Here is a 50672-nt window from a genome sequence, read left to right as displayed (position 1 = left end):
AGCTATAAGTAGCACAAACACGCTCTTGAGTTCTCAAACCACCACCACACCAACAGCTCCAAGCCCTCCGAAGAGTTCTCATCACTGCCGGGCAGCAAGAAGTAAACTTACACGAGTTTGGGTTGACCTGCAAATTGGCATACTGAAATCACGGTGGAACCCAATAATTTCGCGGTTTCTACGGCGTGTCGGTTTTTGCCGACCAAGCCCCGCTCAATTGGCCTTCACCTATCCAGGAGCCCCGCGCACTCTTCAGCGAAGCTCAAACCAATATCTTCAATGACTCATATTAGTGGATTCGGTTCTTCGCAAGAGGTATTTCTTCCATGCGGATGGGTGCGTGCAGCCAGGCTGCAGTTCCTTCTTACACAGGCGCTACAAGCAGAGGGCTTTAACCGTTGCTGCGAACCGTTCTGGCTCGTCCCACTGTGGGCAGTGCCCTGACCGGTCAAATCGGATGAACCGATGCGTGCTCTTCAGCCCATCAGCAAACCGTTCAACCAGACTGCCTGGCAGATGACGGTCATACTTGCCGCTGATGAAATAAACAGGGGCCCCGAAAGAGGTCTGCCCGTTGAAATCGACCTGCTCCAGCTCAGCGTCCAAGCGCGCCCGGGACTGAGCCACCCCCTTGACATGGTTGAGCAGACGCGACCAGTTGTAGCAGGGCGAGCGCAGGTAGGTCATGATCCGTCCCAGAGATCCGAACAGCATGGCAACCCCGCCACGAGACAGCAGCTCATCGATCATCAGCACCATGTCGGCAGCCCCGCTCTCCTTGCTGACGATCGCACCAAGCCGGGAGCCCAAACTCTGTTGCCCCCAATGCCGTCTTAGCCGAAGAGCGGCCCGCATGCTGACGACCTGCCCAAGGCCGATGTAGCAGCGAACGAGCGAGGGATACCGCTTCACCATCTCCAGTCCCAGGACGCTGCCCCATGAATGACCGACGAGGATGAGGGAATCCTGCCCGTAGGCGCGAAGAAGCTGTAGCACGAACTGGTGAACATCTTCAACCATCGAATCGATGGTCACTACCTCGCCAGGCGCAAAAGGATGGTAGGACAGTCCACTGCCTCGCTGATCCAGGTTGATGAAGCGGAAATCGCGCTCCAAGGCCGCGTTGTAGCGCATGGTCAGCGGAATGCAGGCATCACCCGGACCACCATGGAGGTAAAGAATGATAGGAGCACGAGGAGGTGCCGGATTCATCGAGAAAACAAAGCGCGCACCATTGATCCGCGTCCTATATGGGCGAGAGCGACTGGGAACTACGTCGGCACGACTAGTCATATAGTCATTTTATCTGTACCCTTATCTATCTCTCGCCTTATGGCTGCACACTGGCACTCCCTCCCTCTAGGTGCGGAACCAGAAACATTCAATTGCGATATAATCCGTTTCTTTAAGGGTCTCCCGGCATCATCGCCATCCTGAACGACTCCGTTCTGGCAGTTTGCCGTTCGCTGTAAAAGCAAGCTGCTCCGTATGTGTCCTGCCAAGCCAAACCAGATGAGGACCAGTCCTCATCACACGCAAATACACGCCGCAAAACAAGTCAGGTTATGCGGCAAATTTGACAGTTCGCGCATACGCAGCCGCAGAAACACGTAGTAAATGATTAACTGAAACCGTGGCATAAAGGCGTGTCGATGCAGCTGAAGGTCGCTCGCCCACCCAGGAGGCGGACCACAGTTCAAATGCTCCGTCTGCTGCGTGACCGGTCCATAGTCGTGACCGGGTGAAGCTTCGGCAGAGAACAGAGGAAAGTAGCGAACATGTTCAGTGTCAATCTGAGCGATGTGGTCGCCGTACTCAAGTCGCTGATACCCCAGCTGGTGGTCATCGGCGTCTTTCTGGTACTGGCCCTGCTGATCACGATCGCCGTGAACAAGCACACCGTCAAAAACGTAGCCAACCGAAAGATGATTCACTCCCAGTCCTGGCTGGTGGCCTTCGTGGCTGTCGTCGCAGCCCTGGCGACCATGCTCCTGGGACCCTTGTCCAACCTGATCACCAAGTCCACCAGCAAGCACGAGCTGCAGCCGGCGACCGTTACCGCAGCCCGGAACCTGGCCAAGGACATCCAGCGTGAGTCCGTCACCATGCTGCAGAATTCGGACGGCACGCTCCCCCTGAAGTCCGACAAGGTCAACGTCTTCGGCTGGGCCTCGACCAACCCCGTCTACGGCGGCACAGGCTCCGGCTCCATGTCGGCAGACAACCCCACCACCAGCCTGCTTGACGGCATCTCCTCAGCCGGTCTGAAGACCAACAAGGAGCTGAGCGACTTCTATACCAAGTACCGCGCGGACCGTCCCAAGGTCGAGATGTTCGCCCAGGATTGGACCCTGCCCGAACCCACGGCCGACAAGTACACCAGCAAGCTCATGGATGACGCCAAGCAGTTCTCCGACACCGCTGTAGTGGTCATCGGCCGAGTGGGCGGCGAGGGCGCCGACCTGCCGAAGGACATGAAGGCCAAGGACATCACCTATCACGACAACGACAAGGCCAACCCGGACTTCAAGCAGGGCCAGAGCTTCCTGGAGCTGTCCAAGCCCGAGAGCGACATGATCGCCAAGGTCACCAGCTCCTTCGACAAGGTGGTTCTGGTCTACAACGGCGCCAACACCTTCAACCTGAACTTCGTAGGTCAATACCCGCAGATCAAGTCCGTCCTCTGGTGCCCGCCCCCGGGCCAGGCCGGCTTCACCGCCCTGGGCGAGGTCCTGAAAGGCAAGGTCAACCCCTCAGGCAAGACCTCCGACACCTTCGTGCGCGACCTGACCAAGACGCCGACCTACAACAACTTCGGCTCATTCACCTACACCAATATGGATGACCACAAGGCCACCTTCACCGGATTCACCGGCAAGCCCGAAACCAGTACGCCCACCTTCGTGGACTACAACGAGGGCATTTACGTGGGCTACCGCTTCTGGGAGACTGCGGCCAAGGAAGGCCTGATCAACTACGACCAGATGGTCCAGTACCCCTTCGGATACGGCCTGTCATACACCACCTTCAGCCAGAAGATGGGACCGATCCATCATGCTGACGGGAAGATCTCCTTCGATGTGACCGTCACCAACACCGGCGCCAAGGCCGGCCGCGACACTGTCCAGACCTACTTCGATCCCCCCTATATCGACGGGGGCATAGAGAAGGCCAGCGCCAACCTGATCTCCTTCAAGAAGACCAGGATCCTGGATCCCGGCAAGAGCCAGACCATCCCTGTGAGCTTCAAGGACGAGGACATGGCCTCCTATGATGCCGACCATGCCAAGGCCTACGTGCTGGACCAGGGCGACTACGGCATCTCCATCCGTTCCGACTCCCATCGTCCGATCCAGTCCGACACGGTCAACATCGCCCATACGGTCACCTATGACAAGAGCAATCCCCGCTCCGTCGACAAGGTCGCGGCCACCAACAGGTTCGACGATGCCAAGGGCACGGTGACCTATCTGTCCCGGGCCAACCACTTCGCCAACTATGAGGATGCCGTGGCGGCGCCCAAGAGCACCGAGATGCCCGAGGAGGCCAAGGCCCACTTCTACAACAACAGCAACTACGACCCCAAGAAGTTCGACAACGACAGCGACAAGATGCCCACGACAGGCGCCAAGAACAACGTCAAGCTCTACCAGCTGCGTGACAAGAAGTACGACGACCCCATGTGGGACAAGCTGCTGGACCAGCTCAGCGTCAAGGATATGGACAGCCTGATCGCCATGAGCGGCTATGGTACCCAGGCCGTCAAGGGCATCGGCAAGATCGAGCTCACCGACGCCGATGGCCCCGCCGCCCTGAACAACAACTTCACCAAGGTCGGCTCCCTGGGCTTCCCCTCATCCACCTCCCTGGCCTGCACCTGGAACCCCGGTCTGGCCACCCGCTACGGCGAGATGATCGGCACCATGGCCCATGACATGGATGTCTCCGGCTGGTATGCGCCAGCTTTCAACATCCACCGCAGCGCCTTCTCCGGGCGTAACTTCGAGTACTTCTCCGAAGACCCCGAAATCAATGCGGTCATGGGATCCAACGAGGTCGCGGCAGCCAGGTCCAAGGGCGTCTACTCCTTCATGAAGCACTTCGCCATGAACGACCAGGAGACAAACCGTACCAACATGCTGGCCACCTGGGCCAACGAGCAGACCATCCGCGAGATCTACCTGAAGCCATTCCAGGCTGCTGTAGTCAAGGGCGGCGCCCAGGCTGCCATGAGCTCCTTCAACTACATCGGCACCACCTACGTGGCCGCCTATGCGCCGCTGATGCAGGATGTGCTGCGCGGTGAGTGGGGCTTCCGTGGCATGGTGCTGACCGACTACTTCGGCGTCTATGGTTACCAGAACGCCGACCAGTTGATCCGCAACGGGAACGACGCCATGCTGGCCACCACCGAGGTGACCAACCATGTCAAGGACAAGAGCGCCACCTCGGTCAAGGCCATGCGCCAGGCCAGCCACAACATCCTCTATACGGTCGTGCACGGCTACAAGTACGCCAATGGCGACCCCAAGGTGCAGACCCCGGCCTGGCAGATCGCCCTCTATGTGGCACTGGTTGTGCTGGCCCTGATCTTCCTGGCCTTGGAGTACCTGGCCTTCAGAAGGTTCAAGGCACGGCGCAGCGCTGTCGACGTGGGCACCCTGAGCGATCTGGCGGACGACGCCCGGCAGACCCGCGCCCAGGATCCGGCCAGCATGGAGACCACGCCGTCCGAGGACAGCTCCGACCAAGGGCCGACGGCCTGATCCTCCATCTCTGTTGATCTGCTCCTCGGCAGACGGATCTATGCACCGTCGGCCGAGGAGCGGATCGACACCCCCGTTGACGCCCAGGCAGCATTCATGCCAGGAAAACAACAGGTTATGCAACCCGCCCGAGCAGGCCTCGGCAGTCGGGGAATAATGAAATTCAGTACCAGTCCGAGGCCGATTGTGGAAGCAACGAGGGTTCCCGCAGCAGGATCGGCCCCCGTCACAGAGAGGGAACACTATGGAAGTCAAGGATCTGACAGTTCTGGAACGGGCATCGCTGCTCTCCGGAAAATCCACCTGGGCGACCCGTGCCTTGAAGAGGGCGGGCATCCCGAGCATGGTCCTGAGCGACGGACCGCACGGTCTGCGCCGCCAGACCGGATCAGGGGACAACCTGGGCATGGGCAAGTCCAAGCCCGCCACCTGCTTCCCCACAGCCGGCACGGTGGCCTGCTCATGGGACCCGGAGCTGGCCAAGACCATGGGTCAGGCGCTGGGCAACGAGGCCAGGAGCCTGGGCGTCAACATGGTCCTGGGTCCGGGCATGAACATCAAGCGCAATCCCCTGTGCGGCAGAAACTTTGAATACTATTCCGAAGACCCCCAGGTGGCCGGTCGTATGGCTGCAGGCCTGATCGAGGGCATCCAGTCCCAGGGCGTGGCCGCCACCCCCAAGCATTTCGCCATGAACAGCCAGGAGCTGCGCCGCCAGGCATCCGACTCCGTGGTGGACGAGCGCACCATGCGCGAACTCTATCTGACCGGATTCGAGATTGCTGTGCGCCAGGCCCACCCCTGGGCCATCATGACCTCATACAACATGGTCAACGGCACCTATGCCAACGAGAATCCCCACCTGCTCAAGGACATCCTGCGCAAAGAGTGGGGCTTCGACGGCATGGTGGTCTCGGATTGGGGCGGCTCCAACAGCGCGGTCGCCGCAGCCGCCAATGGCTCCTCCCTGGAGATGCCCCAGGCCGGATATGACTCCGTCCGACAGGTCGCCAAGGCCGTGCAGGAGGGCCGCCTGGACGAAGCCGACCTGAACGCCCGGGCCGAAGAGGTGGCACGGCTGGCCAAGCTGACCTACCACTCTGACATGGACCCCGATGGGAACCTGACCGCGGACCAGATACGGGACCATCATCAGGTGGCGAGGAGCATCGCCGAGGGATCCGCCGTCCTTCTGATCAACCGGGAGGGACGCCTGCCACTGGCCGCCGGCACCCGGGTCGCCCTGGTCGGGGATATGGCCAAAACCGCAAGGTTCCAAGGATCCGGATCCTCAAAGGTCAACGCAGCCAAGCAGGAGAACATGCTGGACCTGCTCAGGCAGGGCAACGGCGACGGACTGGAGCTGGCCTCCTACAGCCAGGGCTACGAACGCCATGGCGAGAAGAACCGGTCTTTGATCGACCAGGCCGTGGCTGCGGCTGGCCAGGCTGACGTGATTGTCGCCTGCGTGGGCCTGGATGAGCGCAGTGAATCCGAGGGTCTGGACCGTTCCCACATGGACATTCCCAGCAACCAGGTCGACCTGATCAAGGCGCTGGGTGCGACAGACAAGCCCCTGGTGGTCGTCCTGGTGGCGGGCTCCCCCGTCACCACCGACTGGATCGACCAGTGCGATGCCGTCCTCTACATAGGACTGTCCGGACAGGCTGGAGCATCAGCCACCCTGAACATCCTGACCGGCCGGGTCAACCCCTCCGGCCACCTGGCGGAAACCTGGCCCAAGTCCTATGCCGACTGCCCCAGCGCCGACTGGTACCCCGACCCCGCGCACGAGTCCATCTACCGGGAGGGCCCCTTCGTCGGCTACCGCTACTACCTGACCGCCGACGTGGAGGAACGCTTCCCCTTCGGATACGGCCTGTCTTATGCACACTTCGCCTACGCCGATCTGACCGTGGACGACAAGGGAGTCGCCTTCACCCTGACCAACGACTCAGACAGGCAGGGGGCCACTGTTCCCCAGCTCTACGTCCAGGCGCCCAAGGGTGGCGTGCTCAGGCCAGTCCGCGAACTGAAGGGCTTCAAAAAGGTCAGCCTGGAGGCCGGCCAGTCAACCCAGGTCCGCATCGACTTCGACCAGACGACCTTCCGGCACTTCGATACGGCCAGCAACTCCTGGCAGGTCGAGTCCGGCGACTGGACCATCATGATCGGATCCGACGCACGCAAGATGGAGCTGAGCGGGCACCTGACCGTCCAAGGCACCGTCGATCCGCAGAGTCCCGACCCTGCCTTGGGCGCCTACCTGACCGGCCGGGTCAAGGAAGTCGACGATGCCGCTGTGACAGCACTCTTCGGCCACCCGGTGGTCCGACAGGGCGCCGTCAGCACCTTCGGCGCCAATGATCCGCTCTCGTCCTGGAAGGACTCAAGAAGCGCCCTGGCCAGGTTCGTGGCCAACTTCCTAGCGAAGAGCGAGAACCGCCACGAGGCCAAGACCGGCAACCCCGACCTGAACACCCTCTTCCTGCTCAACATGCCTCCCAGGGCCATGGCCAAGATGACCAACGGGCTGATTGACACGGCCATGGTCGAAGCCATCGTCCGCATCCCCAACGGCCACCTATGGAGGGGGCTGGGCGGATTCATCGCCGGATTCTTCAGGAACATGTCCGCCAACCGCAGGACCGGAAAGGAGCTCAATCATGAGTGATCAGCACAGCCAGCAGGCCGGACAGCCGGCCCAGGGGAAAGCGACGACAGCCTCACAGTGGGCGATCGTGCGCTGGTGGCGGCGGTTCAGCGACCGGCACACCACCCTGGCCCAGTTCATCGTCTTCTTCATCCTGTCCAACGGGGTCACCGTCCTGCAGCTGGTGCTCATGCCCGTGCTCAAGGCCATCTTCAACGGCACCTCCCTGGTGGGCACCAACTTCCAGATCTGGCGCATGGGGACCGTCGGCGGCAAGCCCTACTACCTGTTCGACTACGCGGCCGGGTCCATCGGCCACGGCGGCGGGGGCGGCCTGGCCTACTTCCTTGCGGTGGAGATCACCCTGCTGATCGCCCAGATCATCAACTTCTTCCTCCAGCGCAACATCACCTTCAAGTCCAACTCCTCGGTCTGGAAAGCGGCCTTCTGGTACCTGGTGGCCTACGTGATCATCACCATCATCGCGGCGGCGCTGCAGGGCTGGTACAAGGATCCCATCTACGGCTTCTTCCAGCACACCCTGAACTGGGGCAGCCTGGGGACCACCATTGCTGATCTGGTCACCATGATCATCAACTCGGCCATCTCCTTCTGGGTCTTCTTCCCCATCTTCAAGGTCATCTTCCGTCAGGAGCCCACCGAATCCGAGGCGAGCGCCCAGTAAAATTCCGGCCCCACTCCCCCGGCCGCCAATGAACCGGCATGCATCGGCAGCCAGAGGGGCGGGGCCTTTTCCTCAAACCCATCATGTACAGTGGTCGCATACAACGGCCGCCGACGGGATTACGGCAACCCCGCCGACATACCCGCCGACCCATTCTTTTGCGAAGTGATCGTTCATGACAGCTGACCGACCGGCCTCTACGAGCCCGCCCGTTCTCACCTTCATCGTCCCCGCCTACAACATGGCCCAGCATCTGCCGACCTGCCTGGATTCGCTCCTGAGCCGGGAGGGGGAGGACCTGGAGGTCATCGTGGTCGATGACGGATCCACCGATGCCACAGCGCAGGTAGTGCAGTCATATCAGGCACGCCATCCGCACACTGTCCGACTGATCAGCCAGACCAACAAGGGCCACGGCGGCGCGGTCAACACCGGCCTGGCAGCCGCCCGTGGCCGCTATGTCAAGGTGGTCGATGCCGACGACTGGGTGGACCCGACCTCCCTGAGTCTGGTCTTGGATCAACTGCGCGACCAGTCACAACGTACGAATCCGGTGGACATGGTGGTCACCAACTACGTCTACGAAAAGGAAGGCCGCAAACATAAGCGGGTCATCAACTTCCGCAGCGTCATGGACCCGGGACGGGTGCTGGACTGGAACCATCTGCGGCGGTTCGGGCTGGCCCAGTACATGATCATGCATGCCCTGATCCTGCGCACCGAGGTGCTCCGCCAGGCCCACACCCATCTGCCCGAGCACACCTATTACGTGGACTTCATCTACTCCTATCAGCCCCTGCCCTGGGTACACACCCTGCTCTACCTGGACACGAATTTCTACCGCTATCACACCGGCCGCCAGGGCCAGTCGGTACAGACCTCGATCATGATCGCCCGGGTCTCGCAACTGCTGCTGGTCAACGGGCTCATGGCGGATTCCACGCCTGACCCGGGGACGGTTCCCCGTGGACTTTATCGTTATATGATCCACTATCTGTCCATTAACTGCGTGGTGACCTCGGTCTTCCTGATTCTTTCACGCAAGCCCAGCAACTACCGAAACAAGGACATGCTCTGGCGAAGGCTGGAGCACCGCTCCCCCGTCATCGCCTCCGACGTGCGCTCCACCCTGCTCTGCCGGATGATCAACATGCCGGGCAGGCCGGGCCGCTTGGCCATTCGCCTGGGTTACAAGGCCGCCGAGGCCGCCATGGGCTTCAACTGATCGCCCACCCGCGGCAGGAGCACACAAAGGCTGAACCAGTGATGCTCGGTCCGCAGGGTCATCTCGCCCTGGTAGCGGTGGGCTATGTGCCGGATGGACTTGACTCCGTAGCCATGCAGGCCATCCTCAGTTCTGGTCTTGGTGGTGGCCAGCTCGCCGTTGCCCTTCCAATTCAGGGGCGATACAAAATAGTTTTCAATGCGGATCACCACGAATTGTCCCCGTGCGTACAGGGCCACCTTGATCAGGCGGCGGTCTGAGTCCTCAACCTTCCTCAAAGCCTCAATGGCATTGTCCAAGGCGTTGCCGAAGAGGGTGGAGACATCCATGGGCGACATCCCCTCCAAGAGGGAGCCGTCGGCCACCATGGTCAGGGTGATCCCCTCTTCGGAGCATATGCGCTCCTTGGTTGACATGACCACGTCCAGGATGGGGTTGCCGGTATGCTGCTGCGACCCGTACCGCCCGACTGCAGCCTCCAGCTCCTCGAAATCCTGGGACTTGCGCTCAGGGTCCATCTGCGAGCGCAGGGCGGCGATCTGATGCTTGAGGTCGTGGGCGAGCCTGCCCATGGCCTCCAGATTTTCCTTGGACCGCATGTACTCCCGATGCTGGCTGTAAGCCCGGGCGTTGATGGAGGCCAGCTCGGCGCTGGTATGGCTCTCCCGCAGCTGTTCCTGCTGGGCGTAGAGCATGGCGAAGCCGCACAGATCCACCAGAGTGCGGATGTAGAAGACCTCCAGGCCGACCCGACCGGAGAAGGGGGTGTTGGTGGAAACGAAACTCAGGTTGGACATGGCGAAGGTAACCACAGCGATGACCGCGGCTATGAAGACGCTGCGTCCTGGCACAGAAGGCTGGGCATCGGCGAAGTTGCGCCGTTCCGCCACCCAGGCCAGCAGTCCTACGCCCCCGTAGATCAGCACCAGCAGGATCAAGGAGGCCGGGTCGTACAGGCTGTGGCTGGAAGGACGCATGAAGGAGTCCAGCTGCCAGTGCAGGGAGGCAACCAGCTCGGCCAGAACGAAGGCACGGGCCAGCAGATAGGCCCCGTCCAGCGCCCTCAACCCCGAAGCCAGCATGATGATGGCATACATGCAGGCCACGGCCAGGCACATGCTGATGATCCAGAAGGCGATAGGCAGGGTGCCGGCCCAATATTGGACCCCGATGAGCACAGCCAGACCGGGCAGAAGCACAGCCACCATTCTTAGGCGTGAGGTCCTTGCCCCAATAGCAAATAGATAGACCAGGCAACCCAGCCACTCGCTGATGCCCGTATAGAGCCGGGGGATGTCGGGCAGGGCATTGAGGATGTGGGTGCTGGTCATGGCCGACCTGCCACATAGGCGGTCAGAGCCGTCATGAAGGCCTTCTTGCGGGGTCGGCTGACCCGCAGCCGCTGGCCGGTAGACATGATGCAGTCCTGGTCCTCCATGCCCGTCACATGGGCTAGGTTGACCAGGTAACAGGAGTTGGAGCGGAAGAATCCCCGCTGGTCCAGCTGGCCCTCCAGGCTTTTCAGCGTGCTGTTCGTGGTCAGTGAGGAATCCAAGGTGTGGATGACGCTGCTGTGGCGGACGGATTCGATGAAGACGATGTCCTTGAGGGGGATCCTGGTGGATCGGGCACCCTCGGTGATCAGGATGGACAGGTCCACGCGGCCGCGCACCTGGGCGATGGATCGGTCCAGCTCCTGGGAGAAGGCGAACCAGGGCAGGGGCTTGAGCAGGTAAGAAAGAGCGCCCACTTCATAGCCGTTGATGGCGTACTGGGGGGCGGAGGTGATGAAAACGATGACTACCGACTCGTCACGGGCTCTTACCCTGCGGGCCACTTCGATTCCGTCCATGGGGGTCATCTGAATGTCCAGAAGGAGGATGTCATAGACGGGTCGATAGCCATCCGCAAAAGCCTTGCCATCGGTGAAGACGCTGACCGTCAGTTCTTCCTGACGTTCCTTGCGGTAGCGGCTCAGGTAATTGACCATGGTCCGACAGCTGATGGAATCATCATCCACCACTGCGATTCTGATCATCCTGGCACACACTCCTTACCCCGTCGGCCAAGGACCCATGGCCGCCGTTATCACCGTTCTTCAATGATATCGGAGATGTCCGCATGGCAGTCCCCGCTTGCCTGAAGCCGAACGCTGACAAACAGGGGTTGGTTTGGAAAAAGCAAACAAGTTTGAACCACTCGTTTTTTACGCTGCGAATCTATTCTCACTTGTGGGCGGGAACGATTAGAGTCGAAACATGTCTACCTTCGCACCCTCTTCGTCCTGGAAACCCTCCACCTGGCTGGCCCGCCTGATGCTGCTGATGGCTGCGGCCGCCTGGGGAGCCGGATACACCTTCGAAAAGGTTGCCATGGAGACCTTGACCGTGCGCTGGTTGATGGGCATTCGCATCCTCTGCGCCATCGTGATCATGACACCCTTTTTGCTGCCCAGGCTGCGCAGAACCGGGGCCATACATACCCTGGTGCCGGGACTGATCCTGGGAGTCAGTTACTGGGCGGCCTTCAGCCTGCAGATGATGGGGCTGACCACCATCGCTCCGGGCCGGAACTCCTTTCTGACGGCCACCTACTGCATCTTTGTGCCCTTCCTGGTCTGGATCATGGCCCGCCGACGGCCGGCCCTGCGGCACTTCGTCGCGGCCGCCATCTGCATCCTGGGCGTGGCTCTGATCTCGCTGCCGGCCCAGGGCGGGGGACAGGGGCTGGCTCTGAGCACCGGCGACCTGCTGACCCTGGCCGGCGCCCTGCTCTACGGGGTCAACCTGGTGATCACCGGTTTCCTGACCAAGAAGTTCGATGCCCCCACGCTGACCTACCTGGAGCTGCTCTTCGGCGGCATTCTCTTCCTGGTCTGCGCGCTGATCTTCGATCCCTTGCCCACTGCGGCCGACTTCACGCCCTCGACCCTGGGCTCCATGATTTATCTGACGCTGATCTCGACCCTGATGGCCCAGAACTTTCAGAACATCGCCTTCTCCAGGGTCCCCGCCGCCCAGGGCTCGCTGATCCTGTGCTCGGAGAGCCTGTTCGGCATGCTGGTCTCGGTCCTGGTCCTGCAGGAGGAGCTGACGGCCACCCATCTGCTGGGCTTCGCCATCATCTTCGCCGCCATCATCCTGTCCGAGGTCAGGCTTCACCCCCGCCGGCTGTCGAGGGATTCCTGAGCAGCCGGATCCTCCCGGTAGGCTGTTCCGGGCAAGAGGTCGTAGGGCATCTGCCGCTTGATCAGGTAGAAGACCAGCAGGAGCAGGGCCAGGATGCGCGTCGCAGTCTGAACCTTGCCGGTCCAGGGGCCGAAGACGGCCAGGATGACTGCGGTCCGGAACAGATAGAAGAGGAAGCGGGACCAGCCATGCCGCTGCTTGGTTTCGACGGTCATGTGGGTGAAGGTGGCGCCCAGTGTCCGTCCCCGGCGGGGCAGGGGTATGAGCAGTTCAAAGATCAGCAGCATGGCCAGATCCACCACGGTCCCGAACACATCCAGAGCGGATGGGGCGATCAGCAATCCGCCAAAGCGGTAGTGACCATCCAGCTGATAGGCGCCCAGGCGATGGACCGCATAGGTCACGCCCATCCCCAGAGACAGGGACAGAATGGTGGCCAGAAGCAGATCCAGAGCCAGGGAGACGGCACGGTGTATGAACCCGGGATTGGTGACCAGCTGGGCAGCGTCAGCCTGACGAGCGGGAACGAGCTTGTTGGCCGCCATGGCCACCAGGTAGCCGATCAGAGCGCCTGAAGTATTCCAAATCAGGTCGTCCACGTCGAAGAGACGGTAGGCGCAGCCCACGATGCCGAAAACCCCGGTCAGCTGGGCCGTTTCGATGAAGAGGGAGACCAGGAAGGCAACCGGCAAGGCCAGGATGAAGCGCCAGCGGAAGACCCGCCCCATGATGAAGCCCAAGGGCAGGAAGAAGGCCACATTGAGCAGGATCTGCAGCATGGCCATCCGACCGCCTGTGCTCAGGTCGGTCAGGAATTGCATGGGGTTGAGCTGGGGGGTCAGATGGTGGGTGGCGCAGAAAGCAGCACGGTCGTCGGGCATGGGCCAGAGGGTGAAGAAGACCAAGGCCAGCAGGTATAAGACGGTCAGGTAGGCCGCCATGGCTGCTGTCAGCCGGAGCCGGTGATAACGGTTGTAGATCAGGGCAAGAATGGGCAGGGTCAGGATCAGCGAGGCCAGGGGCCAAAAGACCAGAGATATGCCGAAGGAGCCGCTGAAGTAGTCCAGGTATGTCGAGAGCACAGTTCCAGTCTAAATCGTGCTTGGGCCTATCGACCGATTGACTGCTCCGACGAAGAGCTCAGTCGTCGCCCAAGGTTACGTGGATGCCGCCAACCAGGGAGCTGACCAGATTGTAGAGAAAGGCAAAAATGGTGACCAGAGCCACTACTATGACGATCTCGAAGATAGAGAAAATGGTCACCGAGCTCAGGACCGTCCCCAGGCTCAGCACCTGGCCCAGGTCGAAACCACCCGCATCCAGGCCTGTCTTGGAGATGACCTGGGTCAGGTTGTCAAAGAGTCCCATAGCGTTGAGCAGAATCCAGAGCAGGGCGGCGGCCACCACCTGAATGATGGCCCCGGCGATGGACAGCAGGAAGGTGACCTTGGCCACCGACCAAGGTTCCAGCCGGGTCAAGGACAGCTGCATGCGCCGGGCCCGAGGCACGTGAGGACGTGTCGCTGAAGAGGCCTTGACCGGACCGGCAGCCGAAGCTGCGGTTCTTGCGGAGCGCCCTGCTGCCGTCCGGCCGGCAGCAGAAGCCGGGGGAGTGGCCGATGAGGGTCGGCGGGACTCGCCCTTTTCGGATTCATCAGCCTTGGTCTTTCCGGCTTTGGGCTTTTCTGTACCCTTCTTACCGGTACCGGCCTTGGCCTGCTTCTGATCATCCTGGCTCATGGGCACTCCTTGATCCTTGCATTCACCAGTCCGCGCACACCGCCGCAGGACCTGCACAACTTCTTACGAGGCTACCAGTCTTGTCAGACTGGTAGCGGACCTGCTCAGTCCTCTTGGGCCAGACCTTGGCCGTCGCCGGTTCCGGTGGTGGCGATGGGCTGATCCTTGGCCGCCAGGGGAGCGGCAGGAGCCAAGTCAGCCTGACCGCCATTCTCCTCCTGGTCGTCACGCTCGGCATTGCGGGCGATGGAGAGGATCTCATCGCCCTTGTCGGGCTTGGCTAGAGTGACTCCCTGGGTGTTGCGGCCGGTCCGCTTGACCTCGGCCACATCGGAGCGGATGACCTTGCCGGACTTCATGATGGCCATGATCTGATCGTCCTCGTTCACCACCAGGGCGCCGACCAGGGATCCCCGGCCCTCCACCATGGCGATGGCCTTGACGCCGTAGCCGTTGCGGCCCTGCAGGCGGTACTCGCTCAGGGCAGTCCGCTTGGCAAAGCCTTCATCGGTGACCACCAGCAGATCATTCCCGGACTCCTTGGCGATCACGTCCATGCTCAGCAGTTCATCGCCGGGGCGGAACCGCATGCCTTGGACGCCGGCGGTCTGCCGTCCCATGGGCCGCAGGGTGGAGTCGTCGGCCGGGAAGCGCACGCTCATGCCCTTGCGGGAGACCAGGATGATCTCGTCGTCGGCATTGCAGAGGGCTGCGCCCACCAGCTCATCGCTCTGGGGCACCTCTTGCCCGTCCTCGTCGGTGACGGTGCCCAGCTCCATCAGCCGCACGGCGATCAGGCCGCCCTGGCGGGGCGAATCATACTCGGTCAGGCGGGTCTTCTTGACCCGTCCGGTCTGGGTGGCCAGAACCAGATAGTCGGCATCGTCATAGTCGTGCAGGGAGAGGACCTGTTCGATCCGCTCGCCCGGGCCCAGCTGGAGCAGATTGGCTACATGCTGTCCCTTGGAGTCGCGGGAACCCTCAGGCAGCTCATAGGCCTTGAGCCGATACACCCGGCCCTTGTTGGTGAAGAAGAGCAGCCAGTTGTGGGTGCTGGTCAGGAAGAAGTGGTCCACCACGTCGTCCTCACGCAGCCTGGCTCCGCGGATGCCCTTGCCGCCACGGTGCTGGGCCCGGTACTCGTCGGCCTTGGTCCGCTTGACGAAGCCGGAGTGGGTGACGGTGACCACCACCTGCTCGTCGGCGATCAGGTCCTCCACGTTCATCTCGCCTGAGTAGGGGACGATCCGGGTCCTCCGCTCGTCGCCGTACTTGTCGACGATCTCGTCCAGCTCATCGCCCACGATGGTGCGCTGGCGCTCGGGGTGGGCCAAAATATCGTTGTAGTCGGCGATCTTGCGCATGAGATCCTCATGCTCGTCCAGGATCTTCTGCCGTTCCAGGGCGGCCAGACGGCGCAGCTGCATGGCCAGGATGGCATCGGCCTGGACCTCGTCCACATCCAGCAGCTCCATCAGGCCAGTGCGGGCCGTCTCCACGTCCTTGGAGGCGCGGATCAGGGCGATGACCTGGTCGATCATGTCCAGGGCCTTCAGATACCCCTGCAGGATGTGGTCGCGATCCTCGGCTTCCCGCTTCAGGTAGCGGGTGCGCCGCTCGACCACATCCAGCTGGTGGTCCACCCAATGGCGGATGAAGGCATCCAGACTCAAGGTCCTGGGGACCCCGTCCACAAGGGCCAGCATGTTGGCCCCGAAGGTCTGCTGCAGCTGGGTGTGCTTGTAAAGGTTGTTGAGGACCACCTTGGGCACGGCATCACGCTTGAGCACCAGGACCAGGCGCTGGCCGGTACGGCCCGAGGTCTCATCGCGCATGTCGGCGATGCCTTGAATCTTGCCGTCGCGCACCGCCTCGCGGATGGAGGAGGCCAGCCGGTCGGGGTTGACCTGGTAGGGCAGCTCGGTGACCACCAGGCACATCCTTCCGCGGATCTCCTCGGTGTTGACCACGGCCCGCATGGTGATCAGGCCGCGTCCGGTCCGGTAGGCCTGCTCGATGCCTTTGTGACCCAGAATGGTGGCGCCGGTAGGGAAGTCCGGTCCCTTGATGATGGCGATCAGGGCGTTGAGCAGCTCCTCCTTGGAGGCCTCGGGATGCTCCAGTGCCCAGTGCACGCCCTTGGATACCTCGCGCAGGTTGTGCGGAGGGATGTTGGTGGCCATGCCCACGGCGATGCCGGCTGATCCATTGACCAGCAGGTTGGGGAAGCGGGAGGGCAGAACCGTAGGCTCCTGGGTTTTCCCATCGTAGTTGGGGATGAAATCGACCGTGTCCTTGTCGATGTCGCGCACCATCTCCATGGCCAGGGGGGCCATACGGCACTCGGTGTACCTCATGGCGGCCGCCGGGTCGTCGCCGGGGGAGCCGAAGTTGCCCTGGCCGTCCACCAGCGGGTAGCGCATGGACCAGGACTGGGCCAGACGCACGATGGTGTCATAGATGGCCGCATCGCCATGGGGGTGGTACTTGCCCATGACGTCGCCCACCACGCGCGAGCACTTGTTGTAGCCGCGGTCGGGCCGGTATCCGCCGTCGTACATGGCGTAGATGACCCTGCGGTGGACCGGCTTCATGCCATCGCGGACATCGGGCAGGGCCCGCTCCACGATCACGGACAGGGCGTAGGACAGGTAGGATTCCCGCATCTCCTGCTGGAGGTCGATGGGCTGAATCCGCTCGCCCTTAAGGAGGCCGTAATCGGTGTTGTCCATCTCCTGGGGGCTGAGCGGCTCGCGGGACCCGTCGGGCAGGTTGAGGCCGTCCTGGTCCGGGCTGTTGTCATTGTTGTTATCGTCTGCCAAAATCGATCCTTAGCTCAAATGGTGAAAAGGGGAGGCTTCCGTCTCAGGCGTCGATGAAGCGGGCGTCGTGGGCGTTGCGTTGGATGAACAGACGCCGAGGCTCGACCTCGTCGCCCATGAGCATGGTGAAGGTCTCGTCGGCCTGCTCAGCGTCATCGATGCGGATCTTCTTGAGGATGCGGTGATCCGGATCCATGGTGGTCTCCCAGAGCTCCTGGTAGCTCATCTCGCCCAGACCCTTGTAACGCTGGATCCCTTCGCCCTTGGGCAGCTGTCGGCCAGAGGCCTTGCCCTCGGCCAGGACCCTGTCGCGCTCGGCATCGGTGTAGACGAAGCTGTGGGGCCCCTTGGTCCACTTGAGCCGGTAGAGCGGGGGCATGGCCACGTAGACGTAGCCAGCCTCGATCATGGGCCGCATGTAGCGGAAGAAGAGGGTCAGATTCAGGGTGGCGATGTGGGCGCCGTCCACGTCGGCATCGGCCATGATGATGACCTTGTGGTAGCGCACCTTGTCGATGTTGAAGTCCTCGCCGTATCCGCCGCCCACAGCCGTGATCAGGGATTCGATGGTGTCGGACTTCATCATGCGGTCCAGACTGGCCCGCTCCGTGTTGAGGATCTTGCCGCGCAGGGGCAGGATGGCCTGGGTCATGGGGTTGCGCCCCTGGATGGCCGAGCCGCCTGCGGAGTCGCCCTCCACGATGAACAGCTCGCACTCCTCGGGGTCGCTGGACTGGCAGTCCTTGAGCTTATCGGGCATGCCGGCCGTCTCGAAGATGGACTTGCGACGGGTGTTCTCGCGGGCCTTCTTGGCCGCGATCCTGGCCCGGGAGGCCTCCATGGCCTTCTGGATGATGGACTTGGCCTCGCCGGGATGGGCGTCGAACCAGTCGCTCAGCCTCTCGGTCATGACCCGCTGGACGAAGGTCTTGGCCTCGGAGTTGCCCAGCTTGGTCTTGGTCTGGCCCTCGAACTGCGGATTGGTCAGCTTGACGGAGACCACGGCGGTCAACCCCTCGCGCACGTCATCGCCCGAGAGGTTGTCATCCTTGTCCTTGAGGATGTTCTTGTCCCGTGCATAGCGGTTGATCATGCTGGTCAGAGCTGCACGGAACCCCTCTTCGTGGGTGCCGCCCTCGGTGGTCGCGATGGTGTTGGCGAAAGTGTGGACCGACTCCGAGTAGGCGGTGGTCCACTGCATAGCCACCTCGGCGGAGATGCCCAGCTTCAGGTCCTCGGCCTCGAAGTCGATGACCTCGGCCTCCACAGGCGTGGCCTTCCTGACCTTGACCAGATAGTCCACATAGTCCTTGATGCCGTTGGCATACTGGTAGCTGACGGACTGGCCCTTCTGCTCAGGGGTCTGCTCCTCGCCCGCCACCTCGTCACCGGCCTGGTTGTTGGGGCGCAGATCGGTCAGGGTGATTCTCAAGCCCTTGTTGAGGAAGGCCATCTGCTGGAAACGGCTGCGCAGGGTCTCGAAGTCGTAGACCGTGGTCTCGAAGATTTTGGGATCGGCCCAGAAGGTCACCGAGGTGCCGGTGCCCTCGTCCGGCCCCATGGCCTGATCCTTGGATAGGGGAGCCGTGGGCTTCTGATCGCGGAAGCTCTGATGCCAGTGGTAACCCTGACGGCGCACCTGGACGTCGATCCGGGTGGACAGGGCGTTCACCACGGATATGCCCACGCCGTGCAGGCCGCCTGAAACCGCGTAGCCGCCGCCGCCGAACTTGCCGCCGGCATGCAGCTTGGTCATGACCACCTCGACGCCGCTCTTGCCCTCGCCCGGCACCTCGTCCACAGGTATGCCACGGCCGTTGTCGTCCACCCGGATGCCGTTGTCGGGCAGAATGGTGACTTCAATGTGGTCAGCATACCCGGCCAGGGCCTCGTCGACCGAGTTGTCGACGATCTCGTAGACCAGATGGTGCAGGCCCCTGGGACCTGTAGAACCGATGTACATACCGGGACGGACGCGAACAGCCTCCAGCCCCTCCAGCACTTTCAGATCGCTGGCATCATAGTGTTCGGGGGAGAGCGAGTCATCCAGCTGCGCGTCGTCCAGCTGATCCTGGCCCGTCATGCCGTCATCCTGAGGCTTGTCCTCCTCATGCTCCCGGCCCTCTTGCGGGGTCCGGGACGGGTCAGTGTTGAGATCTGCCACGGATAGTCCTTTCTGCACCCCCATGGTCGCCCACTGACGACAAAGCAGCTTCCGTTCGTGGTCGAGCGGGGGATCGAGTCATGGTCACAAGGTTCCAAATCGTCCATAAAGGGGCCTTGGAAGCGTTTGACCCTATAACCTATAGATTACCAGCGCTAGGGGACTTTAGGCTGACAGAAAGCTGGGAAGACGGTATCCGCAGATTATGGGTTCACCCGTAGGTGTCGCGCACGCCTCGGCCCGGCGGATCGAACCGTGAACGGCGAAAGCTGTAGTTGTGGGGGCCGGTCACCCGGATCTGCTTGACCGGCATGCCCAGCCGCTTGACAATGGTCGCCTTGAGCTGGGGAACCAGGTAGGTCAGCTGGGTAGCCCAGACTGTGGTCTGCGCCTGGATGATCAGCACGCCCTCCCGGTAGGAGACCACTCTCGAATGAGCTGCGATGCCGGGGCCCACCACACTGTCCCACTGGTTGCGCAGCCGGGCCACCTTCAGGTGGCTGGTCCACCCGCTCCCGGCAGCCAGGCTGGTCACCACTCCTCCCAGTTTGGCTGGGTCACGGCCTGGCTTGCCGAACGCATACCAGGCCTTGCGGGAGTTGTCCTCCCGCTGCCGACGAGTGGCCGCCCGTCGTGTGCAACCCTCGAAGACCAAGGCCGGCAATCGACGCTGGTCCAGGTGCAGAGTCTCAACCATGGGCGCCTTCATGACAGGTCGTTCCCCTCTGGCCCATCCTTCATATCCGAGTCATCATGAGCCGTCCCTCTGGTTCGACGCAGATCCTGCATGGCACTGGCGATGGCCGGATCCTGAGCGGCCGGATCGGATGGTTGCACAGGCCTCAACCTGGACACATCCACCAAGCTGGCACCCTGCAGGGAGGGGATATCGCTGTCGGCGGCCACAGTGATCAGCACCTGGTCCTGCTGGCGGGCAAAGTCCAGGATCTGATCCCTGCGGCACCGATCCAACTGGGCGAAGACATCATCCAGAATGACGATCGGCTCCAGGGCGCGACGATCCTTGACCACCTGCAGCAGAGCCAGCCTCAGAGCCAGGGCCAGGGTCCACATCTCACCGTTGGAGGCGAACTCCCGGGCAGGCATGCCGTTGAGCGTGAAGGCCAGATCATCGCGCTGGGGGCCGATCAGATTGGTGCCCCGGGCCACTTCTCCCGGATATATCCGCTGAAAGTGACGACTGACGGCTTCGGCGACCTCGGGACCGGTCTGCCCATCGGGGCCGATCTCCTCCAAGGAGGGCCTGTAGGTCAATCGGGCATGCTGATCAGGGCCTGCCAGCCGACCATACAGTTCACTGAAGGGCTGGTCCAGGGCCTCTACCAGAGCCGCCCGTCGTCGGCTCAGATCCAGCCCGGTGCGAATGAACTGCCCAGTCCATACCTCTAGGCCGGACAGGGCTGCGTCACGCCCATCACCCGAAGGGTCGCGGACCGCCTGTGAGAGCTGCTTGAGCAGGGCAGCGCGCTGCCTGGCCACATGGCGAAAATCCTGCCGAACCTGGAAGTAGTCGGCATCGAGCTGGCTGCCGGCCTGGTCCAGCACGGCACGCCTGGCTGCCGGCTCTCCGGAGACCATCAGCTGATCCTCGGGGCTGAAGGTCACGCAGGGCACCCGGCCTACCAGGTCACGCTGATAGAGGGAAGGCCCGCCGTTGATTCTTCCCCGGTTGGCCCCCTTGGCGGCAATGGTCAGCTCATAGTCGGTGGCGGTCCCGTCCTGCTCCAGCCTGGCCCTGATGGTGGCCTTGGACTGCCCACGCTCTACCAAGGGCAGCGAGGATGAGGTCCTATGGCTGCCGCCGGTGGACAGAACTTCGATGGCCTCGACCAGGTTGGTCTTGCCCAGACCGTTGCGCCCCTCCAGAATGGTCACTCCGGGCTCCAGATCGAGGACGCAGTGCTCCCAGGAACGGAAGTGATCCAGAACCAGACGGGAGATGTGCACGGCGATCGTTCCTCGAACCTGCCCGGGTGTCAGTTGTTGAAACGCATGGGCACCAGCAGGTACCGGTAGTCCATGGACTCCTCGGAATCCTGCTCCTGCTGGCCGTTGAACTCCACGGCCTTGACCGCCGAGGTCATTTTGATACGGACAAAGGGCTCGGCGATGGCGCCCAGCCCGTCGATCAGATAGCTGGGATTGAAGGCCACCGTGATGTCCTCGCCATCCAGATCTGCCTGCAGAACCTCATGGGCCTGTGCCTCGTCAGCCGTGCCTGCGCTCAGTGTCACCTCGTTGCCGGAGAAGACCATGCGAATGGGGGCGTTGCGTTCGGCAACCAGGGCCACGCGCTTGATGGCGTCGATCAGATCCTGCCGGGCGATGACCGCCTGGATGGGGTACTCGTCCGAAAAGAGACGGTCCACGGCCGGAAATTCCCCGTCAATCAGCTGGGTGGTGGATATCTTGCCGGCGTTTTCCACGCCCATGATGGTGGGGTTGTCAGCCTCGTAATCCATGGTCACGTTCTGGTGCTCGTCGAGGGAGCGGGCGATGTCTCGCAGCAGAGAGCCGCGGATCAGCATCGATGTGGAGAAGTCGGCGTCGCGAGGAGTCCAGGTGAAGCTCGAACGGGACAGCCTGAAACGGTCAGTGGCGGTCATGACCACCTTGTCCCCGGTGATTTCGGTTTTTACGCTAGTCAGGACTGGCCGGCTTTCTTCCCGGGAAACAGCGACGATGGATTGGGAGATGGATTGGATAAAGGTCTCAGCATCCACCTGGCCCATGGGTTCGGGAACGGCAGGAAGGTCGGGATATTCGCTGTCAGGCATCAGCTGCAGGGAAAAAGTGGATTTACCCGAAGTGATGGTCATCTTGGATCCCTCGGTTGACAGGTAGGTCTTCTCCGAGGGCAGTGATTTAGTGATGTCCGCTAGAAGTTTGCCCAACACCAGAGCCGTGCCGGATTCGTCGATGCCTGCCTCGATGTGGTTTCTCGCCGAAACCTCGTAATCGAAAGCAGAGAGCTTCAATGTTCCGTCAGAGGCTTCCATTCTCACGCCCGCCAGAATCGGCGAAGCCGGTCGGGAGGGGATGATGCGGGTGGTCCAAGCCACTGCATCCGAGAGTGCGGATGAATTCACTTCTACTTTCATGGGAGCCTTCTTGTCGATGAATGAACTGGACTCATTCTATCGAATAGGCCAGGGGATGTGGTTGGAGTGAAGAAGTGTGCTTGAATATGACCATGACTGTTGCATAAATATACATAGAGTCATCGTAATAAGCTCGGTGGATGGTGTGGATAAGTTTCCAAATCCTTGCAATGCGGTGGATACACCTCATCCAGGCGCTGTGGATAAGTGGTGAGATCGGTGTGACTAAAAAGCCAAATTATCCACAAGGGCGGATTTTTGCTGAGTTATCCACACAAGTATGGTGGTTATTCGCTGAAGATCCACCACTTGTCCCCGGAAAATCGGTGGGTTATTCCCAAGGTTTGCCCACATCTGGGGATAAACAGGTGGATATCTTTTTCTGTCGATCCACACCGGTTCCTGCGTGTCGCATCAGTTCTGAGGCTGCTTGAGCCGGACGGTCAGTTCCATGACGTAGTTGTAAATCTCCCGCTTTTCCTGCATCTCATTGGAGATACGCGTATAGGCGTGCATGACTGTCGTGTGGTCGCGGCCGCCGAAGACCTCGCCGATGTCTACCAAGGACATGCTGGTCATTTCCCTGGCCAGATACATGGCGATCTGGCGGGCCAGGGCGATGTTCTTGGTGCGCGTACGGCCGACGATATCGTCAAAGGTCAGATGGAAGTACTTGGCCACCTGGGAGATGATGTCAGTGGGCTTGATTTCTACGTCCGTGGAGAAGAAGTCCTGCAGGGTCTGTTCAGCCAAGGCCGTGGTGACCGGCTGGTTATTGAGGCTGGCCACGGCTGTGACACGAGTCAGAGCCCCCTCAAGCTCTCGGATGTTCTCGGTGAAGCGTTCCGCGATCAGATCCAGGACCTCGTTGGGAATGCTGACCCCGTTCATGGAGGCCATCATTCTCAGGATGGCCACCCGAGTCTCCCGGTCTGGCGGCTTGACGTCCACGGTAAGGCCCGAGTCGAAGCGCGAGATCAGTCGCGATTCGAAGCCTTTCAGATTCTTGGGGGCCACGTCCGAGGCGATGACGATGCGCTTGTTGGCGTCGTGCAGGGCGTTGAAGGTGTGGAAGAACTGGTCCAGGGTCGCTTCCTTGCCCCCCAGAAACTGGATGTCATCGATAAGGAGCACATCCACCTGCCGGTAGCGGCGGTTGAATTCCGCGATCTGGCCCGAGCCTTGGGTTGAGTTCTGCAGGGCGTCGATGAACTCGTTGGTGAATTCCTCCGAGTTGACGTACCGGACCTTGAGCGAAGGATCCTTAACCAGGGCATAGTTGCCAATGGCGTTGAGCAGATGAGTCTTGCCCAGGCCCGAACTGCCATAGATGCACAGGGGATTGAAGTCCTGGCCCGAGCCTTCGGCCACGGCCAGGGCCACGGTCCGCGCGAAGCGGTTGGAATCGCCTGGGACGAAGGTATCGAAAGTGGCGTTCTTGTTCAGATGAGTCTGCGGATCGCGCTCCACCCGGTTCTGGCTCATGGGGAAGCGAGGCACGGTAAAAGCGGGCCGAGACGTTGCCCGCTCGGCCTCGGCCTGCTGATCGGCATCAGTGCTCGCCGTGGATCTGGTAGCGGGGGAGGACTCGGACAGCTCGGCCTGCATGTCCAAAGTCACGGGCACGTAGGTGCCCTGATGGAAATCATTGGCCGAGACGATCGGGGTTTTGGCGGTCCCTGCGGTCTCAGGCCTCCAATTTGAACGGGTCTCTGTGTCGGAGGAGGATCGGCCGGTGCTGTTCTGGCGCTGGTAGTCGCCGTATGGATCCTGGGCTGGGCCGGGGACCTGACGGAACTCGCCGCTTCCCGGGGCGGAGCCAGCCATGGCGGATGCGCGTTGGTCGTTCTGTTGGTCAGCAGCCATCTGCTTGGCCATCTGCTCAGGGTAGACGATTTTGATGGCCGGGAACATTTCCTGATTGGTGACCAGTTGCAATGCGCTGAGGACGGGCTGGCTGAGCGGTCCTTGAATAGCTTCCTGGGTGGCCTTGGAGGAGACACGCAGAACGATGGTGGTGCCGAAGACCGCCTCGGGGGTGATGTCTTCAAGCCAGCCCTTGTCCCTGGAGGTCAGCGAACTGCTGTAGCGGAGCACCTGCAGGACCGCATCCCAGATTCTCTTGGCCTGGGCAGCGGCATCCAGCGGATCCTGCGCCATCAGTGTGCTCCTCTCTTCTCGACGACGGATTTCCCGTGTTTCCTGCTTCTCTCAAAGTCGACAGTAGCCCATTGTTACACCGACTTTGCGTGGTTATCCACAGGATAGCGTGTTGTGTCTGCGCTGAATGTGAATAACAGTGATGTAATTTGTGGATAAGTGAGGAGGCGTTTTCTCGCGCCATGACAGGGTTTGTGCAGGATACGAGGCGGTCCTTGTCATCTGAGGGGCGGATGCCTGTTTGACTCCGTCCCGGCTCCTGTGTACCGTGATATAGCTTGACTCATAACGAGCCGTACTCGAGTATGTCTACACACGGGAGCAACGAATTATGAAGAGGACATTCCAGCCCAATAACCGCCGTCGTCACATGAAGCACGGGTTCCGCGCTCGCATGCGCACCCGCTCTGGCCGCGCTCTGATCAATCGTCGCCGGGCCAAGGGCCGTCGGACGCTCTCCGCCTGAATCGGATTTCGATCCTTTCGCAAAAGGTGGAACGGCTGAGGAGCCACCGGGAGTTCACGGCGGTGCTCAGGCGACACCATCGGGTCAGCAGCCGGGATCTGGTCATTCATTATTCGATCCCTGGATCTGACCAGACGGTGACCCCGCTGCCGGTGGCATCGGTTGCGCACGAAGGGCGGCATGACATCCTGCCTGCGGGCAGACGCCGCATGGGGCTCGCTGTATCCAAAAATGTAGGCAAGGCCGTGACTAGGAACAAGGTCAAGCGCAGATTCAGGCAACTTGCCGGATCCAAGGAGGGCCTGCTGCCATCCTCCTGTGATCTGGTCATGCGCGCCAAGCCCAGCGCTGCCAGAGCCACCTATGAGCAGCTGGAGGAGCAAGTGGACAGGCTCTTCCGTGACCTTATGCGCAAGACTGGCAAGATTGCCGGCGGTTCTGAAGGGCGAACGCAATCAGGTTTGCAGCTCGTCGGGTCCAAGCGTCAACCCGCTCAACGGCTGGAAGCCAATGAAGGATGCAAGGCATGAGCGGCCTGGCCTCCCGGGCTCTGCAGGGTGCAGTCCGCTGGTATCAGCGCCACATCTCACCCCTCTCGCCGCCGCGGTGCCGTTATTACCCGACCTGCTCCCAGTACGCTCTGACCGCTCTGAGGCGGTTCGGGGCCTTGCGTGGAACCATCCTGGCCGTTCTGCGGCTATTGCGCTGCACGCCTTTCAACAACGGCGGGATCGATGACGTGCCCCAGAGGTTTTCCATCTTCTACCGGTTCCCGTGGTCCAAGGCCCATGAGGAGGCCCGGCTGACCCCCATGGCCCCAGACAAGGAGACGGCCTGACAATGTTCCAGAACAACGACACTTTCACTTTCGATACGGGCATATACGGCTTCTTCTATAAGATCCTCTACCCCATCGAGTGGCTCATGACCTACATCATGACCTACTGCCACAAGTTCCTGACCCTGATCGGGCTCCATAAGGGTCCCGGGGTGGCCTGGGCGCTCTCGGTAGTGATGCTGGTGCTGGTCGTCAACCTCTGCGTGCTGCCGCTCTTCATCAAGCAGCTGCGATCCATGCAAAAGATGCAGGCCCTGCAGCCCAAGCTGATGAAGATCCAGAACAAGTACCGCAACAAGAAGGATCCAGCCAGCCGAGAGGCCATGAGCCGGGAGACCATGAAGGTCTACCAGGATAACCATGCCAACCCCATGAGTTCCTGTCTGCCCGCGCTGGTCCAGGGCCCGGTCTTCATGACCATGTTCTACGTGCTTTCGGCTGTGCCCTTCATCGCCCGGGGCAAGCGGGCGCCCCTTGGAGCCTTCAACCGACAGGTGGCGCGAGAATTCGAGGAGACCACCTTCTTCGGGCTGCGGATTTCGGACAACTTCATGTCCGCCCAGGGTGCGGGCCGCATAGTCATAGTGGTCTTCATCGTGCTCATGTGCCTGGCCATGTTCTACTCGCAGTTCCACAACGTCCGGCGGAACATGCCCAGGTCGGCCATGCAGGGACAGCAGTACAAGATGCAGCAGATGATGGCCTTCATCTTCCCGGTCATGTACATCTTCTCAGGCATCTACTTCCCCTTCGCCGTGCTGATTTACTGGCTGACCAACAACCTTTGGAATCTGGGCCGAACCCTCTTCCAGGTCCGCCATATGCCTACGCCGGGCTCGCCGGCTGCAGAGAGCAAGGAGGAGCGGGACCACCGCCGTGAGAACGCTCGTCGCAAGCGCCAGGGGCTGCCCTCTTTGGAGGAGGAGCAGCTGATGGAGGCCAAGCGGCTGGAGGAGGAAGCCCGCAACAACAAGAACGTCTCCCACCAGCGTTCTCAGCCCCACCGCAAGCGTCGCGGTCGTTGATGCAGCCACTGGCAGCGGTGGCCGGTGTGGTGACCAAGCTTTCGGTCGGGCGGATACTGGAGTAGTCTGCAATCATCACGTCCGTGTATCCTCAATACTGGACACTCGATTGGTGACCAGGAATCCAGTGGACCTGAGGTTATGAATCGGATGTAAACGCGTGTAAGGAGAGCATAGATGTCTCAGTCTCTGGACCAGGGAAAGACCATCGAGCAACTCAATGAGGAGGCGGATGTCGCCGCCGACTATCTGGAGGGGTTGCTGGACATCGTCGATTACGAGGGCGATATCGAGATGGGGGTGCGCAACCACCGTCCGACCGTGCAGATTGTGGCTGACGACGACACGGATATCAAGCATCTGATCGGCAAGGATGGCGAGGTGGTGGATGCCCTGCAACAGCTGACGCGGCTGGCCGTGCAGCAGAAGATAGGGGAGCGCTCCCATCTGATCGTGGATGTGGACGGCTTCCTGCGGCGCAAGCGCGAGCATCTTCGCGAGCAGGCCCTGGATGTCATCGATGAGGTCCGTGAGACCGGCGATCCCGTCAATATGAAGCCCATGAACTCTTTCGAACGCAAGATCGTCCATGACATGGTCCGAGAGGAGGGGCTGAAGTCACGCTCCCACGGTGAGGAGCCCCACCGGTACGTCACCGTCTACCTGAAGGCCAAGAGCGAAGACGAGGACCTGCCTGACGATGTTGAGGACGAACCAGTCGGGTATGATGCCCCGCTGGACTCGGATGAAACCGATCAGGCCGATGATTCGGCTGACTACGCGGCTGATGACGATCCTGCTGGCGCGGACAGGGAGTGATTGCAGAACCAAGTAGGGCTGTGCGCCGATGAAGTATTGGTGACGTCAGCCTTGTTTGGATTGTTTCATTGTTTGCTGCAGTCAGACTGTCTAAGTTTGCTGTGTTATCGGCCAGGGTCGTGCCATCTGTCAGATGTATTGCCTTGTCTGGCTCATGACGATGCTGAGTTTGCCATGCTGCTTAATTCGGAATGATCTTGGTTGGTCATCCTCTATAGGAGGCCGCCTCCTATGCTGGTTCCGTTAGGATACTGATGTGTGCCTTCGACGCTATTTTGTAGTTGAAAATCTATGTTGGTAACTGCCTTCGGAATCCAGTGGTTTCAGATTCTGACAGGGTGGAATCTCCTGGATGCAAGATGCAAGATATATGACGCTGTCGGGGTCTGTGGCTGTGATTGACTGCGCGTCGAATGTGAATGTGAGGAGTTGAAATGGCTGTTGTGGATGATGAACTGAACGATAGTCCCCTCTTGAAACAGGTGCTTGGCGATGCTTTGGCACCCATGCAGCGTTTTCACGACAAGCTCTTAGGTGAGGGTGTGGAGAGGGGCATCATCGGCCCTCGCGATGAAGACATTATTTGGGAACGGCACATACTCAATTCAGCTGCCATTGTGCCTTTTGTGCGAGAACGATTGACTACTGATGGTCAGACAGCAACGGTGGCAGATATAGGTTCTGGTGGGGGCTTTCCGGGCATTGTGCTAGCTGCGTGTCTTCCGCAGTGCAGTGTTGTGCTTGTCGAGCCAATGGAGCGGCGTGTGCTCTGGTTGCGGGAAGTCATTGATGAGTTGCACCTGGTTAATGCCTCAGTGCTTCGCAAACGTGCAGAGGATCTGGCCCCGCAATCCTCTCACGCATCGAATCGGCACAAGAAAAGAGCTTCACAAGGCCACTGTCATGGTCGTCGCCGAAGCGAGGAAGGGTCCAATTCTGTTTTTGGCCATGGTTCTTCAACTTTGGTCACCACCAGGAATGGTGATAGTCAGCAAACCGTGAATGGTCCTGAATCATCGGCAGCGATGGGCGGAGAAAGTCTGGCAAGGGTAGGTTCCACGCCTTCAGCACCTGAGACTTTTGATGTCGTGACCTGCCGGGCTGTAGCACCTATGACAAAACTCGCTGGGTGGACCCTGCCTCTCTTGAGATCAGGGGGTCAGCTTATTGCTCTTAAAGGCCGTTCGGCGCAAAATGAGCTTGATAAAGCTGCTAAAGAGATAAAAAAATATCATGGAGTGAATCCACGGGTCAGCCAAGCTCCAGTTGCACCTGGTCTTGAAGAAACCCATGTAGTTCTTGTGGACAAACGCTAAAACACCACGTCGATACAACATTATTTTGTGACTGCGTTGTCAGAGCATTTACCTAATAGCGAGATAAAATCAGGCAACTTAGGAATTTGCTACCTCAGAGAATAAATTATCAGCATTCAAACAGAGCCATGTCGAAGCTTATGAGAAATTATTGAACAACTCTTCTTGATCGAAACTGCCTTTTCGGACAGAAACATGAGTAGTTGCCTCCTTATCGTGATGGGCGCCATGCTCAGTTAAGGGGAGTGCAGGCACATTTGTGATCCTGTATTGCCTTCCTTAGAATGGTTTTCACTTCGGAGCTTTTATGAACTTTGACACCCCAGTATCTATCCTGTGTCAAAGAGTAAGGCTGCAGCTGCTTATACATAATCATAATATTTGAAATAATCATGTCTGTTTCATTTGCGATTGAGCACAACGCTTTGTATCTTCCGGTTGCTTCGCTCCGAGTCTTAGTTGATACTGGTTTTGTCTCCCGTACATCGTTGGGCTAATTGTATGGGATATATCTTTGCACTTGATATACCGCTAACTTTCTGATGCTTGATTAACCGACTCTGGCGATGTTGTCCTTTTGGTGCTCAGTGATCTATAAACTGACCTGCTTTACCCAGTTCTTGCGTAGACCATCCTATTTATACTCGCCATGGTGTGTTCATTTGCAGGTTCCATTACATACAGGGGATTTAACGTGTTTGAACCTGTGCATCGCCCTTCGTTGTCTGATCATTAACACTTACAGAGCAATATTGATCTTTGTACATGTATGAGCGATAGCTGGAGTAATCGATTGGTCAGCCCTGGAGAAACTCCAGAATCACTCCCCCACACCGAATATTCTTCTGATGTTGGAGATAGAGGGGAGCGCTGCACTGAGCACAAGAGAGATATTCACTAGTTCCTGATGTGTGCACTAGAGATTGTTTCACGTGAAACATTGTAAATACACATCTTATTTAACCTTTAACAGAAAAACCATGCTTCGTTGCTTACCGATGTCACAGGTTAATACCCGAGTTGATCGCTGAGGGTATGTGACATAAGAGAGAGGTATCCAAGAGAGGTATTCGAGACAGCTGTATTCAGCAGCATCTTAGCCATGACCTTATTCAGCTGTTGCTGCTCCTAGTGGATGATTTCTTAGTGGAGATTGTCTGCAATGTTTCACGTGAAACAATCGACGCGGAATTCAATAATCTAGATCACGGTTATTGGAGTACATGTGAAAGAATATGGCACTAGCTTCTATATCTTCATTAGGAAACGGGTGGTCTGTGATCTCTTTCTTAGAGTCCTTTATGCAACCACACTTGCACTAGGTAGAATACGACGCTTATCGGTTAGTAAGACCTATCGCTTAACAATATAACTACATTTTTATAATTTAAAAATTGAGAAGCGTCTATTGAATCCGTAATATTGAATGCTTGTAGAAGGGAAGGCTTTGAATGTACAATAGGCAAGATTAAAGCACGCGACTACGTGAGCCAACAATCAACAAGGTAATAGTACTGTCCCAGACAGTAGAGATGTTTCACGTGAAACACTACTCTGCAGTACAGTTGTACAAGGTCCGTCGCCAAGAGGTTTAATAGGAGCGTTGAAGCAGTGTTATAACCGCTATCCAACAGGTTGATGTATTCATTGACAAGTCCCATGAATAGTATTGCATGCTTAAGTGATGTAGTGAATTTATTGATTCCCGACTTTTAAGTTATGCACAATTTAGACCTCAGAAATGAATTATCCACATTATCGTTTGTAGACCATGCTGCCTTGTGGGTAGCGCCAGAATTGTCAATAATCACAAGGCAAAGCTAATAATCTATAGAAAGTGATAGCGCTGGAGGCACCAATGTAACTATCCACACTTATCCACAGTTATGAACAACGGCTGTGTGTAACTAGCGGTTATTCTGACATGTCCAACTAGGACGGGAAAATTGAGTTGTTATCAAAAGGAGGAAGGTTCGTGGCCGCATCGAAGAAGGTGAAACCCGTTACGAGAAATACCTCGGATAGCGGTGAGCAAAGTACGCCGAACGCATCAGGTATGGAGTCGGCAACGGATATTCTGAATCGAATATTCGCTGACGGGTCAGGTTCGGTGTCCGGTGCGGAAATGGCAGATCTTTCTGCACGTTATCAGGCCTTACGTCAGGCTCAATTCCCTCATCCTTCAAAAACCCGCTTCATTGCCGTTGCCAATCAAAAAGGCGGGGTAGGGAAAACCACGACCACAGTCAATCTGGCATGCGCGTTTGCTGAATTCGATGAACAGGTGCTGGTCATCGATATGGATCCACAAGGCAACGCTTCTACTGCGTTGGGTGTGGCCCATGAGTCTGGTACACCGTCAACATATGATGTGCTCGAGGGTCGTCTTGGGATCGATGACGTTAAGGTGGTTTCCCCTGAATTCCCCAACCTTGAGGTGGTCCCATCTTCTATTGATCTAAGTGGTGCTGAACTGGAAGTTGCGGATATGCCCAACCGTAATCAGCTGATGAAAAAAGCAGTTGCCGACTATCTCAAAGTCTGTCACCAACACTATGACTATGTTCTCGTTGATTGCCCACCTAGTCTCGGACTGCTAGTTCTGAATGCCATGTGTTCAGTCAACGAAGTATTGATCCCAGTGCAAGCTGAGTATTATGCTCTTGAAGGGCTGCAACAACTACTGCATACTATTGGACTTGTTCAGCAAAGTTATAATCCTTATCTCGTAATCTCCACCATGTTGTTGACGATGTACGACAGGCGGACGTTGCTCAGCAAAGAAGTGTTTGATCAAGTCAAGGAACACTATCCAGAGATAGTGCTGAATACGACCATTCCGCGTTCTGTCAAAATCTCTGAAGCTCCCAGCTTTCGGCAAAGCGTTGTCACCTACGACCCTAAGGGAGCCGGCGCTATCGCTTATGAAGAGGCAGCGTTAGAAATCGCGCAGAGATCCGAGCAAGTGCTGGAACATATTGCCAATAGAAGACAGGGGGAGTGAGGACATGACAAGCCGTTCACGGTTAGGCAAAGGCTTGGGGGCTCTATTCCCTGCCCTGCCAGGTGAAGATGATGAAACCAATGCTGACAATAGTCGGCGAGAAGATAACAAAGTACCAAATCCAAGCAATAAGCAACCTGCTCTTCAAGGTTTGGGTGCGGAGTCGAATGGACGAAAGCGCCTAAAGAAGGACGACACAGCAAAAGGCGAGGCAAAACCAGAAAGAAGAACTAGGCATTCGGATCCTGCTAGCTCAGAGCTCGCGGATTCTGAAAGATTGTCTAAAAGCGGTCGTAAACATACCAACACAGGACAAAAGCGAGTCAGTATTTCCAAGTCGCTCGACGTAGATGTTTCACGTGAAACATCATCCTCGAAGAGGGCTACCAAGCGTAGGTCTGTCCCATCCATCAGCAGCTTGGAGCATCCGAGCGATCTATTCTTCGGTTCTACGACGACAAATGTTTCACGTGAAACATCGCCGATTGCGGGATCGATAGAGGCTGATGACCTTCGGACAAAGGAAACTCGGCAAAGCATTAACCGTGCAGCTGCTATCGACAATGATAGTGGGCTAAATAAAGCGGAGGGCAATAGCCAAGAGGAGCTGAAGCCTGTCCAAGGCGGGTATTTGGCTGAAGTGCGTGTGGACGACATTAGGCCCAATGCTCAGCAACCGCGGCAGATTTTCGATGAAGATGAACTGTTGGAGCTGTCCCGCTCCATCAAGGAAGTCGGTGTATTGCAGCCCATAGTGGTGCGAAAATCAACTTTTGCAGACCGGCCAAGAACAGTCGAGGATAAAACAACTTCAGCTGCCAGTGCAGGAGGTAAATCCGAAGCATTTGACACTAAAACTGGTGAAGAGCAATCGGGCCAGCATTTAAACCAGAGAAACGCTAATCTGGGGCAAACAACCCATTATGAAATCATAATGGGCGAACGTCGGTGGCGTGCTACTAGGTTGGCTGGCCTGAATACCATACCTGCAATTGTGAAAACAACGAGCGATGACGCCATGCTGCGTGATGCATTGCTCGAGAATCTCCATAGAGTAGCTCTTAATCCCTTGGAAGAAGCAGCGGCTTATCAGCAAATGATCGATGAGTTCGGCTTGACTCAGGACGGTTTGTCTAAGTCAATCTCCAAGTCCAGACCTCAGATCACCAACACGCTTCGATTGTTGAAGTTGCCTCCAAGTGTGCAGAAAAAAGTAAGCTCCGGGGTGTTGTCAGCTGGACATGCCCGTGCCCTGCTTACTTTGCCAGATGAAAAATCCATGACGGCTCTGGCAGACAAGATCATTGCTGAAGGACTGTCGGTAAGATCTACGGAGGAACTCGTAGCATTGCAGACCGGGCAGACGAAGAAGAGAGCAAAAAAGCCTAGGGTCAACGCATGGGTGGATAGTCCTGTACGCCAAGATTTGGAAAGCCGCTTTGATACAAAGGTGGCTATTAAGGGCACTAAAAAGCACGGGAAAATAGAAATCGTGTTTTCTTCGCCTGAAGATATGGACCGCATTGTTGCCATACTCCTGGAAAAGGATCAATCCGCGAGTAATAGCAGTCATTCAGGCGACAAAGGCTGGGTTTGATCCCATTCTGAAACTGCGACCGCAGGGGTTGCTCAATCAAACCCTGCCGATAAGGCAAGCGATTGTTTCATAGCTCGATCTGATTTTGCATGAGCTGATGAGCAATCGCTGCATTTGTCTTAAACCCGGGATGGTTGAATGCCGTTAGTATGTGCCATTCTCGGCACAGATATATCGGTGTTGAAAGGCTGTGTGCAATATATACGCTGCCAGACTGTCGGATTCAGAATGACTGCTAACCGAGCAACCAGATTATGTTGCGGGCTCACGACATCAGATTCGATCGGTATCTCAGCTCTTTAGCTGTCATAGATGGATGAGTGCGTCCAATAGTGGGGGCGTGCGGTGAGTCGTTGACTAGCCAGCCAGCTAGTGGGGCATACTGGAATGGCTTGTGTGTGTCAGCTAGATAGGTGAGTCTTCACCGCTTAAAGGTGGTTCTAGAGCAAGCATCGCTCTTGTCTGGTAGGGCGATAGTATACCTGAGCTGGCAGGGCCTTTAGAATTTTGGATATGACGAGGGGGGGCTGGGTTGTGCAATGTCTCCTCAACGGGAAGCAGTTATTTCAGTGGGGGCGATAGTAGCAGCTGTAAGGTCAGTGATGTTCCTATTGAGCGGGCTATTCCGTCGTGGCCAATGGACAATTAAGGGCAGCTGAATAGGCGGCTGTGATGGTCAATAAACGATGTGCCTGGCAATCGTAAACTGCCAGGCACATGAATTCTTGTTTACAGGGCGTATCAGGCCTTATCGCTTATCCAGGCTCGTAAGATACTCTTGAGCATCCAAGGCTGCACGGCAACCCATACCGGCAGCAGAAATGGCCTGACGATAGATCTTGTCGGTTACGTCACCAGCGGCAAAGACTCCGGGTACGGAGGTTTTCGTTGACCCACCCTTGACCAGGATATAGCCGTCCTGATCCAGGTCGACTTGGCCATTAAAGAAAGCAGTCTGAGGGGTGAATCCAATGGCAACAAAAACTCCATTTGCCGGAATATTGGACTGCTGACCTGTTGCTGTATTGCGTACATCCAAAGAGGTTACGCCGCTACCGTCGCCGTTGATCCGCGTGACGACTGAATCGAGAAGGAAGCTGATCTTGTCATTGGCCTTGGCTCGGTCCACCATGATTTTTGAAGCGCGGAAGCCTTGGCGACGGTGAATCAACGTGACAGAGGAGCCGAAACGGGTCAGAAAGTCTGCGTCACTCATGGCAGAGTCGCCGCCGCCAATGACCACGATCGGCTTGTTCTTGAAGAAGAATCCGTCACATGTGGCGCAGTAGGAAACCCCTCGCCCAGAAAATTCGCGCTCTCCGGGAATCTCCAACTTTCGATATTGCGAACCAGTGGTGATAACGACTGCTCGAGTTTGGTATTCTTCACCGCTATCGGTGGTGATCCGTTTGATGTCTCCACTCAAGTCAACTGAGACGACATCATCGTATTCGATCTGAGCACCAAAATGTTCGGCCTGCTCGCGCATCTGATCCATCAGATCCGGTCCCAGTACGGCTTTTGGAAATCCCGGGAAATTCTCTACTTCTGTCGTGTTCATAAGCTGACCGCCGGGCGTTAGGGCTCCAGCAATAACGAGGGGAGCATAACCGGCTCTGCCAAGATAAATGGCGGCGGTGTAACCCGCTGGTCCGGACCCTATGACAATGGCATCGTGAACAGTTTGCTTCATAACGCTACTGTATCCATGCATGATGACCGGGTCACACGCGGTGGGCGAAAAGGGTCCTTACTTATCTCACTGTAAGTCCGTTCCTGACAGAGCAGGCTATTCTTAAACCATGGAGAAAACCGTGATAGTGGCTATCGTAACCAATCTTGGGACGATTCTGGTGCTGATCTGGTTTATGCTCCGAGTTGATCGGTTACTGCGGGAGCATCCCAGCCATCAGACAGATGATAAGGATGAGGATGACAGCTGGCATAGCTGGCGTTTTTGGAATCCTCCAAGCTCTGATGACAATGAAGACAAGTTGGACGCAGATTCTCCGGTAACAGACAAAAGCCTTGGGGCTGATGATGATATGACAGTCAGGTCTGCCGACCGATATACATCCTCGACTCAAGAAGAACCGGGTGAAAGTTCTTCGCGCGCATCGGACAAGGGCGAGGAAAGCGGCGGAGATAAGTAAGGCATATTGAGCAAGGCCGCAGACTGTTCAATCATAGTGGGGTGCGGTTTCGATTGTTTGTTTGATCTTGTCAAATGCAGTCCCTGAACAAGGACAGATTGATGCACTTGGATATATTGATCCACTGATTTGCAGAGTAGTTATGGGCTTGTATCTATAGGTCTTGAAGCGGGCACGGGGGAGCAAACCGCGTCAGCACAATATGACTCGATAAATGAATTCTGATAGGAAGATCGTGCTCTCAGCGAGGGCGATGAACAAACTAGGGCAAATGAACTGGGATAACAATGCCTAGGACCGAATGATAATTCGCAGGTGAAAACACAGCTTTCGCTCCCAGTTCATGATGGCATAGTCGAAATGGCCTGATTCTCGATGCTTTAAAAGCAGCATCACCTATATGCCGCCTTGCGGGTTTTTGATGAGATATCTTGGTGAGATAACTTGAGCAACATGATGCGAAACTTGTTGTGATTGCAACCCTATGAAGGCTGTCTTCATACTCGCTCGATCATATCTTTATTCGACTAGTACTTTTAACGGGAGAATCCTTGTCGGTCATAGACCGCTATATCGTGTGAGGCTCTCGCTGGAGTTGATGACGTAAGTTGATCACCTCGGAATGTTTCACGTGAAACATTCGATATCGACTGTGTTTGTATTCAAGGGTGTGTATCAATACTGCGGTTTACTGAGCGTGGAGTCTTGGAGGATGACCCAGTTATTGCAGCATCGACAATTCATTAGTCCGCGTCGCTTCTGCGAGTAAGTCTTGTCGGCAATATAAAAGCCGGAACCTGATTGAACATGCCTTTCGGGCAATGTTGGCCTTGGCTGAACAGTAGAGAAGAAGTTGAGAATACAGCAGATGTGGAGAGGCGAGCACATCGAATAGAAGGAAGGAAATAACCGACAATGAATGGTGAATGGTGAATGGTGAACAGCCGTCATTCGATGGCCTGAAAACGATGCTAATGAAAATATGGTGCCTGCCCTGGGTGCTATCCGCTCGGCCTGTATTGCAATCCGTGTATATTGCAGATCCGCCTGGCGCATATTGCACGAATTGCAAACTATGCACCAGGCGGACCCTGCTCGTGCCAGTCGAACGATAGGCGGGACCAGAGAGGCTTTGCTATCTCAATCGGTTCGCTTTTGATTCAAAACTGATTGAACCAATGCCGTGTATAGCTCTGGCAGATTGTAACCAGCGGCCTGCGCTGACTGTGGCAGCAGCGAAGTGTCCGTCATGCCGGGCGCCACATTGGACTCCAGGAATTGCGGCTGACCTTGGGCATCAACAATGAAATCGGTTCGTGAAATATCGCGGAGCCCCAGAGCACGGTGAGCAGTCAGTGCGGCATCGCTGACAGCCTGCGTGGTCTTGGCATCCAGTCGGGCTGGAACATAGAACTCTGTCGGGCCGGGTGTGGAACGAGCTTCGAAATCGTAGGTGCCTGAGGGAGTCCAGATTTCAAGCGGAGGCAGCACCAGGGGGTGTCCGTCAAACTCGAGGATAGACACAGAGACCTCGGTGCCCGTGACAGCCTGCTCGATCAGCGCTACATCACCATAGGCAAAGCAGTTGATCAGCGCCTGAGTGAGTTGGCTCTGTTCAGTCACCATGGTGCACCCCATAGCTGAGCCGCCCATGGTGGGCTTGATGAAGAGCGGGAGCCCCAGCGAGCCTAGAAGCATATCGATAACGGGTTCGACACCCAGCTCGCGGAACATGGATTCGGGCAGCGTCACGGAATGCGGAGTGTGCAATCCGGCCATACGGACAACGTTCTTGGCGATGGGCTTGCTCCAAGCGGTCCGTGAGGCCTTGGCCCGGGATCCGATGTAGGGCAGTTCCGCCATCTCCAAGACATCGCGGATGGAGCCGTCTTCGCCGTTGGCGCCGTGCAGCAGAGGCCAGACCAGATCGGGGCGGGTCGACTCGTCGGTCAAGTACGGCAAAAGCGAGCCATCCATGTCGTGGACGCGGACTGTCCACCCGGCCTCCTCCAGGAATCCCTGGACCCGGTGTCCCGAGCTGATGGAGACATCACGCTCATGGCTGAGGCCCCCGCAGATCACCAGGATCGACTTATCAGCACGCTTGGTGGCCTTGCTGGCCAGGGAGGTGACATCGTCCATGGTGACGGGCGTAGCCTCACGGATGGAGCGATGCGAGGTCCGCTTGGTTTTTTTGGCCACTTCGCCAGCAGCTGTGGCTGAAGTGGTGGCCGCAGTGCTGGTCGGGCTTGCGACCGTGGTCCTCGTCGCGCTCGCGGTTGCCTTGGCCTTGCTGGCTGCCGCGGTTTTGCCCCCGGTCTGCTGCCGAGGTGTCTTGCTGTGCTTGGGCGCCATGATTCAGCCCCTTTCCTTGCCGCTGTCAGGCTCGAACAGCCGGACGGTGGCGAGTTCGTTCTCGATGACTGTGGACAGTCTGCGTATTCCTTCCCGGATCCGATCGGGGGTGGGGTAGCAGAAGGACAGGCGCATGTGATCCGCTCCCTCCCCGTTATCGTAGAAGGCTGTGCCTGACACATAAGCCACCTTGGCGGTGATCGCTCTGGGCAGCATGTCCTTGGCGTTGAGCCCCTGGGGTATCTTCAGCCAGATGTAGAAGCCGCCCTTGGGCTTGAGCCATGAGCAGTAGGGCAAATATTTTTTCAAAGCCTCGTCCATGGCATCGCAGCGTTCCTTGTACATCCCCCGGTAATCATTGATCTGCGATTTCCAGTCGAAGTTGTCCAGGTAGGTGGTGATGGTCATCTGGCTCATGTTGGAGGGGCAGAGAATGGCTGACTCGTTGGCCAGAACCAGCTTCTGTCGGATGCCAGGAGGCGCAACCATCCAGGCCACGCGCATGCCCGGGGCGATGATCTTTGAGAAACTGCTCAGGTAGACAATGCCCTCGGAATCGTAGGAGCGCAGGGCCGGATAGGTCTGGCCGTCGAAGGCCAGCAGTCCGTAGGGATTGTCCTCCACAATAAGCACGTGGTACTTTCTGGCGATCTCGATGATCCGCGGCCGCCGCTCGACGCTCATGGTGGCGCCGGCAGGATTGTGGAAGTTGGGTACAGTGTAGAGGAACTTGACCGCTTTGCCTTGGCGGCGCTGTTCCAGAATGGTCTCCTCCAGAGCCTCGGGAATCAGTCCGTCTCCGTCCATGGCCACGTTGACCACATCGACCTGGAAGGACTGGAAGACGCCCAGGGCACCCACATAATTAGGTGCTTCAGCCAGCACCACATCGCCGGGGTCGCACATAATCCTGGTGATCAGGTCCAGTCCCGACTGGGAGCCGTTGACGATAACCACGTCATCCGGCTGGACATCCTTGATGCCTTCCAGCTCCATAATGGGCAGCACATCCTCGCGCAGGTGGGGATCGCCCTGTGCTGACCCATACTGCCAGGCCACCTGGCCCTTGCTCCGCAGCATGTCGCCAAGCTGGTCGGCCAGCTTATCGAAAGGCATCCGGCCCAGGTAGGGCATGCCGCCGGCCAAGGAGACTACCTCGGGCCGGTTGGCCACAGCGAAGAGGGCACGAATTTCGGAGGCGCGCATCTGCTCGGCCCGTGCCGCATAGGAGCTGTACCAGGGATCGTTCTTGATGACCTTGGATGCGATATTGGGATCATCCGCCATAACTGACTTCCGCCTTCCTGCCGCCGTTGTCTAAGGAAACTGTATTACCTGCAAGGGTTTTGTTGGAGGAAAAATCCAACACATTACCATTTCGGTACACCCATGGTCGGAACCCCGCCTGGGATTCCTGCCCATTTTCCAGGAACTTCCAATCCTAGCTGCTTTGAAGATCGGCAACAGCAAGGCAGCGGTAAGGATGAACAGCCAGGTTTTTCGCCAAGGGCGTGTGGCGGACCTGCTTAGAAGGCCTGGACAGACGTGAAGCGTAGGGAGTTGCCCGGCATGCCGTCCATGGGCACCCAGACGACCAGGTCCTGGGTTGTGACCGGTTCACGCAGGGTGACCTGGGTGGTGCCCGAGGGATCGAAGCTGAAGTCGGCCAGCGGCTGCCCCTGGTTGGGCTGGGCCGCTGTGGAGTTCGCGTAGATCTGAGCATGGCCGCCGCTCTGGGGCATGACGATGGTCAGGCGGGAGACTTCCTCCGGCTTGGTCAGGTGCATGTACCATCCGAATCCCTGCAGGCCGGCGGGCTTGTTCAGGAAGAGCTGCCGATCCGACTGATAGGCCGTGGTGTTCTTGGGCTTGGGCGGATCGGGGACCTTCTTGGCCTCCTTGTCGGCATGGCTGACCTTGTCGGCTCCGGCCTTGGCCTTGCCGTTAGCCTTGGCCGTGCCATTGCTGGAAGTTGTCGCCTCCTCGTCCCCATCAGTCCCACCGGGGAAGGGGACGTTGGACATGACCGGCCAGCCGCCCTCCTCCTTGTCGACGTTGGGCCGGGAGCCGGAGATGGTCGAGACCGCCCAGACCAAGGCCACTACGATGATTGCGGCCGCTACCGCAATGACTACAGAGCGGGTCGTAAAACGGCCGAATAGACGGGTGTCGGCCATGTCTGTCTCGTCATCCAGATCCTCGTCCTGGCCATCGTCCGGAAGCTCCGAATAGGTCACCGGCGCCGGCATGGAGTGGATCTCAGGCGTGAAGCTGGGGGGCAGGGGCTCCATGACCGTGGTCTGCTGCTCTTCTTCATCAACATCGCGCTTCTTGGGAGATCGGGGCGCTCGCTCGGCATGCTGATTCGAGTCGATATTCTGCCGCTCTTCGTATGCCTGGTCGGTCGAGCCGCTGGCCACGCGGGCATGGGTCCTGTCGTGTGCCTCGGCGTCATCCTCGCGCGGGGCATGTGAGTCTCCATTGCTCTGTGGGACGCTCTGTGAGGCGGCCCGGCTGGATGCCGCCCTGGCCTGACGGCCGCCGGACTTGTCGAAGTCCCACTGGGAGAAGCCGCGCTCCACGGGGTTGTCGGCGGTCACGCCGCTGCCGCTGATGGCCTCGGGCGGCCGATGCTGATCGTCTCCCACGGTCGGCATCCGCCCGGTCACTGCCTTGGACTCCTCGTCATGTAAGGCAGCGGGCCTGGCAGTCGTCGTCCTGAGTGCGCTCACATCCATGGCTGCGGTCCTGCGGGAGCGGCTGTTCAGCGAGCGCTGCCGCTGGCGTTCGTCGAAGAGCGAGAAGAGGTCGGTGTCCGTATCTTCGGGATTGAGCATCTCGATTTCGCCCCGGCCGGGGAAGAGCAGTTGGTTGGTCTTCCAGTGTGGCTCATGATGGGTCACAGTCTGTGCGGCAGGCAGGGCGGAGGAGGTCAGCCCATCGGGCAGGGGCAGTACATCCTTGGGATCTACCGGTCTCAGAGCCACGGTCTCGATGGAGGCGCGGCCGTCCATCTCAGGCCAGATCAGATCGCTGTCGGTCAGCTCCTCGGGAGGAATCCAGGGGCTGAGCAGCGCCGACAGCTCGGCCAGAGTGACCAAGGGCACCGGCTTGGCCCCCTGGTCATCAGTCAATCCCAGTCCGCGCATGCAGATGATCCTGAACTCCTCGGGCGTGTGCTTGGGAAGCTCCTGCAGGCTGGGCTGCCGTCCGTCTTGGTCGGGCCGGCGGGTCAGCATGGCGTAGAGCACGCCAGCCAGTTCGCGTATGGCATGCTCCTCGTCCGTCAAACCCATCTCGTTCGGGACTGATGGGTGCGCGATCATGGGCGAGATGGGGGCATCTGCCAGGGTGATAGAGGCCGGCGCCAGCCTGATGGTACTGGTTGAGACTGCATAGTCGACCATGCCGGCGGCATGCAGGGTGCGCATGGCCTCGGTGACCTCGCCCATGATGGTGCCCATGGCCCGGTCGCTCAGCGTCTCGCCGGCGGGCCCGTGCATATAGTCCCTCAGGGACATGCCGGCATCGGGGGCGGTGACGATCAGAGAGACCCCGTCCCGGGTGTGCAGCTGGTAGACCGGAGTGAATCGGCGGTCCTTGTTCAGCGCCAGGCCGGAGGCGTTGACGTTGATCAGGTCCGTGCAGGTCGAATCGCCGGCGATGAAGAGCTGGCAGTCCCTGTCCAGAACCTTGTCCTTGGCCCGCCAGACGCTCAAGCCCTTGGCACGGCGGAGCAGGGTGACCAAGGTGTATCTGCCGAGGATGGTGTCTCCGATATGCGCGTTCATGCTTGCCGAGCTCTCATCAGAAGTGGGGCGTCGCCTGTGGTTGGCGACGCCGTGGTGGACCGTGCTGTTCCTAGGCACAATCCTAACGGGTTGCGGGGCCGGAGGAGCCGGTGGGGGCCCGGCTGTCGCGGATTCTCCATCAGTGCCGGGCTCGCGGGTCTCTTCGAAGTTCTCCAGAGCCGCGTCCATGCCAGGCTGGGTGGAATCAGGGGAGGAGGAGTGCACCACCCTGACCGAGCGGTCGGCCAGCCGGGAGGGCCGTCCCTCCAAGGCGTCCAGGCTGCGGACCGGGTGCCGCGCCGTCCTGCCCAGACGGCGGGCCAGGTCGACCATGAGCCGGGTGAATTCCTCGGTGCGCAGCGCGACCAGGGTCACGGCGTAGATGGCCGCTGTCAGCAGGGTGATGACCACGCAGATAAAGAGCGCCTGCACCCAGCTCATGTGGCCCTGCCGGTCCTGGACCCAGGCGCCGACCAGGCGGGTCAGCGGAGCCTTGACCGTCAGGGAGGCTGCCAGCGCCAGGCCCGCCGCCAGAAAAGCCTTGGCATAAGTGCTAAGAATGCGCCGACCGTCCAAATATCCCTGGAAGGGCCTGCGCAGCATGCCTGCCAGCATGGGGAAGCTGAGGATGTTGCTCAAGGACAGGCTGAGTCCGACCAGGGCCGCCCAATAGCGGGGAGGGGCCAGACGGATGGATGCCAGGACCAGCACCACCTGGATGGTGTTGGAGACGGCTGCGAAGATGAAAGGATGCCGTCCGTCCTCGAAGGCGTAGAAGGTGCGCTGAATGAGCAGGAAGGCGCTCATTGGCACCAGCCCCAGGGACAGGCCTATCAGGGGTCCCGAGATCAGGACTGCCTCGTGGACACCCACGGAGGGCAGCAGGGCACGGGTGATGGGCACCGGAATGGCCAGCATGACCGCAGTGAAAAAGAACATCATCAGCCCGACATTGCGCAGGGCCTGGCTCAGATCCTCGCGGGCATCCCCAATGCGGCCGTCCGAAACCGCCTTGGACAGCTTGGGGAAGATAGCCGTGCTGACGGAGACGGCCACCAGGGAGTATGGCAGGATGAAGAGGGTGTAGGCGTTCTGGTAGGAGCCGTTGCCGGCGATGTCCAAGGGGTTGCCCTCCAGGGGGGCGCCGTTGTTGATGCGGGCGTTGATCACATTGGCCAGCTGGTCGATGACCACCACACCCATGCTCCAGGCGGCCACCGAGCCCATGGATCGCAGGCCGATGCCCCGCAGACCCCAGCGCGGTCGGTAGCGGAAGCCGCTCATGATCAGGGGGATGAAGAGGACCAGCGCCTGGAAGGCCACCCCCAGGGTCCAGGCTCCGGCGGTCAGGGCCACCTTGCCGTTGTCCCAGAAGCCGACCGGCTGGCTGCGGGCGTTGCCGAACAGGAGGATGAAGACCAGGAAGCCCAGGCAGCTGATCAGGTTGGCGCCCACCGAGCTCCAGGCGTATGCGGTGAACCGGCCCTTGGCGGCCAGGATCTGGCCCAGTACCGTGTAGAGCCCGTAGAAGAAGACCTGGGGCATGCACCAGAGGGTGAAGGAGTTGGCCAGGGCCCGCTGTGCGGGGTTCCACTTGGAATTCAGATAGATGGTGGTCAGCACCGGGGTGCCCAGCATCAGCAGCAGGGTCAGCAGGGCCAGGAGAACCATGGCGACCGTGATCAGCTTGTTCAGCCGGTCAGCTGCGTCCCGCTCCTTGAGTGTGCGCACGATCTGCGGAACCAGGACGGCGTTGAAGATGCCGCCCGAGATCAGGGTGAACATGACCTGGGGGATCATGGCGCCGGTCTGGTAGGCATCGGCTGCGATCCCGGTGGTGCCGATGGCGGCTGCCAGCAGGATGGTGCGGATCTGCCCGGTCACCCGGGAGGCCGCGGTGCCCGTGGCCATGATGGCGGAGTTGCGCCCCACGGAGCTCATTCGTCCGGATCCTTCGTGCGGTGGAACTGCCGCCAGAGCCCCAGGAGCCCAAGGAGCACGGCGAAGACAATGATGAGCAGGCCGCTCATGTCGCTCAGGCGCAGATTGCTGGTGATCTGAGCCCGACGCATCTGGCCGAAGGGACGGCCCTGGCTGTCCAGCAGGCCGATGTCCACGTTGGCCCTGCCGGCAGTCGCCACTCTGACCTTGAAGGTCACTTGGGCCTCGGAGCGGGCGGGAATGACCACATCCGCCAGGCGCGAGGTGACGATCTCCATGGAGTCGGTGCGGGCGCTGATGCGGGCGTGGACCGGGTAGGGGTGGCTGTTGCTGACGGTGACGGGCATGGAGGCCGTCTCGCTGACCACGTTCAGGGACTCGCTGGGCGTGATGCTGATGCCGTCCAGGAGACGGTGGGATATGGCGCCGGCCTGATCGGCCAGGCCGGCGGCGGCTGCGGTTCCGCCCAGGGACTTCAGGGCTAGGTCGTCATGGGCGGCGGTCAGCCGGTTCAGCCACTGGTGTGGATCCTTGGGCTGGCGGGCGGTGGCGTCAGCATCCTGTCGGGCCAAGGCCTGGCTGTCGGTCTTGCCGGTCGTGGCGCTGGCGGTGGGCTGGGAGGCCTGCTGACCGTCGGCCAGAATGGAGGAGGCGAACCGGTCGATGTCCGCCCTGCTGGCGATCAGAGAGTCCAAGGTGGCTGTCGAGCTGTCGCCATGCTTGGCGCCGCCCTGAGCGTCATCGGCTTCCAGAGCCTTGAGCAGGCCCGATGAGCCGCCGGTGAAGTCGGGTGCTCGCATCAGATTGTCCATGGGTTCCAGGCGGATCCAGGGAGCGTGCTCCAGCTCGGTCATGATCCTGTCCGCCTGCTGAGTGTCCTGATCGGCATCGAAGCAGACCAGGAGGGAGCGTTCGGCGTAGGGCTGTTCCATCTGATAGAAGGCGCTCTGGGCAATGAAACGTGCCGTCTGCCCCGCCTGGGTCTGCTCCCCGGTGGCCCGCGTGGAGCTGGGGTTGCCCCTGGCCAGGTTGCTGAGTTCGCGCTGGGCTGACAGGACGGTCACCTGTCCGGCCTGGGTGTCGATGGTGTACTTGCCGGTGTGGGCGGAGGTGCCGGCTCCTACCTCGAAGCCCTGCGGGGCAATGACCGTCTGGTAGCCGGCGCGGCGGGCTGCAGCGATGGATTCCATGGTCCATTCCTGCTTGCCCTGCCAGGCGTATGTGCCGGAAGCGGCATCAGGATAGAGCTTGGTTGCGGTCTGGGCGTTCCAGGACTCGGGGGTGACCCCGGCCCTGGCATAGCGATCCTGGTTCTGGGAGGCGTATCCGGTGATGTCGAAGTCGGCTGGCTGAATCAGCCCTTGGATCCGGGGGCGGTTGGCGAAGGCGGACAGGTAGACCGGATCGCCCAAGGCCTGCAGGGACCCGTGCTTGGCCAGCAGCAGACTCTGCTCTTCCTGGCGGCGGCTCCCTTGACGGGTCAGTGTCACGCTCTGGTCTTTATCCTTGCCCGAGCCTGGATCGGATTCGGCACCGGGCTGGGTCATCAGCGCTGTCATGGCCTTGTCGTCAATATTCCAATCCGAGGAGATCAGCGGCATGACCATGGTCAGAGACAGGGCGGGTGTGCCTGCAGTGGGCAGGCCATCCCATGTCCGGGTCAGAAAGGTGAACACGTCGCCCAGGACCCGGTTCTGGCTGTCGCTCAGGGAAAGCCGGACGGGTTTGGGCCCCCAGCTGGTCATCTTCTTGATCGCGTCTTGATCAGCCGGCACGTTGACTGAAACCTCGACGCTCTGCCCGGCCGGGATTGTCGGTACGCTCTGAGTACCCAGCACGTCCGGGGTGGGGATGCGGGCGTGGCCTTCGGACCAGGCCTGCATGTCGGCCCGGGAGCTGAAGGAGTACAGGGCGCTTGTGGACACGCCCAGATGGGCATTCTCCATGGGCTGGTTCGCGGTGTTGGTCACCGTAGCGCGCAGGGCGTAGCCGGATTTGTCAGTCACCACAGGCGTCGACCAGCGCAGGGCCACCTCGGCCGAGTTCTGATGATTGGGGGCAGCCAGGGCCGGTGTTGGCAGCCAGGGAGTCATCACCAAGGCTAGCAGGAGGACGGTCGCCGGTAGGATTCGAGCCCACAGAGCCCATCGGTTGAAGGCATGGGTGCGCTGGCTGGTGCGCCCGCTCGGGCGCAGGGGGGTCTGGATCATGGCTGTTTTTTATACTTCCTCGCGTAGAGCCAGGCTATTTTACGCTCATTAGGGTAACTGAGCACGGAGGTCAGGTCGGAAAAGTCCACCCAGATGGCATCTTCGGCCTCATGATCAGGGTCGCCCTCCACGCTCAGGGATCCGCCGATCATACGCAGGACGAAATGGTGGACCAGCTTGTGGACCCGTTGGTTGGTTCCGGTGAACCAGTAGTCGATGGTGGCGATGGAATCGGTCACCTTGCCCAGTATCCCCGTCTCCTCGTGGACCTCGCGCACGGCCGTCTGCTCGGGTGTTTCCCCCTTCTCGATATGCCCCTTGGGCAGGCACCATTCCAGGTGGCCCGAGCGGGAGTGCCGGGCGATGATGGCCACCCGGTCATGTCGGTCGAAAATCAGCCCACCCGCCGAATACTCTCGCACTACGGGCAGTTCCTGGGCATCCAGGGAGGCAAAGGTGGAAGGTCCTGAGGCATGCTTATGCCGAGGCATGAGGGCAGGCGTGGGTATGTCATCCTCGGTCTGTATGCGCTCGCGAACCCGCGGATCCAGACGTTCGCTTACGGTTTCCACAAGATGGTCCCGCCCCTGCTGTCCGCGGGCATGGGTGCCCGCAGAGTCGGCGCTATGTGCAAGCATGCGCGCCATGTCCGCGGGCGTAATCATACTCCAACTTTACGTAAGGTAATGTGCAGGTGGGGTAACGGTATGCTAGTAGGCGCATCAACTCCGTAGGAAAGGGTGAGCGTGGATTTCCAAGTCTGGCCGGAGGCCATCGAGCTCGGGCGCCTCTTCGCCGAGCAGGGATATGAACTGGCGTTGGTAGGGGGTCCTGTACGCGATCTGCTCCTGCACCGGCACTCCCACGACCTGGACTTCTGCACCTCAGCCCGGCCCGAGCAATTCGAGCCCATCCTGCGTCACTGGGGATCGGGCTTCTGGGACATGGGGCGCAAATTCGGCACCTTGGGCGCGCTGCGGCGGCGTCCTGACGGAACCGAGGTCAAGGTGGAGGTGACCACCTACCGGCGAGACACCTACGATCCCGACTCCCGCAAACCCGAGGTGGACTATGGGGACAGCCTTGAGGGCGACCTTTCACGGCGTGACTTCACCGTCAATGCCATGGCCCTACGGGTGCCCGACCTGGTCTTCGTAGACCCCTACCGGGGGGCCAACGATCTGGCCAAGCAGGTGCTGCGGACCCCGGTGGACCCCCGTCAGTCCTTCGACGACGACCCCCTGCGGATGATGCGGGCCGTGCGGTTCGTGGCCCAGCTGGGATTCACCATCGCTCCGGAGACAGCCGAGGCCATCACCCGCATGACCGATAGAATCAGCATCGTCTCGGCCGAGCGGATTCGCGACGAGCTGACCAAGCTCATGCTGTCCGACCACCCCGTCCAGGGCATCGAGGCCCTGGTGCAGTCCGGCTTGGCCGACATCGTTCTGCCCGAGATCCCCGCCCTGCAGCTGGAGATAGACGAGCATCACCGGCACAAGGACGTTTTCGAGCACACCCTGATGGTGGTGGACCGGGCCATCGCCCTGGAGACAGGACCTGACGGACCTGTGCCCGCCCCGGACCTGACCCTGCGCCTGGCCGCCCTGCTGCACGACATCGGCAAGCCCGCCACCAGACGCTTTGAGCCCGGCGGCAAGGTCAGCTTCCATCACCATGATGCAGTCGGGGCCCGGTTGGCCCGCAAGCGCCTGAAGGCCCTGCGCTTCGACCACCACCTGATCGCCGACGTCTGCGACCTGATCTCCATGCACCTGCGTTTCCACGGCTATGTGGACGAGCGGTGGACCGATGCGGCCGTACGCCGCTACGCCCGGGAGACAGGTCCGCTTTATGAGCGGCTCAACCGCCTGACCCGGGCCGATGCGACCACCCGCAACAAGCGCAAGGCCCAGGTCTTCTCCTCCGCCATGGACGAGCTGGAGGACAGGGTGGCTCAACTGCGTCGGCAGGAGGATCTGGATGCCATCCGGCCGGACTTGAATGGACAACAGATCATGCAGATTCTGGGCCTCAAGCCTGGACCGCAGGTGGGGCGTGCCTATCGGCACATGATGGACTACCGCCTGGATCAGGGCCCGGTCGACCAGCAGACAGCCGAGCAGGAGCTGCGGGACTGGTGGCAGAGCCAAGGCTAGAGCCAGGCCTGATCCGCATTCTGCAGGTTCGGCTGCCGCCGGATTATATGTGGAAGATGTTTGCCTGGTCATCAGGTGCCAGGCTGGTATTGGCTGTGATTGTTGTACGGCCCGGACTGTTGCTTACTTGTGTGAAGTGTTCATGCTGCCTGTCGTGCGGGCCTGCTTTTGGCGGCTTTTGGCGGCTGTGGCGGCTCCTGCGGTGAGCAGTCCTATGGCGAGCAGAAGGAGCATGCCGTCGCCTCCGGTCAGGGGCAGGCTGGCGATGGGCAGGTACCGGTAGGTGTTGCCCTTGTCGGTTTCCTGCTGTTTGCCGTCCTGGGTCCAGTCGATGGCCACGGGCGCCAGCCCCGGCGTGTAAGGGGGAGTGGTCACCTTCCAGGTGCCGTCGGGGCTGGGCTTGAGGTCCTTGCCTGCGGCGAGGCACGTGCCCTGCTCCTGATTCTGGCCGAAGCATACGCTGGTGGTCTGCGGCTCTCCGGGGAAGCCGACCGGTCCCGGCCGGCTGGCCGGCCAGGCGTTGGAGGGGGCGCGCCCCAGCTGACCGTTGCCGTTGTTTCCCCAGGTGTAAAGCTGGCCGTCGGAGCCGATGGCTGCGGAATGATACCATCCCAGGCTGGCTTGTCTCCAGGTGAACCCTTTGGGCGCGCCCTGGGGTTTGACGACCAGGGTCGGCGTCTGCCGGTCGGTGGTGGTGCCGTCGCCCAGCTGGCCGCTGATGTTCCATCCCCAGGCGTACAGGTTCCCATCGGATCCGGAAGCTACAGAATCCCCGTCGCCTAGGCTGGCTTGTGCCCAAGTGAATCCATTGGGCTTCGCGATCTGAATTGGCGTCTGCCGATTGGTGGTGGTGCCGTCGCCCAGCTGGCTCTCGGAGTTTCTTCCCCAGGTGTACAGGCAGCCGTCGGAGCCGATGGCTGCGGAATGATGTTCGCCTAGGCTGGCTTGTGTCCAGGTGAATCCTTCTGGCGCTCCTTGGGGCTTGCCGATTTGCACTGGCATGTTCCGCTTGGTGGTGGTGCCGTCGCCTAGTTCGCCGTACTGATTGTCTCCCCAGGTGTAGAGGCCTCCGTCGGAGCCGATGGCCGCGGAATGCCAGCCGCCTAGGTTGACCTGTTTCCAGGTGAATCCTTCAGGTGCGTCTTGGGGCTTACCTATCAGGACTGGTCTGTTCTGGTTGGTGGTGGTGCCGTTGCCAAGCTGGCCGTATTCGTTGTACCCCCAGGTGTAGAGGCTGCCGTCGGAGCCGATGGCTGCGGAATGAAAGCCGCCCAGGCTGACCTGTTTCCAGGTGAATCCTTTGGGTGCTCCATCGGGCTTGTTGACCAGGACTGGTCTGTTCTGGTTGGTGGTGGTGCCGTTGCCCAGCTGGCCACTGCCATTGTCTCCCCAGGCGTACAGGTTGCCGTCGGAGCCGATGGCTGCGGAATGCCAGCCGCCAAGGATGACCTGTTTCCAGGTGAACCCGTCCGCCGCCCCCTGAGGCTTGTCGACCAGGGCCGGCCTGCTCCGGCTGGTGGTGGTGCCGTCGCCCAGCTGTCCGTCGTCGTTGCCTCCCCAAGTGTAGAGGTTGCCGTCGGAGCCGATGGCTGCGGAATGGTTGTAGCCCAGTCTGATCTGGTTGAATCTGATGCCTCGCTGTGCGGGCGGAGTCAGGGTCACCTCGGTGCCGCCGGTCTCGGGCCCATGGTCCGGGCTGATGGACCAGTGCTGCGTGTCTTCCCTGGTCCAGTGGGCGGTCAGGGTGGTGTCATGGGTGACTGGCTGGCTGAAGTCGTAGGCGACATCGCCTTGGAACCAGCCGTCGAACAGGCAGCCTTCGGCCCTCGGGTCCGGGTAGGGGCGTTCCGTCTGCCCGTCCTGGGTGACGGACTGGCTGGGGGGCATGCCCGTGGGGGTGGGGCAGGAATCGTTTTTGGAATTGAAGCCGACTTGGTATTGGGGGGCGATGTACGTGTATTGCAGGTGATCGTCCGGCTGCGGCCCGTTCCGGCTCCAGCCGACCGTCACGTCCACGCCCCCCGGCTCATGCTTGGGCGTGGATACCTGCCAGGTGCCGTCTTGGTTGGCCGTGATCCCTGTGGCCTTGGCCTGGCCGAACAGGACGCTGGTGGGCGTGACGGCGCCGGGGAAGTTGACCATGCCCGGCCTATTCCAGCTGGTGGTGGTGCCGTTGCCCAGCTGGCCGTTGCCGTTGACTCCCCAGGTGTACAGGTTGCCGTCCGAGCCGATCGCTGCGGTATGGTTGCATCCTGGGATCGTGTATTTCCAGGTGAACCCGGCGGGTGCGCCTTGGGGCTTGCTGACCGGGATTGGCCTGCCCCGGGTGGTGTTGGTGCCGTCGCCCAGCTGGCCGTTTTCGTTGCTTCCCCAGATGTAGAAGTTGCCGTCCGAGCCCAACGCCTCGGTATGCCAGTCGCCTAGGTTGACCTGTTTCCAGGTGAACCCGGCTGGTGCGCCTTGGGGCTTGTTG

General features: G+C 59.6%; 31 protein-coding genes and 2 pseudogenes. 15 read left to right on the top strand and 18 right to left on the bottom strand.

The window, feature by feature from the left end; translation table 11 throughout:
• Nucleotides 1-375: 375 nt before the first annotated feature.
• Nucleotides 376-1212 carry an alpha/beta fold hydrolase gene (locus QRX41_RS08270; RefSeq protein ID WP_306221553.1) on the bottom strand — a complete coding sequence of 279 codons (837 nt, stop codon included), beginning with the start codon at nt 1210-1212 and terminating at the stop codon, nt 376-378.
• A gap of 566 nt (nt 1213-1778) precedes the next feature.
• Between QRX41_RS08270 and QRX41_RS08265 the strand changes: the two genes are divergently transcribed.
• The 4 genes from QRX41_RS08265 to QRX41_RS08250 all read left to right on the top strand — a co-directional run bounded on the left by QRX41_RS08265 (nt 1779) and on the right by QRX41_RS08250 (nt 9329).
• Entirely contained in the window at nt 1779-4766 is a 2988-nt protein-coding gene (locus tag QRX41_RS08265; RefSeq protein ID WP_313839926.1) for a glycoside hydrolase family 3 C-terminal domain-containing protein, read from the top strand.
• A gap of 244 nt (nt 4767-5010) precedes the next feature.
• The gene (locus QRX41_RS08260) at nt 5011-7440 is read left to right on the top strand and encodes a glycoside hydrolase family 3 C-terminal domain-containing protein (protein ID WP_313839924.1); all 2430 of its coding nucleotides are present in this window, start codon (nt 5011-5013) and stop codon (nt 7438-7440) included.
• Nucleotides 7433-8104 carry a hypothetical protein gene (locus QRX41_RS08255; RefSeq protein ID WP_197071114.1) on the top strand — a complete coding sequence of 224 codons (672 nt, stop codon included), beginning with the start codon at nt 7433-7435 and terminating at the stop codon, nt 8102-8104. Before QRX41_RS08260 ends, QRX41_RS08255 begins: the two co-directional genes overlap by 8 nt.
• A gap of 175 nt (nt 8105-8279) precedes the next feature.
• Nucleotides 8280-9329, top strand: a complete 1050-nt coding sequence (locus QRX41_RS08250) for a glycosyltransferase family 2 protein (protein WP_313839922.1) — start codon at nt 8280-8282, stop codon at nt 9327-9329.
• Here the strand turns inward: QRX41_RS08250 and QRX41_RS08245 are convergent.
• Nucleotides 9293-10660, bottom strand: coding sequence for a GHKL domain-containing protein (locus QRX41_RS08245; RefSeq protein ID WP_313839920.1), 1368 nt, complete (start codon nt 10658-10660; stop codon nt 9293-9295). The genes QRX41_RS08250 and QRX41_RS08245 overlap by 37 nt on opposite strands.
• A complete protein-coding gene (locus QRX41_RS08240; RefSeq protein WP_045923744.1) occupies nt 10657-11367 on the bottom strand; it encodes a LytR/AlgR family response regulator transcription factor in 711 nt (236 codons plus the stop codon). Before QRX41_RS08240 ends, QRX41_RS08245 begins: the two co-directional genes overlap by 4 nt.
• Before the next feature lie 220 nt (nt 11368-11587).
• Between QRX41_RS08240 and QRX41_RS08235 the strand changes: the two genes are divergently transcribed.
• On the top strand, nt 11588-12517 hold the full coding sequence (locus QRX41_RS08235) for a DMT family transporter (protein WP_313839916.1): 930 nt from the start codon (nt 11588-11590) through the stop codon (nt 12515-12517).
• Here the strand turns inward: QRX41_RS08235 and QRX41_RS08230 are convergent.
• The 8 genes from QRX41_RS08230 to dnaA form a co-directional block, all read right to left on the bottom strand.
• Complete coding sequence (locus tag QRX41_RS08230; RefSeq protein WP_313839914.1) at nt 12487-13599, bottom strand: VanZ family protein; 1113 nt, start codon at nt 13597-13599, stop codon at nt 12487-12489. The genes QRX41_RS08235 and QRX41_RS08230 overlap by 31 nt on opposite strands.
• Before the next feature lie 58 nt (nt 13600-13657).
• Nucleotides 13658-14257 carry a DUF3566 domain-containing protein gene (locus tag QRX41_RS08225; RefSeq protein ID WP_024627120.1) on the bottom strand — a complete coding sequence of 200 codons (600 nt, stop codon included), beginning with the start codon at nt 14255-14257 and terminating at the stop codon, nt 13658-13660.
• A 104-nt stretch (nt 14258-14361) separates the two neighbouring features.
• Nucleotides 14362-17079, bottom strand: a complete 2718-nt coding sequence (gyrA, locus tag QRX41_RS08220) for a DNA gyrase subunit A (protein WP_313839911.1) — start codon at nt 17077-17079, stop codon at nt 14362-14364.
• Nucleotides 17080-17122: 43 nt separating this feature from the next.
• Nucleotides 17123-19162, bottom strand: a complete 2040-nt coding sequence (gyrB, locus tag QRX41_RS08215) for a DNA topoisomerase (ATP-hydrolyzing) subunit B (RefSeq protein ID WP_313839929.1) — start codon at nt 19160-19162, stop codon at nt 17123-17125.
• Between the two features lie 292 nt (nt 19163-19454).
• Complete coding sequence (locus QRX41_RS08210; protein WP_396165886.1) at nt 19455-19940, bottom strand: DUF721 domain-containing protein; 486 nt, start codon at nt 19938-19940, stop codon at nt 19455-19457.
• A gap of 8 nt (nt 19941-19948) precedes the next feature.
• Nucleotides 19949-21211: a DNA replication/repair protein RecF gene (gene recF, locus QRX41_RS08205; RefSeq protein WP_313839910.1), complete on the bottom strand. Its 1263-nt coding sequence runs from the start codon at nt 21209-21211 to the stop codon at nt 19949-19951.
• 29 nt (nt 21212-21240) lie between these two features.
• On the bottom strand, nt 21241-22365 hold the full coding sequence (dnaN, locus tag QRX41_RS08200; protein WP_024627115.1) for a DNA polymerase III subunit beta: 1125 nt from the start codon (nt 22363-22365) through the stop codon (nt 21241-21243).
• Between the two features lie 414 nt (nt 22366-22779).
• Nucleotides 22780-24525 carry a chromosomal replication initiator protein DnaA gene (dnaA, locus tag QRX41_RS08195; protein ID WP_313839908.1) on the bottom strand — a complete coding sequence of 582 codons (1746 nt, stop codon included), beginning with the start codon at nt 24523-24525 and terminating at the stop codon, nt 22780-22782.
• 331 nt (nt 24526-24856) lie between these two features.
• Between dnaA and rpmH the strand changes: the two genes are divergently transcribed.
• The 8 genes and pseudogenes from rpmH (at nt 24857) to QRX41_RS08155 (ending at nt 33590) form a co-directional block, all read left to right on the top strand.
• A complete protein-coding gene (rpmH, locus tag QRX41_RS08190; protein ID WP_015022700.1) occupies nt 24857-24991 on the top strand; it encodes a 50S ribosomal protein L34 in 135 nt (44 codons plus the stop codon).
• Between the two features lie 26 nt (nt 24992-25017).
• Nucleotides 25018-25410 (top strand): annotated as a pseudogene (gene rnpA, locus QRX41_RS08185) (ribonuclease P protein component); the annotation flags it as partial.
• A gap of 107 nt (nt 25411-25517) precedes the next feature.
• The gene (gene yidD, locus QRX41_RS08180) at nt 25518-25829 is read left to right on the top strand and encodes a membrane protein insertion efficiency factor YidD (protein WP_045925193.1); all 312 of its coding nucleotides are present in this window, start codon (nt 25518-25520) and stop codon (nt 25827-25829) included.
• 2 nt (nt 25830-25831) lie between these two features.
• Complete coding sequence (gene yidC, locus QRX41_RS08175) at nt 25832-26854, top strand: membrane protein insertase YidC (RefSeq protein WP_045925058.1); 1023 nt, start codon at nt 25832-25834, stop codon at nt 26852-26854.
• Between the two features lie 177 nt (nt 26855-27031).
• A pseudogene (locus QRX41_RS08170) lies at nt 27032-27568 on the top strand (Jag family protein); the annotation flags it as partial.
• A gap of 539 nt (nt 27569-28107) precedes the next feature.
• Complete coding sequence (locus QRX41_RS08165) at nt 28108-28989, top strand: 16S rRNA (guanine(527)-N(7))-methyltransferase RsmG (RefSeq protein ID WP_313839907.1); 882 nt, start codon at nt 28108-28110, stop codon at nt 28987-28989.
• 2056 nt (nt 28990-31045) lie between these two features.
• Nucleotides 31046-31993, top strand: a complete 948-nt coding sequence (locus QRX41_RS08160; RefSeq protein WP_045925192.1) for a ParA family protein — start codon at nt 31046-31048, stop codon at nt 31991-31993.
• Between the two features lie 4 nt (nt 31994-31997).
• The gene (locus tag QRX41_RS08155) at nt 31998-33590 is read left to right on the top strand and encodes a ParB/RepB/Spo0J family partition protein (protein ID WP_313839905.1); all 1593 of its coding nucleotides are present in this window, start codon (nt 31998-32000) and stop codon (nt 33588-33590) included.
• Between the two features lie 748 nt (nt 33591-34338).
• Here QRX41_RS08155 and trxB read toward each other — a convergent pair.
• A complete protein-coding gene (trxB, locus tag QRX41_RS08150; RefSeq protein ID WP_313839903.1) occupies nt 34339-35283 on the bottom strand; it encodes a thioredoxin-disulfide reductase in 945 nt (314 codons plus the stop codon).
• 109 nt (nt 35284-35392) lie between these two features.
• On the opposite strand from trxB, the gene QRX41_RS08145 reads away from it, so the two are divergent.
• On the top strand, nt 35393-35743 hold the full coding sequence (locus tag QRX41_RS08145) for a hypothetical protein (RefSeq protein ID WP_306221536.1): 351 nt from the start codon (nt 35393-35395) through the stop codon (nt 35741-35743).
• A 1140-nt stretch (nt 35744-36883) separates the two neighbouring features.
• Here the strand turns inward: QRX41_RS08145 and QRX41_RS08140 are convergent.
• From QRX41_RS08140 to QRX41_RS08120, 5 genes are all read right to left on the bottom strand, one after another.
• Nucleotides 36884-38098 (bottom strand): D-alanine--D-alanine ligase family protein, encoded by a 1215-nt coding sequence (locus QRX41_RS08140; protein WP_313839900.1) that lies wholly within the window; start codon nt 38096-38098, stop codon nt 36884-36886.
• Between the two features lie 3 nt (nt 38099-38101).
• The gene (locus QRX41_RS08135) at nt 38102-39385 is read right to left on the bottom strand and encodes an aminotransferase-like domain-containing protein (protein ID WP_045925052.1); all 1284 of its coding nucleotides are present in this window, start codon (nt 39383-39385) and stop codon (nt 38102-38104) included.
• A 239-nt stretch (nt 39386-39624) separates the two neighbouring features.
• A complete protein-coding gene (locus QRX41_RS08130; RefSeq protein WP_313839898.1) occupies nt 39625-43830 on the bottom strand; it encodes a murein biosynthesis integral membrane protein MurJ in 4206 nt (1401 codons plus the stop codon).
• Nucleotides 43827-46040: a DUF6049 family protein gene (locus tag QRX41_RS08125; RefSeq protein ID WP_313839897.1), complete on the bottom strand. Its 2214-nt coding sequence runs from the start codon at nt 46038-46040 to the stop codon at nt 43827-43829. The genes QRX41_RS08130 and QRX41_RS08125 overlap by 4 nt, the downstream gene beginning before the upstream one ends.
• Nucleotides 46037-46678, bottom strand: coding sequence for an NUDIX hydrolase (locus tag QRX41_RS08120; protein WP_396176808.1), 642 nt, complete (start codon nt 46676-46678; stop codon nt 46037-46039). Before QRX41_RS08120 ends, QRX41_RS08125 begins: the two co-directional genes overlap by 4 nt.
• Nucleotides 46679-46786: 108 nt before the next feature.
• Between QRX41_RS08120 and QRX41_RS08115 the strand changes: the two genes are divergently transcribed.
• Nucleotides 46787-48199 carry a CCA tRNA nucleotidyltransferase gene (locus tag QRX41_RS08115; protein WP_313839894.1) on the top strand — a complete coding sequence of 471 codons (1413 nt, stop codon included), beginning with the start codon at nt 46787-46789 and terminating at the stop codon, nt 48197-48199.
• 123 nt (nt 48200-48322) lie between these two features.
• Here QRX41_RS08115 and QRX41_RS08110 read toward each other — a convergent pair.
• The coding region (locus tag QRX41_RS08110; RefSeq protein ID WP_396176807.1) for an RCC1 domain-containing protein at nt 48323-50672 on the bottom strand (2350 nt) is incomplete at its 5' end.

The organism is Bifidobacterium kimbladii, assembly GCF_032193675.1.
Lineage (GTDB): Bacteria > Actinomycetota > Actinomycetes > Actinomycetales > Bifidobacteriaceae > Bombiscardovia > Bombiscardovia kimbladii.
This window is presented reverse-complemented; position numbering and strand designations above follow the sequence as displayed.

What these genes read in the sequence shown, in the direction of transcription:
- QRX41_RS08270 (WP_306221553.1), bottom strand. Translation starts at nt 1,212, where the DNA reads ATGAATCCGGCACCTCCTCGTGCTCCTATCATTCTTTACCTCCATGGT.
- QRX41_RS08265 (WP_313839926.1), top strand. Translation starts at nt 1,779, where the DNA reads ATGTTCAGTGTCAATCTGAGCGATGTGGTCGCCGTACTCAAGTCGCTG.
- QRX41_RS08260 (WP_313839924.1), top strand. Translation starts at nt 5,011, where the DNA reads ATGGAAGTCAAGGATCTGACAGTTCTGGAACGGGCATCGCTGCTCTCC.
- QRX41_RS08255 (WP_197071114.1), top strand. Translation starts at nt 7,433, where the DNA reads ATGAGTGATCAGCACAGCCAGCAGGCCGGACAGCCGGCCCAGGGGAAA.
- QRX41_RS08250 (WP_313839922.1), top strand. Translation starts at nt 8,280, where the DNA reads ATGACAGCTGACCGACCGGCCTCTACGAGCCCGCCCGTTCTCACCTTC.
- QRX41_RS08245 (WP_313839920.1), bottom strand. Translation starts at nt 10,660, where the DNA reads ATGACCAGCACCCACATCCTCAATGCCCTGCCCGACATCCCCCGGCTC.
- QRX41_RS08240 (WP_045923744.1), bottom strand. Translation starts at nt 11,367, where the DNA reads ATGATCAGAATCGCAGTGGTGGATGATGATTCCATCAGCTGTCGGACC.
- QRX41_RS08235 (WP_313839916.1), top strand. Translation starts at nt 11,588, where the DNA reads ATGTCTACCTTCGCACCCTCTTCGTCCTGGAAACCCTCCACCTGGCTG.
- QRX41_RS08225 (WP_024627120.1), bottom strand. Translation starts at nt 14,257, where the DNA reads ATGAGCCAGGATGATCAGAAGCAGGCCAAGGCCGGTACCGGTAAGAAG.
- gyrB (WP_313839929.1), bottom strand. Translation starts at nt 19,162, where the DNA reads ATGACGGGCCAGGATCAGCTGGACGACGCGCAGCTGGATGACTCGCTC.
- QRX41_RS08210 (WP_396165886.1), bottom strand. Translation starts at nt 19,940, where the DNA reads ATGGTTGAGACTCTGCACCTGGACCAGCGTCGATTGCCGGCCTTGGTC.
- dnaN (WP_024627115.1), bottom strand. Translation starts at nt 22,365, where the DNA reads ATGAAAGTAGAAGTGAATTCATCCGCACTCTCGGATGCAGTGGCTTGG.
- dnaA (WP_313839908.1), bottom strand. Translation starts at nt 24,525, where the DNA reads ATGGCGCAGGATCCGCTGGATGCCGCTGCCCAGGCCAAGAGAATCTGG.
- rpmH (WP_015022700.1), top strand. Translation starts at nt 24,857, where the DNA reads ATGAAGAGGACATTCCAGCCCAATAACCGCCGTCGTCACATGAAGCAC.
- yidD (WP_045925193.1), top strand. Translation starts at nt 25,518, where the DNA reads ATGAGCGGCCTGGCCTCCCGGGCTCTGCAGGGTGCAGTCCGCTGGTAT.
- yidC (WP_045925058.1), top strand. Translation starts at nt 25,832, where the DNA reads ATGTTCCAGAACAACGACACTTTCACTTTCGATACGGGCATATACGGC.
- QRX41_RS08165 (WP_313839907.1), top strand. Translation starts at nt 28,108, where the DNA reads ATGGCTGTTGTGGATGATGAACTGAACGATAGTCCCCTCTTGAAACAG.
- QRX41_RS08160 (WP_045925192.1), top strand. Translation starts at nt 31,046, where the DNA reads ATGGAGTCGGCAACGGATATTCTGAATCGAATATTCGCTGACGGGTCA.
- QRX41_RS08155 (WP_313839905.1), top strand. Translation starts at nt 31,998, where the DNA reads ATGACAAGCCGTTCACGGTTAGGCAAAGGCTTGGGGGCTCTATTCCCT.
- trxB (WP_313839903.1), bottom strand. Translation starts at nt 35,283, where the DNA reads ATGAAGCAAACTGTTCACGATGCCATTGTCATAGGGTCCGGACCAGCG.
- QRX41_RS08145 (WP_306221536.1), top strand. Translation starts at nt 35,393, where the DNA reads ATGGAGAAAACCGTGATAGTGGCTATCGTAACCAATCTTGGGACGATT.
- QRX41_RS08140 (WP_313839900.1), bottom strand. Translation starts at nt 38,098, where the DNA reads ATGGCGCCCAAGCACAGCAAGACACCTCGGCAGCAGACCGGGGGCAAA.
- QRX41_RS08135 (WP_045925052.1), bottom strand. Translation starts at nt 39,385, where the DNA reads ATGGCGGATGATCCCAATATCGCATCCAAGGTCATCAAGAACGATCCC.
- QRX41_RS08130 (WP_313839898.1), bottom strand. Translation starts at nt 43,830, where the DNA reads ATGAGCTCCGTGGGGCGCAACTCCGCCATCATGGCCACGGGCACCGCG.
- QRX41_RS08125 (WP_313839897.1), bottom strand. Translation starts at nt 46,040, where the DNA reads ATGATCCAGACCCCCCTGCGCCCGAGCGGGCGCACCAGCCAGCGCACC.
- QRX41_RS08120 (WP_396176808.1), bottom strand. Translation starts at nt 46,678, where the DNA reads ATGCTTGCACATAGCGCCGACTCTGCGGGCACCCATGCCCGCGGACAG.